49 protein-coding genes (2 of these 49 running past the window's edge) are annotated in these 57,541 nt (G+C 66.4%); 35 read left to right on the top strand and 14 right to left on the bottom strand.

Annotated elements, in window-relative coordinates; all coding sequences use genetic code 11:
- Positions 1–601, top strand: partial view of a phosphotransferase gene (locus tag HUS23_00805; protein ID QKT02471.1) — the 3' portion only. The gene continues 524 nt to the left of window position 1, outside the view; only the last 601 of its 1,125 coding nucleotides appear in the window; its start codon lies off the left edge, out of view; its stop codon occupies positions 599–601.
- A 35-nt stretch (positions 602–636) separates the two neighbouring features.
- On the opposite strand, the gene HUS23_00800 is transcribed toward HUS23_00805, so the two are convergent.
- From HUS23_00800 to HUS23_00790, 3 genes are all read right to left on the bottom strand, one after another.
- Complete coding sequence (locus HUS23_00800) at positions 637–2,808, bottom strand: SGNH/GDSL hydrolase family protein (protein ID QKT02470.1); 2,172 nt, start codon at positions 2,806–2,808, stop codon at positions 637–639.
- A 510-nt stretch (positions 2,809–3,318) separates the two neighbouring features.
- On the bottom strand, positions 3,319–5,499 hold the full coding sequence (locus HUS23_00795; GenBank protein ID QKT02469.1) for an SGNH/GDSL hydrolase family protein: 2,181 nt from the start codon (positions 5,497–5,499) through the stop codon (positions 3,319–3,321).
- A 225-nt stretch (positions 5,500–5,724) separates the two neighbouring features.
- Positions 5,725–7,866 (bottom strand): hypothetical protein, encoded by a 2,142-nt coding sequence (locus HUS23_00790; protein ID QKT02468.1) that lies wholly within the window; start codon positions 7,864–7,866, stop codon positions 5,725–5,727.
- A gap of 513 nt (positions 7,867–8,379) precedes the next feature.
- On the opposite strand from HUS23_00790, the gene HUS23_00785 reads away from it, so the two are divergent.
- The gene (locus HUS23_00785; protein ID QKT02467.1) at positions 8,380–9,486 is read left to right on the top strand and encodes a glycosyltransferase family 4 protein; all 1,107 of its coding nucleotides are present in this window, start codon (positions 8,380–8,382) and stop codon (positions 9,484–9,486) included.
- Positions 9,487–9,547: 61 nt separating this feature from the next.
- Here HUS23_00785 and HUS23_00780 read toward each other — a convergent pair whose 3' ends face one another.
- On the bottom strand, positions 9,548–10,744 hold the full coding sequence (locus HUS23_00780; GenBank protein ID QKT02466.1) for a glycosyltransferase family 4 protein: 1,197 nt from the start codon (positions 10,742–10,744) through the stop codon (positions 9,548–9,550).
- A 418-nt stretch (positions 10,745–11,162) separates the two neighbouring features.
- On the opposite strand from HUS23_00780, the gene HUS23_00775 reads away from it, so the two are divergent.
- From HUS23_00775 to HUS23_00715, 13 genes are all read left to right on the top strand, one after another.
- A complete protein-coding gene (locus HUS23_00775) occupies positions 11,163–12,017 on the top strand; it encodes a heparin lyase I family protein (protein ID QKT02465.1) in 855 nt (284 codons plus the stop codon).
- 267 nt (positions 12,018–12,284) lie between these two features.
- On the top strand, positions 12,285–12,992 hold the full coding sequence (locus tag HUS23_00770; GenBank protein ID QKT04916.1) for a class I SAM-dependent methyltransferase: 708 nt from the start codon (positions 12,285–12,287) through the stop codon (positions 12,990–12,992).
- A gap of 114 nt (positions 12,993–13,106) precedes the next feature.
- The gene (locus HUS23_00765; protein ID QKT02464.1) at positions 13,107–14,099 is read left to right on the top strand and encodes a heparin lyase I family protein; all 993 of its coding nucleotides are present in this window, start codon (positions 13,107–13,109) and stop codon (positions 14,097–14,099) included.
- Between the two features lie 221 nt (positions 14,100–14,320).
- Positions 14,321–15,415: a glycosyltransferase family 4 protein gene (locus HUS23_00760; protein QKT02463.1), complete on the top strand. Its 1,095-nt coding sequence runs from the start codon at positions 14,321–14,323 to the stop codon at positions 15,413–15,415.
- On the top strand, positions 15,412–16,386 hold the full coding sequence (locus tag HUS23_00755) for a sulfotransferase (GenBank protein ID QKT02462.1): 975 nt from the start codon (positions 15,412–15,414) through the stop codon (positions 16,384–16,386). Before HUS23_00760 ends, HUS23_00755 begins: the two co-directional genes overlap by 4 nt.
- 45 nt (positions 16,387–16,431) lie before the next feature.
- Positions 16,432–17,571, top strand: coding sequence for a glycosyltransferase family 1 protein (locus HUS23_00750; protein ID QKT02461.1), 1,140 nt, complete (start codon positions 16,432–16,434; stop codon positions 17,569–17,571).
- A gap of 274 nt (positions 17,572–17,845) precedes the next feature.
- Positions 17,846–18,727: a sulfotransferase gene (locus HUS23_00745; GenBank protein ID QKT02460.1), complete on the top strand. Its 882-nt coding sequence runs from the start codon at positions 17,846–17,848 to the stop codon at positions 18,725–18,727.
- On the top strand, positions 18,724–19,917 hold the full coding sequence (locus HUS23_00740; protein ID QKT02459.1) for a glycosyltransferase family 4 protein: 1,194 nt from the start codon (positions 18,724–18,726) through the stop codon (positions 19,915–19,917). Before HUS23_00745 ends, HUS23_00740 begins: the two co-directional genes overlap by 4 nt.
- Before the next feature lie 18 nt (positions 19,918–19,935).
- Positions 19,936–20,751, top strand: a complete 816-nt coding sequence (locus HUS23_00735; GenBank protein ID QKT02458.1) for a hypothetical protein — start codon at positions 19,936–19,938, stop codon at positions 20,749–20,751.
- Positions 20,751–22,025 carry a glycosyltransferase family 4 protein gene (locus HUS23_00730; protein ID QKT02457.1) on the top strand — a complete coding sequence of 425 codons (1,275 nt, stop codon included), beginning with the start codon at positions 20,751–20,753 and terminating at the stop codon, positions 22,023–22,025. Before HUS23_00735 ends, HUS23_00730 begins: the two co-directional genes overlap by 1 nt.
- 141 nt (positions 22,026–22,166) lie before the next feature.
- Positions 22,167–23,348, top strand: a complete 1,182-nt coding sequence (locus HUS23_00725) for a glycosyltransferase (GenBank protein QKT02456.1) — start codon at positions 22,167–22,169, stop codon at positions 23,346–23,348.
- Positions 23,349–23,501: 153 nt separating this feature from the next.
- Positions 23,502–24,815: a nucleotide sugar dehydrogenase gene (locus HUS23_00720; GenBank protein ID QKT02455.1), complete on the top strand. Its 1,314-nt coding sequence runs from the start codon at positions 23,502–23,504 to the stop codon at positions 24,813–24,815.
- Positions 24,799–26,046, top strand: coding sequence for a glycosyltransferase family 4 protein (locus HUS23_00715; GenBank protein ID QKT02454.1), 1,248 nt, complete (start codon positions 24,799–24,801; stop codon positions 26,044–26,046). Before HUS23_00720 ends, HUS23_00715 begins: the two co-directional genes overlap by 17 nt.
- A gap of 105 nt (positions 26,047–26,151) precedes the next feature.
- Here the strand turns inward: HUS23_00715 and HUS23_00710 are convergent, their stop codons facing one another.
- Positions 26,152–28,008, bottom strand: coding sequence for a discoidin domain-containing protein (locus tag HUS23_00710; GenBank protein QKT02453.1), 1,857 nt, complete (start codon positions 28,006–28,008; stop codon positions 26,152–26,154).
- 485 nt (positions 28,009–28,493) lie between these two features.
- Between HUS23_00710 and HUS23_00705 the strand changes: the two genes are divergently transcribed.
- A complete protein-coding gene (locus HUS23_00705; protein QKT02452.1) occupies positions 28,494–29,870 on the top strand; it encodes an AAA family ATPase in 1,377 nt (458 codons plus the stop codon).
- Between the two features lie 132 nt (positions 29,871–30,002).
- Entirely contained in the window at positions 30,003–30,335 is a 333-nt protein-coding gene (locus HUS23_00700) for a PilZ domain-containing protein (GenBank protein QKT02451.1), read from the top strand.
- Positions 30,336–30,354: 19 nt separating this feature from the next.
- Here the strand turns inward: HUS23_00700 and dapE are convergent, their stop codons facing one another.
- The 4 genes from dapE to dapC form a co-directional block, all read right to left on the bottom strand.
- Positions 30,355–31,506, bottom strand: coding sequence for a succinyl-diaminopimelate desuccinylase (dapE, locus tag HUS23_00695; protein ID QKT02450.1), 1,152 nt, complete (start codon positions 31,504–31,506; stop codon positions 30,355–30,357).
- Between the two features lie 11 nt (positions 31,507–31,517).
- The gene (locus HUS23_00690; protein ID QKT02449.1) at positions 31,518–31,880 is read right to left on the bottom strand and encodes an ArsC family reductase; all 363 of its coding nucleotides are present in this window, start codon (positions 31,878–31,880) and stop codon (positions 31,518–31,520) included.
- Positions 31,873–32,694 (bottom strand): 2,3,4,5-tetrahydropyridine-2,6-dicarboxylate N-succinyltransferase, encoded by an 822-nt coding sequence (dapD, locus tag HUS23_00685; protein ID QKT02448.1) that lies wholly within the window; start codon positions 32,692–32,694, stop codon positions 31,873–31,875. Before dapD ends, HUS23_00690 begins: the two co-directional genes overlap by 8 nt.
- Positions 32,695–32,784: 90 nt before the next feature.
- Complete coding sequence (dapC, locus tag HUS23_00680; GenBank protein QKT02447.1) at positions 32,785–33,981, bottom strand: succinyldiaminopimelate transaminase; 1,197 nt, start codon at positions 33,979–33,981, stop codon at positions 32,785–32,787.
- A gap of 68 nt (positions 33,982–34,049) precedes the next feature.
- Between dapC and HUS23_00675 the strand changes: the two genes are divergently transcribed.
- The gene (locus tag HUS23_00675) at positions 34,050–34,925 is read left to right on the top strand and encodes a DMT family transporter (GenBank protein QKT02446.1); all 876 of its coding nucleotides are present in this window, start codon (positions 34,050–34,052) and stop codon (positions 34,923–34,925) included.
- Positions 34,922–35,293, top strand: a complete 372-nt coding sequence (locus HUS23_00670; GenBank protein QKT02445.1) for a VOC family protein — start codon at positions 34,922–34,924, stop codon at positions 35,291–35,293. Before HUS23_00675 ends, HUS23_00670 begins: the two co-directional genes overlap by 4 nt.
- An 8-nt stretch (positions 35,294–35,301) precedes the next feature.
- Here the strand turns inward: HUS23_00670 and glnD are convergent, their stop codons facing one another.
- Both glnD and map read right to left on the bottom strand, forming a co-directional pair.
- Positions 35,302–38,091, bottom strand: coding sequence for a [protein-PII] uridylyltransferase (gene glnD / locus HUS23_00665; protein ID QKT02444.1), 2,790 nt, complete (start codon positions 38,089–38,091; stop codon positions 35,302–35,304).
- Complete coding sequence (gene map / locus HUS23_00660; protein QKT02443.1) at positions 38,019–38,786, bottom strand: type I methionyl aminopeptidase; 768 nt, start codon at positions 38,784–38,786, stop codon at positions 38,019–38,021. The genes glnD and map overlap by 73 nt, the downstream gene beginning before the upstream one ends.
- 261 nt (positions 38,787–39,047) lie before the next feature.
- Here map and rpsB point away from each other — a divergent pair, with 261 nt between their 5' ends.
- From rpsB to lpxA, 13 genes are all read left to right on the top strand, one after another.
- The gene (gene rpsB / locus HUS23_00655) at positions 39,048–39,881 is read left to right on the top strand and encodes a 30S ribosomal protein S2 (GenBank protein ID QKT02442.1); all 834 of its coding nucleotides are present in this window, start codon (positions 39,048–39,050) and stop codon (positions 39,879–39,881) included.
- A gap of 105 nt (positions 39,882–39,986) precedes the next feature.
- Positions 39,987–40,865 carry an elongation factor Ts gene (locus HUS23_00650; GenBank protein ID QKT02441.1) on the top strand — a complete coding sequence of 293 codons (879 nt, stop codon included), beginning with the start codon at positions 39,987–39,989 and terminating at the stop codon, positions 40,863–40,865.
- Between the two features lie 78 nt (positions 40,866–40,943).
- On the top strand, positions 40,944–41,618 hold the full coding sequence (locus tag HUS23_00645) for a UMP kinase (GenBank protein ID QKT04915.1): 675 nt from the start codon (positions 40,944–40,946) through the stop codon (positions 41,616–41,618).
- Positions 41,615–42,172 carry a ribosome recycling factor gene (gene frr, locus HUS23_00640; protein ID QKT02440.1) on the top strand — a complete coding sequence of 186 codons (558 nt, stop codon included), beginning with the start codon at positions 41,615–41,617 and terminating at the stop codon, positions 42,170–42,172. Before HUS23_00645 ends, frr begins: the two co-directional genes overlap by 4 nt.
- Positions 42,173–42,394: 222 nt before the next feature.
- On the top strand, positions 42,395–43,093 hold the full coding sequence (uppS, locus tag HUS23_00635; GenBank protein ID QKT04914.1) for a di-trans,poly-cis-decaprenylcistransferase: 699 nt from the start codon (positions 42,395–42,397) through the stop codon (positions 43,091–43,093).
- Positions 43,086–43,916 carry a phosphatidate cytidylyltransferase gene (locus HUS23_00630; GenBank protein QKT02439.1) on the top strand — a complete coding sequence of 277 codons (831 nt, stop codon included), beginning with the start codon at positions 43,086–43,088 and terminating at the stop codon, positions 43,914–43,916. The genes uppS and HUS23_00630 overlap by 8 nt, the downstream gene beginning before the upstream one ends.
- Positions 43,913–45,100 carry a 1-deoxy-D-xylulose-5-phosphate reductoisomerase gene (locus tag HUS23_00625; protein ID QKT02438.1) on the top strand — a complete coding sequence of 396 codons (1,188 nt, stop codon included), beginning with the start codon at positions 43,913–43,915 and terminating at the stop codon, positions 45,098–45,100. The genes HUS23_00630 and HUS23_00625 overlap by 4 nt, the downstream gene beginning before the upstream one ends.
- On the top strand, positions 45,100–46,449 hold the full coding sequence (rseP, locus tag HUS23_00620) for an RIP metalloprotease RseP (protein ID QKT02437.1): 1,350 nt from the start codon (positions 45,100–45,102) through the stop codon (positions 46,447–46,449). Before HUS23_00625 ends, rseP begins: the two co-directional genes overlap by 1 nt.
- 10 nt (positions 46,450–46,459) lie before the next feature.
- Positions 46,460–48,760: an outer membrane protein assembly factor BamA gene (gene bamA, locus HUS23_00615; protein ID QKT04913.1), complete on the top strand. Its 2,301-nt coding sequence runs from the start codon at positions 46,460–46,462 to the stop codon at positions 48,758–48,760.
- A 10-nt stretch (positions 48,761–48,770) separates the two neighbouring features.
- Positions 48,771–49,322: an OmpH family outer membrane protein gene (locus tag HUS23_00610; GenBank protein ID QKT02436.1), complete on the top strand. Its 552-nt coding sequence runs from the start codon at positions 48,771–48,773 to the stop codon at positions 49,320–49,322.
- A 1-nt stretch (position 49,323) separates the two neighbouring features.
- Positions 49,324–50,376, top strand: coding sequence for a UDP-3-O-(3-hydroxymyristoyl)glucosamine N-acyltransferase (lpxD, locus tag HUS23_00605; protein ID QKT02435.1), 1,053 nt, complete (start codon positions 49,324–49,326; stop codon positions 50,374–50,376).
- Between the two features lie 25 nt (positions 50,377–50,401).
- Entirely contained in the window at positions 50,402–50,839 is a 438-nt protein-coding gene (gene fabZ, locus HUS23_00600) for a 3-hydroxyacyl-ACP dehydratase FabZ (protein QKT04912.1), read from the top strand.
- On the top strand, positions 50,836–51,606 hold the full coding sequence (gene lpxA / locus HUS23_00595) for an acyl-ACP--UDP-N-acetylglucosamine O-acyltransferase (GenBank protein ID QKT02434.1): 771 nt from the start codon (positions 50,836–50,838) through the stop codon (positions 51,604–51,606). Before fabZ ends, lpxA begins: the two co-directional genes overlap by 4 nt.
- Before the next feature lie 160 nt (positions 51,607–51,766).
- Here the strand turns inward: lpxA and lpxB are convergent, their stop codons facing one another.
- From lpxB to HUS23_00580, 3 genes are read right to left on the bottom strand one after another with little or no spacing between them, the layout of a single operon-like run.
- Complete coding sequence (gene lpxB / locus HUS23_00590; protein ID QKT04911.1) at positions 51,767–52,891, bottom strand: lipid-A-disaccharide synthase; 1,125 nt, start codon at positions 52,889–52,891, stop codon at positions 51,767–51,769.
- Positions 52,892–52,940: 49 nt separating this feature from the next.
- Entirely contained in the window at positions 52,941–54,029 is a 1,089-nt protein-coding gene (locus HUS23_00585; GenBank protein QKT02433.1) for a DegT/DnrJ/EryC1/StrS family aminotransferase, read from the bottom strand.
- Between the two features lie 24 nt (positions 54,030–54,053).
- On the bottom strand, positions 54,054–55,001 hold the full coding sequence (locus HUS23_00580) for a Gfo/Idh/MocA family oxidoreductase (GenBank protein ID QKT02432.1): 948 nt from the start codon (positions 54,999–55,001) through the stop codon (positions 54,054–54,056).
- A 192-nt stretch (positions 55,002–55,193) separates the two neighbouring features.
- On the opposite strand from HUS23_00580, the gene HUS23_00575 reads away from it, so the two are divergent.
- The 3 genes from HUS23_00575 to uvrC all read left to right on the top strand — a co-directional run.
- Positions 55,194–55,841 (top strand): response regulator, encoded by a 648-nt coding sequence (locus HUS23_00575; GenBank protein QKT02431.1) that lies wholly within the window; start codon positions 55,194–55,196, stop codon positions 55,839–55,841.
- A 63-nt stretch (positions 55,842–55,904) separates the two neighbouring features.
- On the top strand, positions 55,905–56,555 hold the full coding sequence (locus HUS23_00570; protein QKT04910.1) for a uracil-DNA glycosylase: 651 nt from the start codon (positions 55,905–55,907) through the stop codon (positions 56,553–56,555).
- 6 nt (positions 56,556–56,561) lie between these two features.
- A protein-coding gene (gene uvrC / locus HUS23_00565) for an excinuclease ABC subunit UvrC (protein ID QKT02430.1) crosses the window boundary here: on the top strand, positions 56,562–57,541 show its 5' portion. It continues 880 nt past the right edge of the window; 980 of the gene's 1,860 nt are visible here — the first part of the coding sequence; its start codon is at positions 56,562–56,564; the stop codon falls past the right edge of the window.

Here is a 57,541-nt window from a genome sequence, read left to right as displayed (position 1 = left end):
GAAAGAGCTGCTGCGGCTGAAGCCCTGGGTGCGCCGCCGGGGGCGCGACTACGTTGACGAACTTCGCGCGGGTATGAAGCTGCACGTTTTGGATGCCTTCCCTGAAGTGTATGAGCTTCTCCAGCGGCACCTTAACGAAATCGACGCGGCCTTCGTGGCGCCGAACGCGGCCGAGGAAGTCGTGTTGACGTTCTCACATGGTGATTTTGTCCATCCGAACTTCATCGTGAGCGGTGAAGATTTGCGGGTGGTCGATTGGGATACTGCCGGTCGGCGTAGTGCGCTGCATGATATGCATGCTTTTTTCTTCGCGCATATGTATTGGCGACCCGATGTCGTCTTGTCCCATGAAGCCATCGTCGCGGCCGCTGATCGCCTGCTGGACGATCATCCTGTCGATCGCCCGGCAATCCTGGCACGCCTCGATCTTTATCGTGCCATCTATTACATGGAAAGGGTGGCGATGGTGCTGACGCGTGACTTCTCGGTGGGGGATGCCGAACACCTGCGCGATGCTGTGGGCTTGCACACCGCGTTCGAAGCGCATCCAGCGGTGGCGGATCCGAGGCCGTCCCATCACGGGAAAGAAGCCCCCGGCTGAAGCCGGGGGTGTAAGGCGGAAAACCTCGAAGGAGGTTATTGGGGTACGACGATCACGACGTAGTTGTTGGCACCGCCTGCCACGCCGCCGGCCCGGTTGCCACCGAGGGTGACGGTCTGCCCTGCATCATAGCCGGCCGAGTACAGCGCGAGATCCGCTCCCCCGTCAGTGCCGATGGTCTCGCCCGTGGGGGCAAACGCCGCAAGCCAGGCGGGGCGGTCGGCCGCGGCGGTATCTGCCGCATACCCGACGTATACCGTGGAGGTCGCAGGGATCGTGAAGCTGACCGCGTCTCCCGCGTCGCTCGCTTTATCGCCATCGCGGGTCATGACCCATACGCCGCCTGACAGCGCGTTCGGCACCGAGCGGACGCTGGCATTGTCGTCATCCACATAATATCGCCCGCCTACCTCGACGACGTTCTGCTCGAGGCCGTGAGTCAGGTTATCCAGCAGGAACGCCGGCGAGCAGGACTGCTGCCCCTGCAGATGCTGCGACCAGCATTCTCCTATCATCGCATGGCCCAGGCTGTTGGGGTGCTTGTGCCCAGCGATGTCACCCGAGCGGCTGAGGATGCTGCGATCATACAACCCGGGGTAGTCGCGGAACAGTTGGTAAAGGTCAGGCCCCACGAACGTCCCCCCATGGCCCGCGGCGATGCGTTGGATGGCGTTGTTGTAGGGTTGGATATAGTTCACGTTCAGACCGTAGCTGTCGATGGTGCCGGGGCTCAGGTCTCCAGTAGGGGGAATCACGGGCATCGCGGTCGCAATGTGCACGTCGCGGAATCTGGCGACCGCATCGACGAAGGTCTGCAGATTGGCCTCGAAGGCCGCGGGCGAGAGCCCGGTGCCCACATCCGTCGCCCCAAACAGCGCGAGCACGCCGTCCACGTCCCCTTTGCGGTACGCGTCGCCGGAGCGCATCGGATCCGTGTAACGGCTGAGAAGGTTCGTCGTGAAGTTGGGGTGACTCGCTTCCGCCGAGGACAAGGATGGGATAGCGTCGTTGAATACCGTCACGGGCACGCCGTCGGCCGCGGACAGGCTGGCGGCCAGATTGGCCTGCATGCCGCCTGTGGCCATCATGCGTCCGTCGGCTGTGACGTTGTCGGCCCGGTACTCGTCCCCGGAGCCGACTGTCACCCCGTCGCCGACACTGACGTAATGGCGACCAACGCCGATGTTCGACACCGTGTGGCTGTCCACCACGGCGCCGCCCACGCGGAGGGTGGCGACGACCTCGTGGTCGCCCGTTGTCACCGGGTCGAACTGGGCGTCGAAGGTGCTGCCCCCGTGGGTGTCGCGGGTCCTCGCCGGCGTTGCACCGTTCAGCGTGATGTCGACGTCGGCACCGGGGGCGTTGATCACGTGCGCCCGCACCGTAATCGTTTCCTCGCGCATAACATGGCTGGAGACGGAGTCCGCTACCGGGACCGAGACGACCACCGCGGGCTCGGTAGGCGCATCCCCTATCACTACGTCGCGGAACGTGGCGTGCCCCTGCGAGTACAGCGCGACGGTGCCCTCGGTGAGATTGGTATCGTAATGGCTGAACATCGCTTCACCATCGAGGTACACCATAACCACCGGGCCGTGGCCGACCGCGCGGATCCGCACTTCGTCGCCCGGTTGATAACCAATATTGCGCACGGCGATCGGTTCCCATCGATTGTCGACGCGCTTCTCAAAGCGGGTGAAGCCCCAGCGCGGGCTCATCGACACACGGTAGTACGACTCGCGCGCACCGTCTTCGCTGCGCTGGTAGCGGAACATGACGCCGAGTCCCTGCTCGTCTCCAAGGGTCGCAGCCGTGGAAAAATCGAAGTCCGCACGCGGATCCTCCTCGCGCAGGTACAGGAATGAACCGCGGTGGAAGCCATGCGCGTAAGAGCGGGGCGCCTGATAGCGGTTGGAGACATGCGCGGTCTGACGGAACACTCCATTGTCGTCGACCACCCACGTCAGTTCGCCGCGATAGCCGGAGTCGTTGACCGGCACCCACGTGCGGCTGTCGCTGTCTTGTTCGCCCGGCAGTTCCTCACCCGGCTGTTGCCCGTCGGGGTCATCGTTGACCGGCGGTGCGCCGTCGTCGATCGGCGGTTCGTTGGTATCCGACGCCGGCGGATCGTTGCTGGGGGTGCCGTTGTCACTGCCCCCCCCACCGCACCCGACGGCGAGAAACGAAGTGATGGCAATCGCCAACAAGGTTTTGCTCCCTGGGTGGACCATGGTTCCCTCCATACGCTTAGTGAACTTCCTTGTGGTTATCGATGAGCGATGATAGGACTGCTCGCTCGCGTTCTTGGGGCACGCCTCATCGCGGACCCATAGAGCCAATTTCACGCAGGCGCAGTCTTTACTAAAAAGTAGATGAAGAAGACGTTCCTGCAACCGCAGTGTCGGTGTTCCAGCGGCCCCCGATAGATGGCCAAACTCTTGGCAGACCACCACCTGGGCGTAATGAGACGACTGCAGCGCGTGCAGATCGGCATGGAGTGGAACCGACCTCCACTGTGGTCCGTGGAGCGGACGTGTTGGCTTAACGACAACGGGGGCCGTGGATCGTATGAGTGGGGTGGCGGATGCAAGAATGCGATCCGGGGCAGGTACTCCGGATTCCTTGGCGCCGCCGCCTTAGCGTCAAAGATGTGTCGAGCTTGCGCCGGCAATAAAGGACCCCGGCCGAAGCCGGGGTAAGGGTCCAACTCGACGTGTTTATTGGGGCGCGACGATCACGACATAGTTGTTGGCGCCGCCCGCCACGTCGCCCGCGCGGTTGCCGCCGAGGGTGACGGTCTGGCCCGCGCCATAGCTGGCCGCGAACAGATCGAGGTCTGCGCCGCCGCTGGTGGCGACGGTCTCCCCGGTCGGGGTGAAGCCATCGTTCAGCCAGGCGGGGCGGTCCGCTGCATCCGTTCCGGCGGCGTAGCCCACGTACACCGTGGCGGCTGCCGGAACCGTGAAGCTTACGGCCTCGGCCGCCGCGCTGTCCTTGGCGCTGTCACGCGTTTTGACCCAGATGCCACCCTCCAGCAGACTCGGCAGCGCCGTTACACGCGCATCCGTATCCACGTAATAGCGGCCGCCGACCTCAACCAGGTTCTGCTCCAGGCCATGGGTAAGGCCCCCGAGCAGGATGTTGGGCGAGCAGTTCTGCTGTCCCTGCAGGTACTGCGACCAACATTCGCCCATCATCGCATGGCCCAAACTGTTGGGGTGCTTGTAGCCGGCGTTCGGGCTGGGGCGGCTGCGGTCATACAGGTCGGGATAGTCGCGGAACAGCTGGTACAAGTCGGGGCCGACGAACGCCCGCGTGTCGCCCGCCGCGATGCTTCGGATGGCGTCGTTGTAGGGCTGGATGTATTCGGCGTTCAATCCGAAGCTGTCAATCGCGGCCGGGCTGAGATCGCCCTCGGCCGGAATCACGGGCATCGCGGTGGCGATGTGCACGTCGCGGTACTCGCCCGCCCGGTTGACGAAGGTCTGTACATTGGCCTCGAAGTCGGCCGGCGAGAGGTGGTTGCCCACATCCGTAGCGCCGAGTAGGAGAAGCACGCCGTCGACGTCGCCGTTTCGCAATGGGTCGGTCGCTCGCAGCGGGTCAGTGTAACGACTGAGGACGTAGTTCACGAAGTTGGCGTGACTCGCTTCCGCTGAGGACAAGGAGGGGATAGCCTCGTTGAACACCGTCACGGGCACGCCTTCGGCCGCGGACAGGCTAGTGGCCAGATTCGCCTGCATGCCGCCGGTGGCCATCATGCGTCCGTCGGCCGTGACGTTGTCGGCCATATACTCGTCTCCAGAGCCCGCGGTCACGCCGTCGCCGATGCTGATGTAATGGCGACCCACGCCGATGTTGGATACCGTGTGGGTGCTCACGACGGTACCATCGACGCTGAGCGTGGCGACGAGCTCGTAATCTCCCGTGTCCACCGGGTCGAATTGGGCGGTAAAGGTGTTGCCGTCGTGATCGGTTCGGGTCGTCGCCGGTCCGACGCCGTTCAGCGCGATGTCCACCTCGGCGTTCGGCGCGTTGATCACGTGCGCACGCACCGTCATGGTTCCATCACGGGTGAAATGGCTGGAAACGGTATCGTTGACGGGCACTGAGATGACAACGGCGGGCGCGTCCTGGACATCGGCTAGCTGCACGTCGCGGAACGTGGCATGGCCCTGTGAGTACAGTGCGACCGTACCATCCATGAGATCGGTGTCGTAGTGGCTGAACATCGGTTCGCCATCGATATAAACCATCACCACGGGCCCCTGTCCCACGGCGCGGATCTCGATGTCGTCGCCGGGTTGATGGCCGATGTTTCGGACCGCGATCGATTCCCAGCGGTTATCGATGCGCTTCTCGAACCGGGTGAAACCCCAGCGCGGACTCATCGAGACCCGGTAGTAAGACTCCTGGGTGCCGTCCTCGCTGCGCTGGTAGCGGAACATGACGCCGAGGCCCTGCTCGTCGCCCAGCGTCGCCACCGTGGAGAAATCGAAGTCGGCGCGGGGCTCATCCTCGCGCAGATACAGGAACGAGCCGCGGTGGAAGCTATGGGCGTATGAACGCGGTGCCTGATAGCGGTTTGAGACGTGCGCGGTCTGGCGGAACTCGCCGTTGTCGTCGATCACCCACGTCAGCTCGCCGCGGTAGGCAGAGTCGTTGACCGGTACCCAGGTGCGGTTCTCGCTGTCGTGTTCGTCCGGAAGTTCCTCGCCCGGCTGTTGGCCGTCGGGATCGTCGTTGACCGGTGGGGTGCCGTCGTCGACCGGGGGTTCGTTGTTGTCCGACGGCGGGTCGTTAGTGTCCGAGGGCGGGTTGTTGTCCGGATTGCTGGCGCTTCCACTGCCACCGCCGCAACCGACGGCGAGAAAGGAAGTGATGGCGAGCGCCAACAAGGTCTTGCTCCCTGGGTAAACCATGGTGTACCTCCATGTCATTATTCGAACAGCGTTGTGGTGACCGAACGAGTCCTACGAGAGTCTCGCTTTCTTGTTCTCATGGGCGGGCCGCGTCCCAGACCCATAGAGCCAACTTCGCGTACGCGCGGTCTTCTTAGAAAGTAGATGAAGAACCGTTGCCTGCAAGCGACAGGCGGAAGTTTGTGCCCGTCGCCGGAGCGGTTACCAGACGTCCTGGCTCGGCACCACAATGACCAGGTACTGCATCGCGCCAGAAGCACCGTCAGCGCGATTAGCGCCAAGGCTCACTTCGCCCGGCTGCTCGATACGTTGCTGCCAAAGGGTGAGAATGCCGTCGGTCGTACGGACGGTGTCGCCAGTAGGCGCAAACGCGTCGTTTAGCCACGTAGGCACGATGGAGGCGTTGGCGTCGTAGGCGACATAGACGGTGGCGGGGCGGTCGAGGGTGAAGCGCATCCCCGTTCCGTTCATATTCGCAGAGGCTCCGCTGTCGGGGAGTATCCAAATGCCACGTTCAAGAAAGCTCGGTCGTGCACGCAGGCGTGCGCCGTCGTCGTGCACGAGGTATCCCGCGCCGTCTGCGTTTTGTAGATGGCGCACATACACCGGATCGTCGACGCGCCGAAGGTCCTGGCGGTAACCGAAGGGCTCCAGACTGTCCACGAAGAACGGCAGCGGCGCGTTGACGTCGGCGAGAGCGCGTTGCCACAAAGCGGCGAGTATGCGGTGACCGAGGCTGTTTGGGTGGGTATTGTCGGCGTACAAGCTCACGCGCCCGCCCTGAATGAAGAAATGATAGAGGTCGGGTCCCGGGAGTCCTTCCTGGTCCAGCACCGCGTTGTATTCGCGCGTGCTGACATTGCGCGGGTGGTTGTGGGGATCGGAGTAGGGCACCGTTTCGGCGCGGTCGCCAAAGCGCGGCGGCACGCGCGCCGCCAGGATCGGGGGGCCGCTCATCGATAGCACCGTATCGACGATGCGGCGAATGCGGATGCGGTAGTGGCTCGCGGTGCGGCCCTCGGTCGCTGCGCCAGCGTCGTTGGTGCCGACCAGCAGCAGGATCGCGTCGGCCGCGGCGTGGCGTTCCACGTAGTGGTGGATGCGCTTGGCGGTATGATCGGACTCGTCGCCCGGCACCGCCTCGTTCATGACCACGGTGGGCAGGCCCCGCACGCTCAGGGCTTCGGCCAGCACGGCACCCATGCCGCGCGTGCCGATCATGCGCCCCTCCGAGGTGCGATTGTCGGCGGGAAAGTTGTCACCATGGCCGTTGTGGATGGAGTCGCCCACCGCGAGCCAGGTCTTGCCGTTCAGCCCGATCTCGCGCGTGGTGAACGCTAGCACTTCGCCGTCGAGAAGCAGTTCGACGTCGAGGATGGCGTCGCCGGCCGGTAGGCCGCCGAAGTCCGCCGCGAAGCTTTCCGCCTCCGCGGGACGCGTGGCTTGCGCGATGAGGCGACCGCCGGCGGCCTCGCGGAGCTGGATGCGGACCTCGGCCGCGGAGGGCGCATCGGCGAGCGCGCCCTCGACGCGCAGAAGGGGGCCGCTGACGGTTGTGAAGGGTTGCGGATGGGTCACCGCGATTGACGGCCGCTCGGCAAGCGTTTCGATGCGCACGTTGTCGAACGAGGCCTGGTGGCGCGCGTAGAGGCCGATGCTGCCGCTCAGTAGCGGATCCTCGTCCCGCACGGTAAGGGTCTCCACGCCGTCGACGAACACGCGGATGAGCGGACCGCGCACGTCGACGGTCAGCTGCAAGGGCCCGTGCTGGTAGCCGCGGGCACTGGTGGCCAGCGGCGTCCAGGGGACGGACTGCTCATCGGTGGGCGCGCCCTCGCGCCGCTCCAGGCGGATGAACGTGGACTGCGCGCTCAGGCTGAGCCGGTAGTCCACATCCTGGTCTTGGACGCGAAACACGAGGCCGACCTCGCCGCCGTGCTCAGGCGGTTCCACGTCGGCCTCGAAGCGATAGTCCTCCCAACGAACGCCGTCGGCCCACCACACCACGCCGCCCAGCGAGTGTCCGCCGGCAAGACCGCGGCTGGCGCGGAAGACGTCATTCGCGTACGTCTGGCGTATGCGCTTCCCGTCTTCACCGCGCCATTGGTAGGGGTAGGTGCTGCCGTCGACCACGTCCACCGGATTCGCCTGCACCCATCCGTCCGGTAGACCGCCTGCGGGAAAGGTCGCATTGAAGAGGGCCTCGGCACGTTCCACCGTGATAGCCATGGTTGCCGCCGTCGTGCGTCCATGGGCGTCGGTGACGCGGTACTCGAAGCTGTCTTCGCCCCAGAACACGGCGTCGGGGATGTACCGATACCGCCCTTGCCCGGGGTCTAGCAAGTAAACCCTGCCCGCACCGGGTTGCGTTGCGATTGCGTACTGCAGCGGCGCGGCGCCCTCGCCGGGCAGAATGCCCTCATGGTTGGAGCCGCGGGTAAGCGTAAGAGTATGAACTTCGCCGGTCGATGGCGGGCCCGACGTGGGCGGGGAACTGCTGTCAGAGCCTCCGCAGGCGACTAGCGTCGACAGAAAGAAAGGAATAAGTAGGGACGTCAGTCCCCGCGCGGCGACCCTTGGGCGCGACCCCATCGATGTGTACCCCAGCACTCGTTATTATCTGCACCGCCGCGCGATGATGAACCGCCGGCGCCTCCCCCGTGATCGAAGAGCGTCGCGCTGCGTGCGCAACCGGTGCTTGGCCGGGTGTCGTCGTGGGTGCACGTCCTTGCGCGTTCCCGTGCTGGCACGCCAGACGGCTCGATCGCCTTGATCATCTTGATCAACCATAGTTGGCGGCATAGCGTGTGCAAGTGACCGGCTGGTAAAGCTGGTTGGTGCGGCTAGGATTGGGCCATGAACAACAAGCCAAGGACCCACGAGCTTCGCGCCCTGGAGGACCCGCTCGTCGCCCCGGACCCGGTGGTGGTGACGATGCGCATGCAGCATCATGCGGGGCCCTCGGGCTACGACCGCTTGGCCGACTACGTCGGCGGCACCCGCATCGCGTTGCCCGAGCGCCCCAGTTTGTCGGAGCGCGTACTGATGCGCGCCTTTCGGCCCTGGATACGCGCCAACGGCTCGCAGTGGTATCACGGCCCGCAGTTCGCCGGCGAGTTGCGCGCGGCCCGGTGCTGGGTGGGTGCCCGCAAACCGCGGGTGTTCCATTTCCTGTACGGCGAGAATTCCTATCGCTACCTCGGTCATCTGAAGCGCTGGTCGTCGGGGAACGCCATCGTTTGCACCTACCACACGCCGGCCGCGCGGTTTCGCGAGGTGGTACGCGAGCGCGCCCATCTGGCTCGGGTGGATGCATGCATCGTCGTTTCGAACGTGCAGCGCGAGGTCTTCGCCGACGTTCTTGGAGCCGACAGGGTGCATTTCGTCCCCCATGGAGTGGATACCGACTACTTCAAGCCCGCGGAGCGCATCCCCGGGCAGCCATCGGACGATCGTCAATGTCTGTTCGTCGGCTCTCATCTGCGTGATGTGGCGAGCCTGGCCCGGGCGGCGCGCGAGCTCGCCCTCACGCCCGGCGTGCGATTCGTGGTGGTGACGTCGGAGCGCCATCGTGCGCTTTTCGAGGGGCTCGCCAACGTCGAGTTCCGAACGCGGGTCAGCGACAGCGAACTGCTCAGCCTCTACCAGCAGAGCGATCTGTTCGTCATGCCGCTGATCGACTGCACAGCCAATAACGGCCTGCTCGAAGCGATGGCGTGCGGTCTTCCGCTGGTGACGACCGATCTGCCCGGGGTGCGGGATTACGTGGACGAGGAGGGGGCGGTCCTGGTGCCGATGCAGGATGTCGATGGGCTCGTGCAGGCGGTGCAGTCGGTACTGGGCGACGAGCTGCGCCGTCGGCGCATGGCGCGCGCCTGCCGTGTCCGTGCCGAGGCGCTGCGCTGGGAGAATGTGGCGCAGGCGGTGCGCGGCGTGTACGCGCAGGCGCTCGGGCAGCGGTGAGCGGCGGGCGAGGCTCCCCGCGCCGGCGGCGCGTTCGGCTGCGCCGCCGGCTGCCTGAAGGTCAGCGGGTCTGGGGGGCCGGCAGCGCGAGGGCTGAACGGGCGTAGGCGGCTTCCAGTGCGTCCCGGAAGTTGAACGAGGAGTCCAGCAGTTCCGCGCCGGCGCGGCGCGCGCCCTCCAGTAGCCGCGCGTATAGCGCCTCGTCGTCCAGTGCCGCACCGATCTGGCGCGCGAGATCGGCGACATCGTGTTCGCGGAACAGCAGCCCGTTGTCACCGTGGCGCACGACGTAGGGGAATGGCCCCGCATCCGGGGCGATGACCGGCCGTCCCAGCACGAGGCTCTCGATGGCCGCCTTACAGCGTGACTCGGGAAGTTCTGCGCGGGTGGGTGTGACGACAACGCGCGCCTCACGCACCAAGGTCGGCACGCGATCGTGCGGCACGTAGCCGGGCACCTCGATCTGTCGCGCGCAGGGGGCGGCGGCCGCGCGCTCACGCAGCCGTGCCAAGTCCGGGCCGCCACCGGCATACACCAAGCGCAGGCGTGGGTCGGCCTGCAGGCGCGGCAACATGGCCTCGAGCAGGTCGAACACCCCCTTGGCTTTCTGCAGGCGCCCGACGAACAGCACCGTGCGGCCGCCTGCGTCACTCGGGGCCTCGCGTGGCGCCCGGTGCGCGTCCAGGTAGCGGTACGAGAGGTTGAACTCGAGCAGCCGCGCGCGCGGTACGCCGAGGGCGAGCAACTGCTCACGCAAGTAGGGCCCATGGCAGATGACGGCGTGCGCATGAAGGATGACCCAGCCGTCGAGCCATGTCTCCAGCTGTCGATTCCAGCGCCGTGAGCCGCCGCCGAATCGCCCGTGGCGGGTATGTACGAAGGGCACACCGAGCATGCGCGCGGCAGCGTAGCAGGCCCACAGCGGCGGCCCCGAGGCGGCACACAGCACCCAGCTCGGCCGAAAGGCGAGGATGCGGGCCGCCGTCGTCAAGAACATACGTAGCTTGGCGAAGGGCCCCAGCAGCGGGTTGCGGCGCGGACCCCAGTGCAAGGTCCGCGCCCGCGCGCGCGCGGTGCGATGTGACCCGCTGTGCCGGTTGAAGGACAGCAGCAGAACGGGTTGGTCCTCGCTCCACTGCAAGAAGGTGCCGATGTAGTGGTGCGGGCCGCCCGTGACCTGCGCGGGCCTGTCGCCGAGGGCGGCCAGTTCCGCGGCCACGTCCCCGTTCTTGCAGTAAACCAGTCGTCCCTGACCCATTGCGCTGTTGCTCCCCCCTGTGCGCCGCTGAACGTTCGCTAAACTTGTGATTGTGGTGCCCGGTGCCCCGCTGTGGCGGCGGGCATTCGCATCCTTGTGAGGATGAGGTTGGTGTGCGCGCCGCGGCGGGATCCCTCATCGGTCCCCTAGAAGATAGCAGGGTGTGCAGGCGCGGCCGCCGGTTTGCGCCAGTGCCGTGGTGTCGGGTCGCGAAGTGGATCCCAGAACCCGTGAGCGTGTGCCGGCGGCGCAGCCGGAGTGTGAACACGGTCCCGCCCGGGCGCCGCGCGCTGCCTAAGATGGCCCCACCGAGCAAGGAGCCAACTCAACCAAGGGAGCCCGGCAAACAGAAACAAAAGAGGAAACAATGAGGTACCCACATTCAAGGCTATGGACAAGCGCGCTGTGCGCGGGCGCTATGATGCTGGGTGCGTCCCAGGTCCATGCGCAGTTGCTTTACAAGACCGATTTCGAGTCTCTGGAGCCCGAGTGGCGCCATCACGGCAATACCACCACACGGATCAAGCCCTCGCCGGACGGGTACGGCAAAGCCGCCTACTTCGAGATCGAGCACGGTGACAGCAGCAACGGCAGCCTGTACCGCTCGGAGATCGTCTTCATTTCCGATGAGGTTCACCCGGAAGTGCGCAACGCGGAGATCGGCAAGGAGTACTGGTACGGGTTCAGCATCTGGCTCGACGAGCATGAGCCTGACGTGCGCGGCGAGAACTGGTTCCAGTGGGGCCGCACGCCGGATCGCGACGCGGCCGGCAATCTGCTCGAGATCTACGGCAATCCGCCCTTGTCCTTAGGCTCGACCGACGATGGCCGTTGGGTGGTACTGAGCATGTCGGACAAGCGCAAGTACAGCACCGACAAGACCTTCACTACATGGAACCGGTTTGTGGTGGGCGAGCAGGAGCTCGGGCGTTGGCACCACTTCGTGTTCAACGTCAAGTGGGCGTACGACGAGGGTCAGGGCGGCCTCCTGCGAATCTGGAAGGACGGCAAGCTGAAGGTGGATCACCGCGGCCCGAATGCCTACAACGACGATCGCGGGCCCAAGATCACCATGGGGATCTACAAGTTCAGCTGGCGTCAGGACCAGAGCACCAATGTTGACCGGATCGCCAGCTACGCCGGCGCAGTGCGCATCGCCGATCACCGCGGCAGCTTCGACATGGTGTCCACCATTCCGGTGCATACGCCGCCGTCCAGGGTGGTGGAGCCGCACGCGCCGCGCGATCTGCGGGTCTCCGTGTCGGACGATTGAGTGGCTTGTAGGACCGGCACAGGGAGGTGCCGGAAGCTTATGTATAGCGAGGTCCAGGCGTGACGCAGTGCACGTTTTCGGCACGCCGGCGATGCCTGCGCCTGCTCTCGCTGGACGCGCCGCACGCAGCGGCTAGACTGGCGGGAAGATGAAGAACAACCGGGCGAGTTCCCCTCAGTCGGGAAAGCATGCCCCTTAATAAGCGTAGAACGAGCCTAAGAATAAGGAGTGGTTATGCCCAGGAGGGGGGGCCTGAAACAGGCCGTGATGCGCGCGTCGCGCGCTCGCAAGGCAGCGCATTTCTGGTCGCTGTACAACGGTGGTCAGGTGTTGGACGTAGGCGTGTCCGGCAATGAGCGCTCGCCTACGCAGAATCACTTCCTGAGGAACTTTCGCGGCCGGGACGAGGACTACACCGGTCTCGGCATCGATGACCTTGCGGGGGTGGCGCGCAAACACCCCGGCAAACGGTTTGTGACCTACTCGGGCGGTCGTTTTCCGTTCCCAGACGGTGCCTTCGACTGGGTGTTCAGCAACGCCGTCATCGAACACGTCGGTGATTTCGAGGCCCAGCGGACGTTTCTTGAAGAGATGATGCGGGTCGGCAAGAACGTATTCTTCACTACCCCCAACCGATGGTTCCCGATCGAGACCCACACCGGGGTCCCCTTTCTGCACTGGATTACGCCGTTGTTCGATCGCTGGTACGCGTGGCGCCGTGGGCGGCCCCGCGCGCAAGACCTCAATCTTCTGGACAGCCGCGCGTTGGGAACCCTGCTCGAAGCGGGCGGCGCTGCCGAATTCAGTCTTCATCGAGGCCGGCTTCTGGGGTTCACGATGACGTTCACCGTGATCTGCCAAGGCCGTCCGACGCTGGCTGAACTGCCGGCGGTGCCGGTGCGCGCCGCGACGCCGCTCGCCGCGGTCGTCGCCGAGGCGGAGGAGGCGCCGCGACAAGCTTCGGGCATGCGCTGATCCGCGCGACCTGGTTCCCAAGTCGCGGCGCCAGAAGGCGGATTAGGGCGCGAAGTGGGAAACCGTTCCGCTCCAAGTGTCTGCTGCTCATTACCATGGCCCGCGATCCAGGTCATGGTGATGGGAGACTACATGAAAGGCGGAATAAGCCGGTTTGGTAAAGGATGGATGGCCGCGGCAGTACTGGCCCTTGCAGCGCCCTTGAGCGCGGGCGCGAACGTGATCTACGACACCGATTTCTCGCAGATCAACGAATGGGCATTCTCGGGTAACAACACCACGTCAGTTACGGCTGCGCCGGACGGTGATGGCACGGCGGCGCGCTTCGTGCTCAATCGCAACGATCCCGTTTCGTTCCGGTCCGAGCTGGTGCACATCAGCGGTATGGTGCCCAATAATGTCCGCAACGCTTCTCCGGGGCAGGAGTACTGGTACGGCTTCAAGGTTTGGTTGGACAAGTTCGACCGGGATACGGAAGACGACATCCTGTTCCAGTTTCACGGTGCCGCGGACGCGGGTTGCCCGTCGCAGCGCGCGCCCAACCTCAACTTGTCGATCCGCAACGACTCGTGGATCGTCACCTCGGTCGGCGACTCGCGCCGGTGCATCAGCCGCGACGACCGCCCCTGGCAGAGTTGGGTGCAGCGCAAGCTCGGCACGTACGAGACGGGCCGCTGGACGCACTTTGTGATGCGGATCAAGTGGAGCCACCAGACCGACGGGATCCTCGAGATCTGGAAGGATGGTGAGAAGGTGCTGTCGCAGCGCACGCGCACCATGTTCAATGACCGCAAGGGTCCGAACATGAAGATCGGTATCTACAAGCCGAGCTGGAGCAGCCGCCGTACCAACACCAATCAGCGCTCGTTGTACTATGGTGACCTGCGGGTGGCGCTGGGCTCCAATCAGTTCGAGGCGGTGTCGACCATGAACGGGCCGACCGGTGGCACCCCCGCTGCCCCGCAGGGTCTAGCGGTAGACGTCGCGCCGCCGGCCGAAGTCTCACCGGCACCTGCGCAACCGGTCGGTGAGGCCGAGCCCGAAGGGGACAACTGCGTCCGGTGCGAGATCGTACAAGACCGCAGCAGCTTATCTATACTCAGGTGACGCGATTGCCGCGTAACTCATAATTAGCGACAGCAACACGAGGGGACGCCAGGAGGGCGCTGGTTGGGACCAGGGAGGGTCCAATGAGGAATGGCAGTACTCAAACGGAGATGGGCGACGTCTCCATCTCTGTATGCCGCGCCGTTCGGCCGGCACCCATCGCGCAACAGACTCTGTCCGAGCGGTCGCTCCATGCAGTGCCACTGGAAGGTGCGCCGTGCGTGGAGGCTAGGCAGGACGGCTTTGCCAAGCCACGGGTACTCATGATCGGTGTCCATCCCGAGCGCACGCCGGGCGGGATCGCCGCCGTCTACGCACTCTATCGCCGGGGCGGGCTTTCGAACCGGGTTTCTCTGCGTTATCGCTGGAGCCAGTTGGAAGGGCGCTTGCCCCTCAGGCTCGCGGTGGCCGTTGCGGCCGCGCTGCGGATCGGCTTCGACATGCTGTTCTGGCGTCCCGATGTCGTACACCTGATGGTGGCCGCCAACGGCAGCTTCTTCCGTAAGTCGGTCTACCTGTGGATGGCGCGCCTCCTGGGCCGGCGAACGCTGTTCCACATGCATGCCTCCAGCTTCCAGGAGTTCTATGCCGGCCTGCCGCGTTGGGCGCGCGGGTATGTACGGGCGACGCTGGCGCGCACCGAGGTGATCGCCCTCAGTCCGAGTTGGGGCCGCTTCTACGCCGAACTGCGCGGCACGCGCCGAGGGGTGCACGTGCTCGGCAATCCGGTCGCTATCCCGCCACTCGCAGCGGATGATGTGCAAGCGAGCGAAGTTCAGCTGGTGTTCCTGGGCCGGGTCGGGGAACGCAAGGGGGCCTGGGATCTGATCGGCGCGCTAGCGCAGCTGCGCGCGGTGCCCGGGTGGCGGGCCTACATCGCCGGCGACGGAGATCTCGACAAGGCGCGCGCGCTCGTGCGCGAACATGGCCTCGAGGAGCGGGTCGAGATCTGCGGCTGGATCGATCGGGAAGGCGTGGAACGTCTGCTCGGTAAGCCCAGTATTGTGGTGCTCCCCTCGTACCGGGAAGGGTTGCCGGTCGCGCTCTTGCAGGGCATGGCGCACGGACACCCCGTGGTGTCGACGCATGCCGGCGGAATACCCGACTTGGTGGAGCACGGGCGCAGCGGTTATCTGGTGGCGCCGGGCGCTGTCGCGGAACTGGCCGCGGCGCTGCGACGGCTCATCGGGGACGCACCAAGGCGCGCGCGCATGGGGGCGTACAACCGGCGCCGCGTGGAGCGCGCCTATGCGCTCCCCCTGGTCGTCGACGATCTGGTGGCGCTGTACGGTGTCGAGCGGGAGGTCGGCGCATGAGCGCTCCGTTCTTTGTCACCGGAACCCCGCGCTCGGGCACCAAGCTGCTGCGCGCGCTCATCAAGCAGCAGCCTGGGTTGTGGATCCCCGACGGGGAGACCAACTTCTTTCCGCACTTCCTGACGCGGGCGCGGACGTATGGCGATCTCGCCGAGCGCCGCAACTTCCAACGCCTCGCGCAGGATATGGCGCGCACCAAGGCCTACTGGTACTGGGAGAGCGAGGGCGTCGCCCCCACCGCGGAAGAGTGGTACGCGCAATGTCCGGGCTATCGCATGCCGCAGGTGTTGGAGGGTTTGTTCCGCGCCCTGTACGCGCGCGAGGGCGCGCCGGCCGGACCATGGCAGCGGCTGCGGTGGGGCGACAAGTCCCCGGCCCACGTCGAGCGCTTGGACGTGATCGCGCGCCACTTCCCCGCGAGTCGCTTCGTGCACATCGTGCGCGATCCGCGCGATGTGGCTCTGTCGGCGGAACGTGCCTGGGGCAAGCACAAACTGCGTACCGCTCAGCGGTGGTTCGATGCAGTGTCGGCCGCGCGGCGAGTGGGTCGTGCGATCGGGTCAGAACGCTATCTTGAGCTGCGTTACGAGGACCTGGTCCGTGACCCGGAACGCGAGGTGGCGCGCGTGGTGGCTTTCCTGGGAGCGCCGTTCGACCCCGCGCGGGTGCAGCTCAAGCGCCCCTCGGAGAACCTCGGTTGGGCTCAGGGTCAGAAAGGTGTGGTGAGCGACAACGCCGGTCGTTTCCAGCGCGACATGGCGGAACGTACGCGGCGTCAGATCGAGGGCCTGTGCGGGCCGCTGCTCGATGAGTTGGGCTACGCGCGCGAGTTTCCCAATATCCCGCACTGGCGCCTGGGTGCTGCGGCGATGCAGGCGCTGAAGCTGCGCGACGGGGTGCATTGGCTGGCTTTCCAGCGACGGGCATGGGGCGGCTGGTGGCACGGCTTGCGCTTCGTGTCGGCGCGTTGATTGGCGATCCACCGACGACCACGAACGAGAATAGGGCACGCACAGATGCTCGACATCAACGTTTATCCCGACACTCATCCGCGCCACAGTTCGCCTATCTACGCGGGCCTGTTCGAGCTCGAACATCGGGGTGAGGCGCGCGTGGGTTTCTTCCGACGGCGCCCGCTCGCGCTGCGCGACGAGTCCAGCTATGCGGGGCACACGCTGTGGCTGGAAGTGGCCGATAGCGTCCGTGGTATCCACCGCCGCGTCTGCTTCGATATGGAAGACAGCCATGCCTACAATGCGCTAGATCGCCTGGACGCCTGCGACGTGTACTTCAAACGCAGTTACAGCCGCGGCGCCAGCGGCGCGCTGGCGCCGCGGCGACGTGCAAAGATTTTGCCTTATGGTCTGTATGCGCCGTGCAGCAGCCCGCACGAGCGAGGTCTGGTGGCACGGGCCTGGCATTATCGCCGGCAGCATGCCGGCACGGCGGCAGCGCTACGCGCGGCGGCCGCGGCGATGCGCACCCGCTACCTTCGTTGGCGACGTCCCCAAGCGGCCGCGCATTATCCATACCCCTTCATGCAGCGGTGGGCGGAGCCACAAGAGGGGTCGTCCGAGCCGGTGGTGCTGTTCCAGACGCGGGTTTGGGATCCGGCCGAATGGGCGCCTGTGCAGCGCGACGAGGTGGCGCGCCTCAACCACGAGCGTGCCGAGATCGTGCGGGCGCTGCGCCGGTCTCTCGGACCGCGATTCGTCGGGGGTCTGGCGCCCAGTCCCTATGCCGCCGCGCACTATGCCGACTGTCTGACCGAGCGCAGCACCTCGCGTGCAGGCTTCATGCAGCTTGTCAAGGGCAGTTCCGTGGCGGTCACCTCGACCGGCCTGCATCGCTCGATCGGCGCCCGGTTGGCGGAGTACGTGGCGGCGGGCCGTGCCATCGTGACCGAGGCGCTGCCGTGTGAACTGCCCGTGCCACTGATCGAGGAGCGGAATCTGCTCAGCTTCGATGATACTGACGGCTGCGTGGCGGCCTGCGTACGCCTGCTGGAGGAGCGCGACTTGGCCGATCGCATGCGCGCCGCCAATCGACGCTACTACATGGCTCAGCTCGAGCCGGCCGCGCACATGCGCCGTTGCCTGGAGCAGGCGCTGGCAAGGGTCCCGGGGGCCGTGGCGGCCTGTGCTGAATCGTACTGAGGTGATCCCTTAGGCGCCTGGCATCGCTAAGGGGCGCTGCTATTCTCACAGCAGGAAACGCGCGGCCCGCGGGGACGTGCATGCCCGCCGCAGTTGGGCGGGCCACAATGACAATAGGTTGTCGTACAGACAACGCCGACTCAGTCCCCTCTGTGTTCCACCGCTCGTTCAGCGCCAAACCGGCGAGCCGAGTCATGCGCGGCGGGAGGACGAGTCACAAGGACGTGAAAGCAAGCGAGAGGAATGCATGGCGACGGCGAAAACACAACGGGGGATGCCGCTAGCGCCCCGTCGCGGCAGCGGTCTCGCGGCGCGCGTGGATCAGGGCGTGCGGCGGCTGCTGCGCCAGGGGGGGCAGGCGTGGGGGGACTTCGAACGGGCGCTGTCCTGGCACGTGGGTGGCGGGCGTCGTTTCTTCGAGCGCCACTACGCGGATGTCGCCGGCGCGCACGAGTGGTGCTTCATCGTCGGCTGCAACAACTCGGGAACGACCCTGCTGCGCACGTTGCTGAACGAGCTGGACGGGGTGTGCGGCTTCGAGCAGGAGGGGCGCATGGCGACGCTGGCGTTGACGCGCGGCGGCGAGCGGGCAATCCGGCGCGTGTGGACCGAACGCCTCGACAAGTTTCGCATGCGCCCGGGCGAGCAACCCGAGGTCGCGCCGCGCCTGGTGCATGACTGGATGCATACGCTGGGCGAGGACGTCGATCGCATGATCATCGAGAAGACGCCGGCCAATGCCGTGCGCATGCAATGGCTGCAAGAAGTGTTTCCGCGCAGCTACTTCATCGGCCTGGTGCGCAACGGCTACGCGGTATCGGACAGTATCCGCCGGCGGGGCAAGAAGCCGCTGGCGCGGGCGGCCGCCCACTGGAATACCGTGAACCGCGTGATGCTTGAGGATGCGCGCGGCGTGGATAAATTTCTCGCGGTGCGTTACGAGGACATCGCGCAGCGGCCCGAGACCGCGCTCAAGGACATTGCGCGCTTCTGCGGCCGGAGCTGGTCGGGGTCGTTACGCATCCCCGTGCAGGACATGGACCGCGCGAGTCTTGCCCGGCTTACCCACGAGGAGGTGGAGACCGTGCGCCGCCACGCCGCGCAGATGCTCGACCACTTCGGCTACGCCGACCCGCGCGCGGGTGTGGAGCCATGAACATCGCGCTCTACGTCAATTCGTTTCTGCCCAATGTGGGCGGTCGCGAGTTGGTGGTGCATCAGCTTGCGCGGGCCCTGCAGGGGCTGGGGCACGAGGTGCGTGTGCTCGGCGCCTCGGGATGGTGGCGTAACGCGGGTGTGCGCACCGAATATCCCGTGCACCGCTACCCCGGGCTGGGACGGGTGTTGCAGGGGCCGGTGCGGGTGGCGCAGCTGGGCCTGGACGTGGCGCTGCGCGGCTGTGACGTGATTCATGCGCACGCGACCTATCCGGCCGGCTACCGCGCGAGCCTCATCAAGCACATGCGCCGCGTACCGCTGGTAATCACGCCGCACGGCGCGGATATCCACGTGATCCCCGAGTTGGGTCATGGGCTGCGGCTGCGCCCGCATCTGCGTGACAAGATCGGGCAGGCTCTGCACCGGGCCGATGCGATCACCGCGATCAGCGAGGCGATCGAGGTATCGCTGCATGATGCGGGCGCACCGCGCGAGCGGATCTACCGCGTACCCAACGGCGTCGACCTGGAGCGTTTCCGGCGTCCCCGGCGCCCCGACCTACTGTCGCGCCTGGGGTTGGCGCCCGAGGACAAGTTCCTGCTCAGTGTCGGCAACTACAATCCCCGCAAGGGTCACGAGGTCGCGGTCGCGGCCATGGCGCGCGTCATCGAGCACGAACCTCGCGCGCGCCTGGTGATAGTCGGGCGCGACACCGCCGTGCTCGCCGATCTCGTGGCGCGCCACGGGCTGCAGGGGCGGGTGTTGTTGCTCGGGCCTTTGCCGCCGTTGCCTTCGGCAGAGGAGGACGTACTCGCGGAGCTTTATCGCGGTGCGCAGGCTTACGTGTCGGCCGGGGTCAGCGAAGGCGCCGAGGGCCTGTCGCTGGCGGTGCTCGATGCGATGGCGGCCGCCAAGCCGGTGGTGGCGAGCGCCATCTCCGGAAACCGCGACGTGGTGCGCCATGGCGACAACGGCCTCCTGGTGCCGCCGCGCGACGAGGTGGCCCTGGCAGAGGCCATGTTGCGCGTGTTGCGGGACGATGATGCCCGTGCGGCGATGGGGCAGGCGGCGCAGCGGCACGCCGCGGGGTACAGCTGGCGGGTGATCGCCGAGCGTTATGTCGAGGTCTACGAACGGGCCATGGTACGGTCCGCGCGCGTCGCGAGGACTCGCGCGAATATCGGATGAGCGCTTCAAGGGAGGGGAGTGGTGCTTCTACTGGGGGGAGTGCAGCAAATAACGACGTGGCAACAGTTCGGCCGCCAAGTGCGGGCCAAGGACGGGCCGCTGTTGCGCCGGCTCGGGGAGTTCAGGGACACGGTCCTGGTGGCGGGGTGTCAGCGCTCCGGCACGACCATGCTGACGCGCGTCCTGAACGAGGCGCCCGAGTTGGTCGACTTCCGCTTCGGGCGCGACGATGAGCTGGATGCCGCGCTGATCCTCGCCGGTGCCGTGCCGCATGAGGTCGCCGGTCGGCATTGTTTTCAGACCACTTACCTCAACGAGCGGTACGGCGAATATGCCGCCAGCCTGCAAGAGGGCGCGGATTTCCGGCTGATCTGGGTGGTGCGTAACCCGTACTCGGTGGTCTACTCGTTGCTCTACAACTGGCGCAGTTTCGGCCTCAACGAGTTGTTCCGCGGATGCGGCGCGGCGCGGTTGGACGGTCCCGCGCGTCGCCGTTATGACTGGCTGGGGGGGCGGCTCGGGCACCTGGCCGTGAGGCGTCTCAAGCGCGCCTGTCTGAGCTACAGCGGCAAAGCCGCGCAGGTCTTCGAACTGGCACCGGCGCTCGGGGAGCGCATGTTGGTGGTGGATTACGACGCGCTGGTGGCCGACAAGATGCGCCTGTTGCCGCAGGTGTTTGCGTTCGCCGGTCTGGAGTACCGTGCCGCGTACGCGGACGGCGTCCACGGCTCGAGCGTGAACAAGGCCTCCCGCTTGAGCGCGCGCGAGCGGGCCATGATCCACGATCTGTGCAGCCCCGTGTACGAGCGCGCGCGCGCCCTCGCGGTGCAGTGATGGAGGCGCACGCGTCCACGGGCGGCGAGCCTCCCGTTGAGGAGGGGTTGCGCCTGCTCATCGTGGCGGCGGACAAGTACCCCCCGTTTCGCGTGGACGTTACGGTGCTGTTCGGCGAGGAACTGGCCGGCCGAGGTCATACCCTTGATTTGGTGCTTCAGGCCAAGGCACCGAATGCGCGCGCATATGACACCGCGTGGGGGGGCGGGGAGGCCTGGGTCGGCCCCTCCAATGGCGGTACCTCACGTTGGGCGCGGCTGGTGAAGAACGTCCGCGCTCTGGTACACGACGTCTCCGGCTTGTGGCGCGCGCGCCGCCGGCGGTACGACATCGTGCAGGTGAAGGACAAGTTCGTATCCGCGCTGGTGTGTTTGGTGTTCGCACGCGCGACCGGTGCGCGGTTCACCTACTGGTTGTCGTTCCCGTACCCGGAGGCATCCCAGTACGCGGCGCGGGTCGGCGCGGCGCGCTTTCCGTGGTTCTATCGCGCCCGGGGCCAGGTGTACAGGCTCCTGCTCTATCGGATCATCATGCCCGCGGCTGACCATGTGTTTGTGCAGAGCGAGCAGATGAAGCGGGACGTGTGTGCCATGGGGATCGATGCGCGAAAGGTCACGCCGGTGCCGATGGGGGTCTCGCTGGAGACCTTGACGGTGCCCGCGGCGATTCCCGAGGGCGGCGCGCGCCGCGTAGTGTACCTCGGGACGCTGGCGCGGGTGCGCCGGCTCGATTTTCTGGTGCGCGCCTTTCGCCCGGTTGCCGAACGAATGCCCGAGGCGGATCTGTGCTTCGTCGGTGACGGGAATGACCCGCAGGATATGGCGTTTCTGCGGGCGGAGGTGAAGCGCTGCGGGTTATCCGAGCGGGTGGTGTTTACGGGTCGGTTGCCGCGTGGGGACGCATTGGCCATCAGTGCTTCGGCGGCGGTGTGCGTGTCGCCGTTCTATCCCACGCCCATCTTGAATTCCACGTCCCCTACCAAGCTGATCGAATACATGGCGATGGGCCGGGCCGTGGTCGCCAACGACCATCCTGAGCAGCGGGCGGTGCTCGAGGCGAGCGGTGGCGGGATCTGCGTGCCCTACGAGGAGGAGGTATTCGGCGAGGCGATTCATTATCTTCTGGCCAATCCGAAGCTCGCCCGGGAGATGGGAGGGCGCGGGAAGCGCTACGTCGAGCGTCATCGCACCTACCCGCGCATTGCGGACGTGGTGGAGGCGCAGTACCGGCGTCTCGCCGCTGGCACGCGCCGGCGCCGGGCGGGAGGGAGTTGAGCGCCGCCGCACGGTGGCGTTCCTGCAGCTTGCGGGGGCAGGCGGGTGATCTAGACTTGCGGAGCATACGAACGAAGCAAGGATGCTGGCCGATGCAAGCGCATCGGAAGCAACTGCGGCAAACGGGGGGGAGCCGCGAGGATGCTACAGGGGCTTAACATCGACGGCAGTGTCAGCGTGTCCGCGGGCTTGGCAGTCCACCGCGACCGAGCGCGCAACGGTCGCGGTCCGCGCATATGCGTGCTGGTGGGCAGTCATTGGTCGAAGGTCACGGGCGGGGCGCAGTACCAGGCCCAGTGCCTGGTCGAGGCGTTGGTTCGCGAGCGGCGTGGTGAAGTGTACTACGTGACCCGATCTGCCGATCCAGGCTATCGCCCCGACGGCTATACCCTGGTGCGCGCCGGTCATGCGAGCGGCATGGCACGCGGCTTACGGCGCACGTTTCACGATCTGCGCACCTTCGGCCGAATCCTGCGCGAGATCGATCCCGACGTCATCTATCAGCGCGGCGGCGGCATCTTCACCGGCATCGCGGCACGCCATGCGCGCGCACGCGGGTGTCGGTTGGTGTGGAACATTGCGGCGCATTGGGAGGTGTGTCCACAGCCGATACGCCTGCGTCGCGATATCGCCTATCGGCTTGTGGAGCGGCGCCTGCTCGAGTACGGCATTCGCCACGCGTCGACCATCGTGGCACAGCATGCCGATCAGGCGCGGTTGCTCGAGGCGCATTACGGGCGTACGCCCGACGCGCTGATCCGCAACTTTCACCCGGACCCGCTGGAGCCGCTGGTCAAACGGCGGCCCTGCACCGTCATGTGGATCGCTAACCTCAAGCAGTGTAAGCAACCTGAGCTGTTCCTGCGGCTGGCCGAGACCTTACGCGAGCGCACCGACGCGCGGTTCGTGATGGTTGGCGGGATGCAGGTGCAGGGGCGGGCCGGCGATGCGCTGCGTACAGCCATCGCGCGCAGTCCGGTGGAGTACACGGGCGCACTGCCGCAAGAGGAGGTCAATCGTCTTCTGGCCGAGGCGGACCTCCTGGTGAACACCAGCACCGCGGAAGGATTCTCCAACACCTTCGTGCAGGCTTGGATGCGCCGGGTGCCGGTAGTCAGCTTGAACGTGAACCCGGAGGGCGTGCTCGAAAGGCACCGTATCGGTGTGCAGTCGCATACCTTCCCGCAATTGGTCGACGACGTGCGGGCGCTGCTGGACGATCATGAGGCGCGGGACGCCATGGGGCGGCGTGCGCAACAGTATGCGCTCGCACATCATTCGGAACGGAACATCGGGGCGCTGATGGATCTGCTGGTGCCCTAGCGCTGGGCACAGGAGTCGTATCGGTCGGCGCAGGGGAGCGGGCTTCGCAGCCGCGAGGCCCAAGAAGGGAGTGCCCGCGCTCGGTGGACTCGGGGGCGTGCACGCGAACATCAAGACCGTGGCGCGCTGCGTCTCGGCCCAGGGAGAGGTGAAATGAAAGTCAGTATCTTCGGGCTCGGTTATGTCGGCGCGGTGTCGGCCGGATGCCTGGCGCGCCAGGGCCACACCGTGATCGGCGTGGATCCCAATGAGACCAAGGTCGAGCTCATCAACGAGGGACGCTCGCCGATCATCGAGGATGGCCTCGGCGACCTGATCCGCGACGGGGTCCGTGCGGAGCGCCTCAGCGCCACCCCGGACGTGCGCGCGGCGGTGGAGGGCAGCGACATCTCGCTGATCTGCGTGGGTACACCGAGCCAGATGAACGGCAGCCTGGATCTGAAGTACGTGCGCCGCGTCTGCGAAGAAATAGGCAGCGTCGTGCGCGACAAGTCCGACTTCCACGTCGTGGTGGCGCGCAGCACCATGTTGCCGGGCTCGATGCGCAGCGTGGTGATCCCGACCCTGGAGGAGTTCTCCGGCAAGCGGGCGGGCGAGGGCTTCGGGGTTTGCAACAATCCCGAGTTCCTGCGTGAAGGTACCGCGGTGAGCGATTTCTACAACCCGCCCAAGACGGTGTTAGGGGAGTCCGACGGGCGCAGCGGCGACCAGTTGCTCAAGCTCTACGAGGGGATCGAGGCGCCGGTCATTCGCACCGATATCGACACCGCGGAGATGGTTAAGTACGCGGACAACACCTGGCACGCGCTCAAGGTCTGCTTCGCCAACGAGATCGGCAACATCTGCAAGGGCCTGGGCGTGGACGGCCACAAGGTAATGGAGGTGTTCTGCAAGGACACCCAGCTGAACCTCTCGCCGTATTACCTCAAGCCCGGTTTTGCCTTCGGCGGGTCGTGCCTGCCGAAGGATGTACGTGCGCTGACGTACAAGGCGCGTAGCATGGACCTCGACCTGCCGGTGCTGAACGCCATCCTGCCGAGCAACGAGCGCCAAATCGAGCGCGGGTTGCGGATGATCATGGATAAGGGGCATCAGCGCATCGGCATCCTCGGTTTCAGCTTCAAGGCCGGTACCGACGACCTGCGCGAGAGCCCGATGGTGGAGGTGATCGAACGGCTCATCGGCAAGGGGTTCGACCTCAAGCTGTATGACCGCAACGTGAATCTCGCGCGCCTGGTCGGCGCCAATCGCGACTATATCCTGAACCGCATCCCGCACATCGCGCGTCTGATGGCTACGCGGGTGGATGACGTGCTGGAGCACGGCGAGACGCTGGTCGTGGGCAATGGCGACCCGGAGTTCTGGGAGGTTGCCAAACGCCTGCGCCGGGATCAGGTCCTGGTCGATCTGGTGCGCATCGGCGCCGTACGCAGCGATGGAGGGCGTTACGATGGCATCGGCTGGTAACGGGCGTCGCGTCCTCATCATCGTCGAGAATCTGCCGGTCCCGTTCGACCGACGGGTATGGCAGGAGGCCCGCACGCTGCGTGACGCCGGTTACCAAGTGGCAGTCATTTGCCCTATCGGGAAAGGATACGACGCCCGCTACGAAGTCATCGACGACATCCACATCTACCGCCACCGCCTCCCGATGGAGGCGGAGGGTGCGCTGGGGTATGCGGTGGAGTACGGCTGGGCCTTGGCGGCGCAGTTCTATCTCGCATGCAAGGTGTTCTTCACGCGGGGCTTTGATGTCATCCACGCGTGCAATCCCCCCGACACGATTTTCTTGATTGGGCGCGTATTCAAGCTCTTCCGGCGACGGTTCATCTTCGACCACCACGACATCAATCCGGAACTCTACGAGGCGAAGTTCGGCCGGCGCGACTTCTTCTATCGTCTGCTGCTGTGGTTAGAGCGGCGAACCTTCCGCACCGCGGACGTGTCGCTGGCCACCAACGAGTCCTACCGGCGCATCGCGCTCGAGCGCGGAGGGATGGCGCCCGAGCGCGTGTTCGTGGTGCGCAGCGGGCCGGACCTTTCGCGCCTGCGGCTGCAGCCACCGGTGGCGGCGCACCGCCACGGTCGAAAGCATCTGGTCGGTTACGTCGGCGTGATGGGGCGTCAGGAAGGCATCGACTACCTTTTGCGCTCAGTGCGTCACATCGTTTACGACCTCGGCCGTACCGACATCCATTTCAAGCTGGTCGGCGGCGGAACCTCGCTGGAGGAGATGCAGGAGTACGCGCAGGCTCTGCACGTGGCCGACTACGTCACGTTCACAGGGCGCGCACCGGACGCGGAGTTACTCGAGGTGCTGAACACGGCCGATGTGTGCGTGAACCCCGATGTCGCCAACGCGATGAACGACAAGAGCACCATGAACAAGATCATGGAGTACATGGCGCTCGGCAAACCGATTGTGCAGTTCGATCTCACCGAGGGTCGTTATTCTGCGCAGGCCGCCTCGCTCTATGCAAAGCCGAACGATGCGCAAGACATGGCACGCAAGATTGTGGAGCTGATCGACGATCCGGCGCGGCGCGACGAGATGGGGCGTTTCGGGCGGGCGCGCGTGGAGAATGACCTCGCCTGGGAGTATGAGGCCCCGAAACTGTTGCAGGCGTACGATGTGGCACTCGGCGGACGTGGCGCGAAGGCGCGGGTGCGCGAGCGCGGTCAGGTGCGAGGCGCTTGAGCCGATGCATGGTGATCGGCGCGCCGGATGAGTCACAAAGAGACGCCCGGCCATGAGGCCGGGCGTCACCGGTCGAGCTGACCCTAGACCGGAATCACGGGTCCGTCAGATGCCGGCACACCTCGCATCCGACCAACCGGACTGCCCGTGATCATTGTAGGCGCGCAGGCGAAAGCAGATGTTCTCGCCGGAACGGATACCGAGGTCTTCCCACGGACGGTACTGGAATGCCGGCTGATCCGGATCGATTGCGCCACTGGACACGGGAAGGTCCGAGAGCAGCTGTTCCGTGTTGGACGGGCTCGGACCCGCGAATACGCGGTAGCCGTTCACGTCGTCACCATTGGCGCTCCAGCGTACCCGTACGGTCGGTACTGCGCACGCCATGCCGGCAGGGCGCCCGTGGACCTCGGCGGCCCACATGCTGGCCGCGTCGCTATCGTTTGCCGACTCGAGGGTCACCCGGACGTAGCGGGCGTTGATGCCGGCGAAATCGGCCTCCGTCCATCGAGCGGGCTGTGATTCGCGATTCTGGAACACCGGCAGCCAAGTTTCGCCGTCCAGCGAACCATGCACGCTGTAGCGGTAGACGCGGCCGTTGTCGTGGTTGAAGAACGACAAGCGGGTGCGGTTCACCATGTGGACACCACCCAGATCCAGCGTGATCCAGTGCGGCATCGGCTCGCCACCGCCGGCCCACCGCGTCTCCGGGTTGCCGTCAATGACATGCGCGGCGTAGTTGCCTACCTGCTCGGCCGACGCGCGCACGGCCACCGCGGGGATTTGCTCGACTGCGGCGCAGGCGGGGGTAGCGCCCGGGGCGGGTTCGTACACCACCACAGCTTCGCGCACGCTGGCGTTGATGCGGTCGATCAGTTCGGCGTCCTCGCTGACGGCGATGCTCATCGTGGTCTGTTCGAGCTCGACGCCGAGATCGGCGGAAAGCACGGAGCGCAGTTCCTCGGCTGATTCGACATCGAGAGCGCGCACCGCGGCCAGGGCCTCGTCGATACCGGGCGCGCTGGTAGCCTCGCGCACGGCGGTGAGGACGGTCACCGCCTGGTCGACCATCAACGGCGAGGGCGGGGAATGCGCGATGCGCTCATCGTTATCCGGGAGCAGCAGGCTGATCGCCGCGTCGAGGGCGGCGTTCGCGTTCTGACCGTTGACGTGCAGGTTGTCGTGCAAGGCTTCGATCAGTACGGCAGCGGAGGCGAGGTTTGCGACGGCCGCGCTGCGCGGGTTCGCGCCGCTGGCGCCGTTGCCGTCCAACACACCGTCCACCATGTCGGCCGCCAGGGCCTCGAGCAGGTCGTCGTGCGACATCTGGGCGGCGGTAAGGTCAGCACCCTGCTGTAGCGCCGCCTGGGTGCGCTTGATCGCCTGCGCGAGGGCTTCATTGGCGCGCACGGCGGTAGCGACGTTATTGCCCGTAACGGGCGTGGTGATCGGATCGGGCATGGCGAAGGTGTCCAGCCCGAAGTTGAACTGGCGCACCACGTGACCGATCGCGCGCTCCATGTTGGCGGCGTTCAGGCCGCCGTCCATTTTGCGCGCGGTGCGCACCGCGATCGTCGAGTAGGCGTTGATGTTCGCGGTGGCCGAGCTGGTCGCGAAACTCGCGCTCTTGAGGGTGAAGGCCGGTGCGTCCGCGCTGACGATGTCGGTACCGCCGCTGGCGACAAGGGTCACAGGGAGAGGCGTGCCTTCGGGAATTCGAATGGTGTAGCGGGCGTTGGCATCGCTCGTGGTGCTGCCGATGCTCCGGCCGGCGGCGTCTCGCGCGACGATGTTCGCCTCGATGACCGGACCGTCGCTGACGGTGCCTTGTAAGGTGATCGCCTGCGAGGTCACGGTGGGCGGCGAGCTGTTCAAAGGGCCGTCACCGCCGCCGCAGGCGGCGAGCGTCATCAGGGCCAGCGGCGGCAGAACGCGCCGGGCAAAAGTGAGCGTACTTGGCATATTGGGCTCCGCTGTTCATTGGAATGAGTTCTTCACAGCGTCCCTGCTGATGTGTGGCACTCCGTCGCCCGGCATCCGGTTGAGGTCTTCGTGTCAGCGCGTAACAGCGCGCGGCACGTCCCCGCCTCGAGACCGATGCTCGACTAGCCTTACGTTGTTGATGCGTGCAGATGTGCACGCGGCAGGACGGCGCCCGTCGTTCCCTCTACGGTGCGGGCGTCCGTCACAGCTGGCCGGAATCCCCTCCGGCGCGCTGCATGAGGTGAGGTGTGCCCCCCCTGTCTTGTTGGTCTCGTTGTTGGTGTTCGTGAATCGTCGAGCCGGATTATTCCCGAAGGGATGCGGGCGACGATGTGCCTCGTATCCCAATTCGGGTTCCCACCGACGTTGTCGCGCTGCATGGCGGGCGTGGTGCCCTATGCTATTTTCAAGGGTGAATCAGGGCGCCGGGGGCGTCCTGTGCCAAGCACAAGGAGTGGCTGGCGGTGTACGAGTCCTATTACAAATTAAGGGGTTCCCCTTTTCTGGCGGTGCCCGAACCCGGGGTCTTCTTCCGCAACGACGCGCGAGAGGAGGTGCTGGCATGGCTGGAGCGGGGGCTTCCGGGCGGCGCGGCGGTCGCATTGGTCACCGGCGCAAAGGGCGTGGGCAAGACGGCCCTGGCGCAGCAGTTGCTTGCCGAAGCCGAGGATGCGCCGGTCGTGGCGCGCACCCTGGAGACGCCGAGCGCCGCCGATTCCTTGATTCGGGCGGTCGCGCCACTGTTCGGGTTGATGCCGCGCGGCGCACCTGAGCAGCTGTGGCAGGAGTTCGAGACCTTTCTTGAATCTAGGGCCCAAGGCGGCGGCCGTCTCTTTCTGCTGATAGACGATGTTCAGGAGCTTCCGCCGTTGGCGTGGGATGAGTTGGGACGTATCGCGGCCCTGCGCCGCGGGACGCGGGTGCCGCTCACCTGTGTCCTGTTCGGGGCGAACGAGTCGCGGGCGCGGGCCGGAGCGCTGGCAGGCAGCGGCCTGGTCGAACGGCGCCTCGAGCCGCTCGACACGGAGGGTGTGCGCTCGTATGTGCAGTACCGCCTCCGTTCGGCGGGGTGGGCGGGCGACCCGCAACTCGAGCCGGAACTGTTCGAGGAGATTGCACAACGGACCGAAGGTCTGCCCAGGCAGATCAATAGCCTGTGCGACCGCCTGCTGACCTGGGCGAGCCTCGAGGGGCGCCACCGCTTGAACGCAGACGACGTTGCGCGCATGTACGACCGTAGTCACGGCAAGCGCACGCCGGCGGCGCGCGCGGTGGCCGGCATAGGCGGCGGCGTCGCGCCCCTGCTTTACGCTGAAGAGGATGCTGCCACAGGTATGGCGTCCCCATCGCCTCGCGCGAGTGTTCGGACGCAGGGTGCCCGGCACGCGGCGGACCGGCAGGCGAACCGGATGCCCCCGCCTCGGTCATCGCAGCGCGCGCCGGCGCCGGCGTCGTCGGCGCCTGCGGTACGGCCGGTTGAGGTTCCGCCGATGCCGGAGCCGCGCAAATCGATGGACGAGGATCTCGCCGAGATCGAACGCTTGGCGGCGCAGCTGGAGAAGATCGAGCGCGTCGCGCCCAAGGCCAGGCCGGCGCCCAAGGCCGGCGGCGACATCGAGTCGCTGCGACCCAGTCGCGAGCAACGGCGACCGGCCGCAGCCGAAGAGCACCCCGGACCGCATCCTGAGATGCCCGCGTGGCCTGACATCGCCTACGAGCGCCCCGTGCCCGTGGTCGAGCACCGCCGAACGGGCATCGGCTGGTTCACCGTCGGACTGTTGTCGGCGGTGGTCATCGCTACCGGCGCCGCCGTTTACGGCGGTTGGATTCCGTTCGGTTAAGCCTTTACTTGCAGGCGCTTCTGCTCGCGCACCCCGCGGCCGCTTGGCCCGCCGCGACCGAGACGGTACACTCGCCGAGGCGGTGTCGACCGCTCGCGCGCAGGAGGCGCGCGTCTATTGCAAGGAGGCAAGATGGAGCACCGTTGGAGCAAGCGCAAGGCGCTCAAGCTCGATGTTTTGCTGTATCACCGGGGAATGCCCATCGCGCGCAGCCGGTCGCGCAACATCGGGCTCGAGGGCATGTGCGTTGATGCCGGTATCGAGCTCCCCGAGCACGCCCCCGTCGATGTCGAGTTCGAGTTGATGCACAAGGGGCGTAGGCGTCGTCACCGGCTTCCGGCGGTGGTCGTACATCGCACCGAGGAAGCGACCGGCTTGATGTTTCGCACCTTCGATCGGGCCGCTTTTCAGGCCATCGAGGAATACATCTACCTGCAAGGGCAGGCCCAGGAGGACATCCGCTAAAGCGCAGGATTCCTGTAAATCAGGCGGAACCGACCAGCCGGGCGAGAACGCCCTGATAGATGCGCGCCAGGTCGTCCAGGTCGGTCGCCGCTACACACTCGTTCACCTTGTGGATACTGGCGTTGACCGGGCCGAGCTCGACCACCTGCGCGCCCGTCGGCGCGATGAAGCGGCCGTCGGAGGTGCCACCGGCGGTCGAGGCCTGCGGCACGATACCCACCACCTCTTCGGCGGCGGCCCGCACCGCGTCCAACAACTCGCCCGTGCGGGTGAGAAACGGCTGCCCGGAACTCGTCCACTGCAGCGTGTAGCGCAGGCCATGGCGCTGCAGCACCTGCTCGACCTCGATGCGCAGCTGCTCCTGCGTGGTGGCGGTGGAGTGGCGGAAATTGAACTGCGCCTGCAGGCTGCCCGGGATCACGTTGGTGGCACCGGTCCCGGCCTGGATGTTCGACACCTGGAAGGTCGTGGGCGGGAAGTCGGCGGTGCCTTCGTCCCACCGCCGGGCGCAGAGTTCGGCGAGCGCGGGTGCCAGGCAATGGATGGGGTTCTCGGCCAGCTCGGGATAGGCCACGTGACCCTGCGTGCCGTGCACGGTGAGGGTGCCGCTCAACGAGCCGCGTCGGCCGTGTTTGACGGTATCGGCCAAGCGCCGGCTGCTCGAGGGTTCGCCGACGACGCACCAGTCGATGGCGGTGCCGCGCGCCTGCAGCCACTCGACCACTTTCACCGTCCCGTTGATCGACGGACCTTCCTCGTCCGAGGTGAGCAGGAGGGCGATGGAGCCGCGCGGGGTGCTATCGGCGCGCAGGAACTGCTCGCAGGCGGTCACCATGGCCGCCAGCGAGCCCTTCATGTCGGCCGCGCCCCGGCCGTAGAGCATCCCATCGCGCAGCGTGGGCTCGAAGGGCGGGGAGTCCCATAGCTCCAGCGGTCCGGCGGGCACCACATCGGTGTGGCCGGCGAACACGAACAGCGGCCCCTCGGTGCCCCGACGCAGCCACAGATTGTCCACCTCACCAAAGCGCAGGTGCTCGGCCACGAAGCCCAGCGGCGCGAGCCGCTCGGCGATCAGGCGCTGGCAGCCGGCGTCCTCCGGCGTGACGGAGGCGCGGGAGATCAATTCCTTGGCAAGGGCCAGGGTGGCCGATTCGGCGTCGCTGTTGCACATCGGATGTTCCTTCAACTCTGGCCCAGCAGACTGCGGTAGGCGGCCTCGTCGAACCCCGCCCAGTAGCGTCCGTCGACCGCCAGCAGCGGCCGGCGCAGGAGCGTGGGATGAGTGCGGAGCAGGGCACAGGCTCCCTCGGCGTCCCCCGCCGCCGCGCGCTGGGTGTCGGTCAGGCCGCGCCAGGTGGTGCTGCGGCGGTTGAGCAACGCCTCCCAGCCCAGGGCTTCACACCAAGCGGTCAAGTCGGCAGGTTCCACACCGTCATCGCGCAGGTCGTGATAGCGATAGGCGACGCCCCGCTGGTCGAGCCAGCGGCGCGCCTTGCGCACGGTATCGCAGCTGCGGATGCCGAACAGGACCGCCGGGTCAGACATCGCGCAGCAGTTCGTTGATGCCGACCTTGGAGCGGGTCTTGTCGTCCACCTGCTTGACGATCACGGCGCAGTACAGGCTGTAGCTGCCGTCCTTGCTGGGCAGGTTGCCCGACACCACCACCGAGCCGGCAGGGATGCGCCCGTAGGTGATCTCGCCGGTCATGCGGTTGTAGATGCGGGTGCTCTGGCCGATGTACACGCCCATCGAGATGACCGAGCCACGCTCCACGATCACGCCCTCGACCACCTCGGAACGCGCGCCGATGAAGCAGTCGTCCTCGATGATGGTGGGGTTGGCCTGCAGCGGCTCCAGCACGCCGCCGATGCCCACGCCGCCCGACAGGTGCACGTTTTTGCCGATCTGGGCGCAGGAGCCGACCGTGGCCCAGGTGTCGACCATGGTGCCGCTGTCGACATAGGCGCCGATGTTCACGTACGAGGGCATCAGCACCACGCCGGCGGCGATGTGCGCGCCGCGGCGCACGGAGGCGGGCGGCACCACGCGCACGCCGCTGTCGCGAAACTCGCGGGCGTTGTAGTCCGCGTACTTGGACGGCACCTTGTCGAAGTAGTTGGTGTAGCCGCCCTTCATGAAGCTGTTGTCCTGGATCCGGAAGGACAGCAGCACGGCCTTCTTCAGCCACTGATTGACCACCCAGCCGTCCGGGCCGGGCTCCGCCACGCGCGCGCGGCCGCTGTCGAGTAGCGCGATAGCCTCCTCGACGGCTTCCTTGACCAGCGTGGGCACACTGCGTGGCGTGATGTCGGCGCGGTCCTCGAAAGCCTGTTCGATGACCTTTTGCATGTCGTTCATGGTACATCCCCGTAGCGCGTGAGCTGACGTATGGAAAAGCGCGCATTGTCGCATGCGCGGCGGCGGGCGACCAAACCAGCGGCGCGCCCGTTACAAGCCTTCGACAAAGCGGCGGATGCGCCGCGCCGCCTCGATGCACTCGTCCAGCGGCGCCACCAGGGCCATGCGCACGTGCTCGGCACCCGGATCGGCGCCGTGGGCCGGGCGCGAGAGGTAACGGCCGGGCAGCACCGTGACGTTCGCCTGGGCGTAGAGCTCGCGCGCGAAACGCTCGTCGTTCACCGGGGTGCGCGGCCACAGATAGAAGCCGCCCTGCGGCGCCTCGACCTCCAGGACCGGGCGCAGGATCTCCAGCACCGCGTCGAACTTCTCCCGGTAGCGCGCGCGGTTCTCGACCACGTGCTGCTCATCCGACCAGGCCGCGGTGCTGGCCGCCTGCGTCGGCAGCGGCAGTGCGCAGCCGTGGTAGGTGCGGTAGCGCAGGAAGCGCCGCAGCACCTCGGCATCGCCGGCCACGAAACCGGAGCGCAGCCCCGGCAGATTGGAGCGCTTGGAGAGGCTGTGGAACACCACGCAGCGGCGGTAATCCGTCCGTCCGAGGGCGGCGGCCGCCTCCAGCAGACCGGTGGGCGGGGTGGCCTCGTCGGGGTATAGCTCGCTGTAGCACTCGTCGGCCGCGATCACGAAGTCGTGCGCGTCGGCGAGCGCCAGCAGCTGCGCGTAGTCCTCCACGCCCATCACCGCACCGGCGGGATTGCCCGGCGAGCATACATAGAGCAGTTGGCAACGCGCCCAGACCTCATCCGGCACGGCGGAGAAATCGGGCCTAAAGCCGCTCGCGGCAGGGGTGTTGAGGTAATAAGGTTCGGCCCCGGCGAGCAGCGCCGCCCCCTCGTAGATCTGGTAGAAGGGGTTCGGCATCAGCACCAGGGGATCCCGGCGGCGGTCCACCACCGCCTGCGCGAACGCGAACAGGGCCTCGCGCGTGCCGGCCACCGGCAGGACGTGGCGCTGCGGGTCGATGCTCTCGGCCGGCAGGCGGAAGCGCCGGGTAAGCCACGCGGCGATCGCCGAGCGCAGCGCACCGCCGCCCGCGGTGGTGGGATACTTCGCCAGGTCCGGAAAGGCCTGCGTCAGCGCCTCGCGCACGAAGGCCGGCGCCGGATGCTGAGGTTCCCCGATCGACAGCGCAATGTGCGCGAGCTCCGCCGGCGGCGTCACGCCGGCCTTGAGGGCGGCAAGGCGCTCGAAAGGATAGGGGTGCAGCTTGTCGATATCGGGATTCATGGGCATCGCGCCGGACGGTGCGGCGCATGGGCCGCTTGGAAAAGCGGCGTAGTATAGAGTAGATAGCCATGGCCGCCCACCGACTGTCCGTCTTCAGCCTGCTGCTCGCCGCTCTGTTGTGGGGCCTGTTCTGGTACCCGTTGCGCTGGCTGGAGGCGCACGGCGTGCCCGGCTTGTGGGCCGCCTTGGTGATCTACGGCGGCACCCTGGTGGTCGCCTTGCCGATGCTGCGGGGGCAGGCGTCGCATCTGCGCGGCTACCCCGGCCTGCTCGCGGTGGTGGCCCTCGGCAGCGGGTGGACCAACACCATGTTCATCCTCGCCATGCTGGACGGCAACGTGCTGCGGGTGATGTTGCTGTTCTATCTGGCACCGGCCTGGGCGACGCTGTTCGGGTGGGCCTTTCTCGGCGAGCGCATCACGCGCGCATTTCTGCTGGCGCTGGCGATTGCGCTTATAGGGGCCGCGGTGATGCTGTGGTCGCCGCAGGCGGGCATGCCCTGGCCGCAGACGCGCGCGGACTGGCTGGCCCTGTCCGCCGGGATGGCGTTCGCCATCACCAATACCGCGGTGCGCCGGCTGGTGTCGGTGCCGATTCGGGTAAAGGCGCCGGTCGCCTGGCTGGGCGCGGTGGCCTTTGCGCTGGTGCTGCTGGCGGTCGGGGCGGAGCCTGCCGCCGCACCCCCGCTGGGTTACGCGGTGCTGGTCGGTTTCGTGTTCGGGGCAGTGGTCATGGTGGCGATGACGGTTGCGGTGCAGTACGGCGTCTCGCGCATGCCGGTGCACCTGTCCGCGGTGATTCTGCTATCGCAACTCGTGGTGGGCGCGGTGTCGGCGCATGTCCTCACCGACGAAGTGGTGTTGCTGCGCGAGTGGGTCGGCGGGGCACTCATCGCCCTGGCCGCCTATCTCGTTGGCACTCGGCGTACGGAGAAGCAACCATGATCCAGATTGAAAGCCTGCTGCATGCCAGTCTGCTGGTGCAGGATACCGCGCGCAGCCTGGCGTTCTATCGGGATGTGTTGGGGCTGGCGGTCGACCCGGCCCGCCCCGACCTCGGCTTTCCCGGGGCGTGGCTGCGGGTGGGGTCGCAGCAACTCCATTTGCTGGAGTTGCCGAACCCCGATCCAGTGGCTGGGCGCCCCGCGCATGTCGGGCGCGACCGGCACGTTGCGTTGCAGGTCCAGGACGTGGAGGCCGTGGTGCGCGCCCTCGAAGGCGCGGGCGTCGCGTTCACGCGCAGTCGTTCGGGACGTGCGGCGGTGTTCTGCCGCGACCCCGACGGCAACGGCCTGGAGTTCGTTGGGCGCTGACCGCGGGCTCAGGCGCGCCCTTCCGGCGTGGTGGGGGCGGGGGCCGTGGCTGGGAAGGTGGGCACTGGGGATTCGCTGCCATCGAGCGCCTGGCGGACCGTCTCGCGCAGTGCGCCGAGGGTGGTCTCCTGCAGCAGCGGTCGGTTGTCCCGGTCGGTGATGAAAAAGATATCCTCCGCCCGCTCACCGAAGGTAGCGATTTTTGCGTTCTGCAGGCGCACGCCGCAGGCGAGCAGGGCGCGCGCAATGTGCGCCAGCAGACCGGGGCGGTCGGAGGTGATCACCTCCATGACCGTGTACTGGCCGCGCGCATCCTGGCGAAAGTGCACCTCGGTCGGCGTGGGGAAGTGTTTGAGCTGCCGGGAGACGCGCCGATCGATCCGCGCCGGACGCCGGGCGGCGGGATGGCTCAGCGCGTCTTCGAGATTGCGGGTGATCTCGTGCAGGCGATAGACGTTGTTGATGGGCGCACCGCTCTCTTCGAGCACGATGAAGGTGTCCAGCGTGTAGCCGTCGCGCGAGGGCATGATGCGCGCGTCCACGACGGTCAGCCCCATGCGTTCGAGCACCGCCGTGGTGAGTGCGAACAGGTGATCGTGCGCCCGGGTGTAGATGAATATCTCCGTTCCGCCGCGCTGCGACTCGCGGCGGATCAGCACCAGCGGCAGGTGCATGCCCGGCGCCAGAATGCCGTGCGCGTGCCACACGACTTCATCCACCGCGTAGCGCAGAAAGTACTCGTCCTCGAGCCGCGTCCACAGCTGGTCGACGCGCGCAAGATCCACCTCGTCGCGCTCGAGTTGGGCGCGCGCCTCGGCCCGCGTTTCGCGAATCGCTTCGGACTGCGCAAGGGGATTCTCCAGCCCGCGGCGCAGCGCGCGCTTGGTGGCCTCGTACAGCTCCAGCAGCAGCGCGTCCTTCCAGGCGTTCCACAGGCTCGGGCTGGTGGCGCGGATGTCCGCCACAGTCAATAGGTACAAATAGTCCAGGTGGGTCTGGTCGCCCATCTGGGCGGCGAAGCCGTTGATGACGTCCGGATCGCGGATGTCCTTGCGCTGCGCGGTGCTGGACAGCACCAAGTGGTTGCGCACCAGCCACACGACCAGACGGGTGTCGTACAGCGACAGGCCGTGATCGGTGCAGAAGGCCTCGGCATCCACGGCGCCCAAGGTGGAATGGTCGCCCCCGCGTCCCTTGGCGATGTCGTGAAACAAGGCCGCGAGGTAGAGCAGTTCGGGCTTGGGGATGCGCAGCATGATGGCCGACAGGCGCGGGAATTCGTGGCGGTGCTCCGGCACGGTGAGGCGGCGCAGGTTGCGGATCACGAACAGGGTGTGCTCGTCGACGGTGTAGACGTGGAACAGGTCGTGCTGCATCTGGCCGACGATGCGCCCGAAGGTGGGCAGGTAGGCGGCCAGGATCCCATAGCGGTGCATGCGCCGCAGCTCGTGGGTGACGCCGTGCGGCTGGCGGATGATCTCCATGAACAGGCTGCGACAGCGCAGGTCGTTGCGAAAACGCTCGTCGATCAAGTGACGGTGGTCGCGCATCAGGCGGATCGTGTTGGCACGCACGCCCTGCAGTTCCGGGTGCTGCGCCATCAGCAGGAAGACCTCCAGCAGGGCAAAGGGGTAGCGCCGGAAGATGCGCTCGTCGCGGGCCTCCAGAAACCCGCGCCGTGACTGGAAGCGGTTGTTGATCGGCACCGGGTTGCCGGGGGCATCCGCGTACAAGATCTCCTCGCGGAACAGCTGGAGCAGTAACTCGTTGAGGCGCGAGAGCTGGCCGATGGTCCGGTAGTAGCGCTTCATGAAGTGCTCCACCGCCAGTCGCGCCGCATCATCCCGGTAGCCGAACAGCTGCGCCAGCGTGCGCTGGTGATCGAACAACAGGCGGTCCTCGCGTCGCCCCGCGAGCATGTGCAGCCCGAAGCGGATCTGCCACAGAAACGCCTGGCCTTCCATCAGCGCGCTGTGCTCGGCCTCGGTCAGAAAGCCTTGTGCGACCAGGTCGTGCAGCGTGCGGGCGCCGAAGTGGCGCTTGGCCACCCAGCCGACCATCTGGATGTCACGCAGGCCGCCGGGCCCCTCCTTGATGTTCGGCTCGAGGTTGTAGGCTGTGTCGTTGAACTTGCGGTGACGGGCCTGCTGCTCGGCGAGCTTGGCGGCGAAGAAGGCCTTGCTTGGCCAGATGCGGTCCGGGCCGATGCTGGCGCGCATCTGGGCGAACAGCTCCGCGGGCCCCCCGAGCAGCCGCGCCTCCATGAGGTTGGTGGCGATGGTGATGTCGCGTTCAGCCTCCTGTACGCAGTCCTGCACGGTGCGCACGCTATGGCCGACCTCCAGGCCCACGTCCCACAGGAAGGTGACGAAGTGCTCCACGGCGCGGCGCACCTCGCCGTCAGGGCACTCGGGCAGCAGGATCAGCAGGTCGATGTCGGAGCCGGGGTGCAGTTCGCTGCGGCCGTAGCCGCCCACCGCAACCAGCGCCGGCGGGTCGGTGAGGTTCTGGAGCGTGAGTTCGTAGGCCTGGGCGAGTAGCTGATCCACCACCCCGGCGCGCGCCGGGACCAGTTCGGTCGCCGGCACGCCGCCACGGAAGCGCTCGAAGGCGAGGCGGTTGGCACGCTGCAGGGCCTCGCGAAACAGGCCGATCCGTTCCGAGGCCGCGCGTTGCCCCAGCTCCGCGCTGAAGGCGCGGAGGTCGAACAGCGGTTCGCTGTTGTTCAGATGTCGTCCTCGGGGCGCCGCGTCAGCACCTCGAAGCCGTCCGCCGTCACCAGTATCGTGTGTTCCCATTGGGCCGACAGGCTCCTGTCCTTGGTGACCACCGTCCAGCCGTCCGGCAGCAGCTTCACCTGGCGCTTGCCGGCATTGACCATCGGCTCGATGGTGAAGGTCATGCCTTCCTCCAGCACCAGGCCGGTGCCGGGGGTGCCATAGTGCAGCACCTGCGGGTCCTCGTGGAACTGCCGCCCGATGCCGTGTCCGCAGTACTCGCGCACGATGGAGCAGTTTTGGCGCTCGGCATGGTGCTGGATAGCGTGGCCAATATCGCCGAGGTGTACGCCCGGGCGCACCATCTCGATGCCGAGGCGCATGCATTCGTAGGCGATGCGGGACACACGCTGCGCGAGGATGGAGGGCTCGCCCACCATGAACATCTTGCTGGTATCGCCGTGAAAGCCGTTCTTGATGACGGTCACGTCGATGTTCACGATGTCGCCGTTCTTGAGCGTGCGGTCCCCGGGGATGCCGTGGCACACCTGGTGATTCACCGAGGTGCAGATCGACTTGGGAAAGCCGTGGTAGTTCAGCGGGGCCGGGATGGCGTCCTGCTCGTTGACGATGTACTCGTGGCAGATCCGATCCAGTTCCCCGGTGGTGACGCCGGGCACGACGTGGGGCCGAATCATGTGCAGCACGTCGGCCGCGAGGCGGCCCGCGAGGCGCATGTGTTCGATTTCCTCGGGGGTCTTGATGGTTACGCTCATGCCAGCTTCCGTAGGGGGCGCCCGGGGCGCCGATTCAGAGGATTATACCCGGCTCGCCGCGCGAGCCGCGCGTTGCCGGGTAGCGGCGGTCTATGGTATAAAGCGCGCGCCGAGGCGGCAAATGCGGCCCTCGGCGGCGGAGTATCCGCCTAATCCACACACGCGTCCGCAACGTCGGTGCCGGGGTGCCCCCGCCAACTTATGAGCAGGGGGTCGGCCCGCGGGATGCGTGGAGGCCCAACCCCATACAAGGAGAGCATCATGCCTCAGGTGTCCATGCGTCAAATGCTGGAGGCCGGTGTCCATTTCGGCCATCAGACCCGCTTCTGGAATCCCAAGATGGCGCCGTTCATCTTCGGTGCCCGTAACAAGATCCACATCATCAACCTCGAGCACACCCTCTCGCGGTTCAACGACACGATGAACTTCCTGAGTTCGCTGGCCGCCAAGAAGGGGACTATCCTCTTCGTTGGCACCAAGCGCGCGGCTCAGACAGTCGTGCGCGAGGAGGCCGAGCGCTGCGGTATGCCGTTCGTCAACCATCGCTGGCTGGGTGGCATGCTCACCAACTACAAGACGGTGATGCAGTCCATCAAGCGCCTGAAGGAGCTCGAGGGAATGGCCGCCGACGGCACCTTCGATCGCATGGGCAAGAAGGAAGCCCTCATGTTGCGGCGCGAGCAGGAGAAGCTCGAGCGTAGCCTGGGCGGCATCAAGGACATGGGGCGCCTGCCCGACGCGCTGTTCATCATCGACGTGGGTCACGAGAAGATCGCGATCCGCGAGGCCGTCAAGCTCGGCATCCCGGTGGCGGCGGTGGTGGACACCAACAACACGCCCGACGGCGTGGACTACGTCATTCCGGGCAACGACGACGCCATTCGCGCGGTGCAGCTGTATGTGCGCGCCGCGGCCGACGCGGTCATCGAGGGTCGTGCCTCCAACCCGAACATCGGCACCGGCAAGAGTGACGACTTCGTGGAAGTGGATGAAGCGGCGGCCGAGCCCGAGGCCGAAGGCGAGGCGGCGCCGAAGCGCGCCCGCAAGCAGCCCGCCAAGGCGGAGCAGGCGGAGGGCGCAGCGGACGCCGAGTAAGCGCCGCGGCAGACACACAAAGGGGGCGCAGCGCCCCCTTTTACTAGGTAACGGATCGAAAGCGCGGATCGCGGCAGCGGTCGGCGCAGGGACGAGGTGAAGACTATGGCGATTACTGCGGCACAGGTGAAGGAACTGCGCGAGCGTACCGGCGCGGGCATGATGGAGTGCAAGAAGGCGCTCACCGAGACCGGGGGCGACATCGATGCAGCCATTGAGACCATGCGCAAGGCGGGTCTCGCCAAGGCCGATAAGAAGGCGGGTCGCACCGCCGCCGAGGGCCTGGTGGTGCTGCGTTCCAGCGACGACGGGCGTGCCGCCGCCCTGGTTGAAGTGAACTGCGAGACCGATTTCGTCGCCAAGGGCGATGCCTTTCAGGAGTTTGCCGGCGCCGTGGCGCAGCAGGCCCTGGAGGCCAAGCCTGCGGACCTCGACGGGCTGCTGGCGACGCCGCTGCCCGGTGGCGAGACGGTGGCCGACACGCTGAAGGGGCTGGTGGCCAAGCTGGGCGAGAACATGACGGTGCGCCGCTTCGCGCGCTTCGAGGGTGGCCAGGCGATCGGCGCCTATCTGCACGGTACGCGGATCGGCGTCCTGGTGGAGATGGAAGGCGGTGACGAAGCCCTGGCCCGCGATGTGGCGATGCATGTGGCGGCGAGCCGTCCGGTATGCGTGAACGAGGACGAAGTCCCGAGCGAGACGTTGGAGAAGGAGAAGGAGATCTTCGCCGCGCAGGCCGCCGAGAGCGGTAAGCCGGCCGAGATCATCGAGAAGATGGTACAGGGGCGCGTCGCCAAGTATCTGAAGGAGATCACCTTGCTCGGTCAGCCCTTCGTGAAGGATCCCGACACGACGGTGGGCAAGTTGTTGCAGCAGAACGGCGCGACGGTGAAGCGCTTCGTTCGCCTGGAGGTCGGCGAAGGCATCGAGAAGAAGGCCGAGAACTTCGCCGAGGAAGTGATGGCACAGGTGCGCGGAAACTAAGCCGTGGCAGAGGAACAGGCGCAACCGAGCCCGGTGGCCTACCGCCGTATCCTGCTGAAGCTCAGCGGTGAGGCGCTGATGGGCGACAAGAGCTTCGGTATCGATCCCGAGGTCATCAAGCGGGTCGCGCGCGAGATCCGCGAGGTGGTCGACCTCGGGGTCGAGGTCGCCTTGGTTATCGGCGGCGGCAACATCTTCCGCGGGGTGAGCCTGGCCTCGGAAGGCATGGACCGCTCGACGGCCGATCATATGGGCATGCTCGCCACGGTGATCAACGCACTGTCGTTGCAGGACGCCCTGGAGCGTGAAGGCATGTACGTGCGGGTTATGTCCGCGCTGCCTATCAATAAGGTATGCGAGGATTACATCCGTCGCCGCGCCGTGCGTCACCTGGAAAAGAAGCGGGTGGTGATCTTCGCCGCCGGCACTGGTAACCCGTTTTTTACCACGGACTCGGCGGCCAGCCTGCGCGGCATGGAGATCGGCGCCGACGTGGTGATCAAGGCGACCAAGGTCGACGGGGTGTATTCCGACGACCCCGTGCGCAATCCCAACGCCGAGCGCTATCGCCGCCTGACCTACGACCAGGTGTTGGAACGTAAGCTCAACGTAATGGACGCGACCGCCATCGTGCTCTGCCGCGATGAACGCATGCCCCTGCGGGTGTACAACATGAACAAGCCCGGCGCGCTGCTGCGGGTCGTTCGGGGCGAGGACGAAGGGACGATGGTGGTCCCGGGAGGCGAAGAATGATCGAGGACATCAAGCGAGACGCCGAGCGCCGTATGGCCAAGAGCGTCGAGGCCTTGCAGGGCGAGTTGACCAAGCTGCGCACCGGCCGCGCCCATACCAGCCTGCTCGACCACATCGTGGTGCCGTACTACGGCTCCGAGGTGCCGCTCAGCCAAGTCGCCACCGTCAGCGCGAGCGACGCCCGTACGCTCACGGTACAGCCGTGGGAAAAGCAGATGGTCTCGGCGGTCGAGAAGGCCATCATGACGTCGGACCTGGGCCTGAATCCGGCCACCTCCGGTACCGTCATCCGGGTACCGTTGCCGCCGTTGACGGAGGAGCGTCGGCGCGACATGACCCGTGTGGTGCGGCAAGAAGGCGAGGGGGCTCGCGTCGCGGTGCGCAACGTGCGCCGGGACGCCCTCAACGACCTCAAGGCGCTGCTCAAGGAAAAGGAGATCAGCGAGGACGATGAGCGCCGCGCGCAGGACGAGGTCCAGAAGCTGACTGATAAGTACGTGGCGGAGATCGACAAGCTCATCGAGCTCAAGGAAAAAGACCTGATGGAGATCTAACGCGCGCTGCGTTGGGTTACCGAAGGGCGCGTCTCCCGGCGAGACACACTATGGCGCGTCGGGGCGCGCGGGGCAGCGCTCCGTTGATCGGAGCCGCCGACCCCACCGGGTTCGCGCTACGATGCCACTCGTTGCATCCATCACGAAGCGGCCCTATGGTCGCCAGCACATCATCCGGGGGGCGCCGTGGACAACAAGCTTCCTCGCCACGTGGCGATCATCATGGACGGCAACGGCCGCTGGGCGAAGCGGCGGATGTTGCCGCGCTTTGCCGGCCATCAGGCCGGCGTGCGCGCGGTGCGCGACGTGGTCGCGGCCTGCGCCGAGAAGGGCGTCGAGGTCCTCACCCTGTTTGCCTTCAGCAGCGAGAACTGGCGTCGGCCGGCCAAAGAGGTTGGGCTGCTCATGGACCTGCTGCTGAGTGCGCTCAACCGCGAAGTGGGCAAGCTCCACGAGAACAATGTGCGTATGCGTGTCATCGGCGACCGCACCGCCTTTGCGGCGGAGATCCAGGAGGGCATCGCGCGCGCGGAAGACCTCACCCGGCACAATACCGGGCTCACCCTGGTGATTGCGATCAACTACGGCGGCCGTTGGGATATCGCGCGGGCCGCGCAGGCGCTGGCCGAACGCGTCAAGGCGGGCGAACTCGATCCCGCGGCGATCACTCCCGAAGCGCTGGAGGGTGAGCTGGCACTGAGCGACCTGCCGCCGGTGGATTTGTTCATCCGCAGCGGGGGCGAGCAGCGCATCAGCAACTTCCTCATTTGGCAGCTCGTCTACAGCGAGTTGTACTTCACCGACACCCTCTGGCCCGACTTCGGCCGCGGCGCCCTGGACGATGCGTTCGCCTCGTATGCCAAGCGTCAGCGCCGCTTCGGGTGCACCGGCGAGCAGGTCGAAGCCCTCCAGCATGCTTAGTTCCCTGCACCAACGTTTGCTCACAGCGGCGGTGCTGTTGCCGCTCGCGGTGTGGGCCATCATCGCCTTGCCGACCCGTTGGTTTGCCACCGGCGCTGCCCTGCTGATCGCCATGGCGGCGTGGGAATGGGCCCGGCTGTGCGGTTGGCGCGCTCCGCTGCATCGGGGCGCGTACACCGCCGTGGTCGTCGTATTGCTCGCCTGGGGGCTGGGGTGGGCGCATCCAAGCGTCGCTCTCTGGGTGCTGAGCGGTGTGATCGCGGCGCTTTGGTGTATCGCGCTGGCGCTGATTGCGCGCTACCCGAACGGGACCCAGCGCTGGGACCGCCCTTGGATCAAGGCCGCCATGGGGCTGCTCGCCCTGGTGCCGGCCTGGCTGGTGCTGGTCGCGCTCCACGGCGGCCGGCCAGATGGGCCCTACTGGGTATTGTTTGTGCTTGCTTTGGTGTGGGCCGCCGACAGCGGGGCCTTCTTCGCGGGGCGGCGTTTCGGGCGGCGTAAGCTGGCGCCGCGCGTGAGTCCCGGCAAGACGCGCGAGGGGGTGCTCGGCGGGTTGATCGCGGCCGCCGCGGTCGCCGTGGCGGGGTTCCTGTGGGCGGGCCTGCCCGGTGGTATCATGCCGTACTTTGTGGGGCTGAGTCTCGTGACGGTGCTGTTCTCCGTGACGGGTGATCTACTGGTGAGCATGCTCAAGCGCGCATCCGGCATCAAGGACAGCGGGCACATCTTGCCGGGCCACGGTGGCATCCTCGACCGAGTCGACAGCCTGCTCGCCGCGGCCCCCTTATTCTTCCTGGGTTACATGTGGATGGAATACCTGTGATCGGTGTGACGGTGCTGGGCGCGACCGGCTCGATCGGGGTTAGCACGCTCGATGTCATCCAGCGTCACCCCGAGCGTTTTCGCGTGGTCGCCCTGACGGCCCACTCCCAGGTGGAGCGCTTGCTCGCCCAGTGCCGTGTGCACCGTCCCGAGTACGCGGTGCTCGGTGATCCGCGGGGCGCCGACACGCTGGCGCGCCGGCTGCGGGACGAGGGCCTGGACACCGAGGTGCTGGTCGGGGAGGACGCGCTGGCGCAAGTGGCGGCGCTGCCGCAGACCGATTACGTGATGGCAGCCATCGTCGGCGCCGCCGGTCTGGCCCCGACGCTCGCCGCCGCGCGTGCGGGCAAACGCGTGCTGCTCGCGAACAAGGAGGCGCTGGTCATGGCGGGGCCGCTGTTCATGCAGGAGGTGCGCCGCCACGGCGCCGAACTGCTGCCCATCGACAGCGAGCACAACGCCGTGTTCCAGTGCATGCCGCCGGCATTCGAGCAGGGTCTGCAGGCGGTGGGTGTGGAGCGCATCCTGTTGACCGCGTCCGGCGGTCCGTTTCGAGACACCGCGCCCGAGGACTTGGCGCAGGTTACGCCGGAGCAAGCGTGCGCGCATCCCAATTGGGTGATGGGCCGAAAGATTTCGGTGGACTCGGCCACCATGATGAACAAGGGGCTGGAGGTGATCGAGGCCTGTTGGCTGTTCGGTACCGACGTCGAGCGGGTGGAGGTGGTGCTGCATCCGCAGAGCGTGATCCACTCCCTGGTGCAGTACGTGGACGGTTCGGTGCTGGCCCAACTCGGCAACCCGGACATGCGCACCCCGATCGCGCACGCGCTCGCTTGGCCGCAGCGGCTGGCGTCGGGCGTTCAGCCACTCGACCTGTGCGCCGTCGCCCGGCTGGATTTTCAAGCACCGGATCCGGTGCGCTTTCCGTGTCTGGGCCTCGCCTACGCCGCTTGGCGCGCGGGCGGGACGGCGCCGGCGGTGTTGAACGCCGCCAATGAGGTGGCCGTGGCCGCGTTTCTGGACGGGGGCTTACCCTTCACCGGGATTGCGGGTGTGATCGAGCACGCGCTGGCGCGGGTGTCGGCGGTGCCCGTGCACGAACTGGACGACATTATGGCGGCGGACGGGCACGCGCGGGCGGTGGCGCGTGAGGCGCTGGCGGCGCATGGGGGCGCGGCGTGATGGACTTGCTCTATACCCTGGCCGCCTTTGCGGTAGCCTTGGGCGTGTTGATCGCGTTTCACGAGTTCGGCCATTTCTGGATGGCGCGCCGGGCGGGCGTGAAGGTGTTGCGGTTTTCGATCGGCTTCGGGCGTCCCCTGTACAGCCGTCGCTTCGGCGCGGATCGTACCGAGTTCGTGATCGCCGCACTGCCGCTCGGCGGCTACGTCAAGATGCTCGACGAGCGCGAGGCGCCGGTGGCCGAGCAGGACCTGTCGCGGGCGTTCAACCGCCAGAGCGTGGGCAAACGCATCGCGATCGTCGCCGCGGGGCCGGCGGCGAACTTCCTGTTTGCCATCGCCGCGTACTGGCTGATGTTCGTCATCGGCGTGAGCGGTCTGCAGGCGATCCTTGGGGAGGTGCCCGCGCAAACCCCGGCGGCTCAGGCGGGTCTTGAGCAGGGACAGCGCGTGGTGGCCGTACAGGGGCGCGCGACGCCGACTTGGAACGCGGCCATGGAGGCCTTGTTGCCGCATTTGCTGGATGGCGGGCCGGTGCGGATCGAGGTCGAGGACGCCGCCGGCGAGCGCGCCGTGCGGGTGCTCGAACTGCCGCGCATGGGCGCGGATCTCGATCCGCGGGAGGCCATTCGCGCGCTGGGATTGACCCCCTTCCAGCCGCGGGTGCCGCCCGTCATCGGTGAGGTGCTGCGCGGGGGCGCGGCGGCCGAGGCCGGGATCGTCGCCGGCGACCGGGTGCTGCGCATCGACGGGCAGCCGGTGGATGACTGGCAGGGGCTCGCAGCGTATATTGCGGAGCGGCCGGGTCAGTGGCTGACGCTGGAACTGGAGCGTAGCGGCCAGCCCGTGCAGGTGCGCGTGCGCCCCGTGGCCGACGCGGATGGGTTGGGAAGGATCGGTGTGGCGGTACGCATGCCCGAGCTCGATCCGAGCTGGATGGGGGTGGAGCGCTACGGTCCGCTGCAAGCGGCATGGTCCGGCGCAGAGCGTACCTGGGAGATGACCACCCTGACGCTGCGCCTGCTCGGCCGGATGATCGTGGGTCAAGCCTCGGTGGAGAATCTGAGCGGCCCGATCACCATTGCGCAGTACGCGGGCCATACGGCCAGCATAGGTCTGGCGCAGTTCCTGGCTTTTTTGGCCATCGTCAGCATCAGCCTGGGGATTTTGAACCTGCTGCCCATTCCGCTGCTGGATGGCGGGCATTTGCTGTATTACCTCGTCGAGATCGTTAAAGGGAGTCCGGTGTCGGAACAGACGCAACTGATCGGTCAGCGAATCGGAATCGTCATGCTGTTGGCGTTGATGACGCTCGCCTTCTACAACGACCTAGCACGCCTATTGCGTTGACCGCCCGATGATGCGTCGTCTCCTGTTCCTGCCGTTGCTGCTATGGCTGGCGCCCGCGCTTGCCATGACGCCGTTTGAAGTGCGCGACATCCGCGTAGAGGGTTTGGAGCGCATTTCGCCCGGGACGCTGTTCACCTATCTGCCCGTCAACGTCGGCGACACTCTGGACGAGCGTCTGGCGGCCGAGGCGATCCGCGCGCTGTATCGCACCGATTTCTTCAACGACGTCCGGCTGCAGCGCGACGACGGAGCCCTTGTGGTCGTAGTGGAGGAGCGGCCCGCGATTGCCGAGATCGAGGTCACCGGCAATCGCGCGATCCGTGGTGAGCAGCTCGATGAGGCACTTCGACAGCTCGGGCTCGCAGAGGGGCGGGTGTTCAACCGCTCGATGCTGGAGCGGGTCGAACTCGAACTCCAGCGCCAGTACTTCGCGTTGGGGCGTTACGGGGCCGTCGTCAAGACCGAGGTCACGCCGCTCGAGCGCAACCGCGTCGCCGTGGCGATCGACATCATCGAGGGTCGGCCGGCCCGCATCCGGCAAGTGAATGTGGTCGGCAACACGACCTTCTCGGATGCCGAGTTGCTGCGGCGTTTCGATCAGCGTCCGCGCGCCTCTTGGGCCTTGTGGTCGCGGCGAGACCAGTACTCACGCCAACAGCTGGCCGGCGACCTGGAGAACCTGCGCTCCTATTATATGGATCAGGGGTTCATCAACTTCAGCATCGATTCCACCCAGGTCTCGATCACGCCCGACAAGCAAGAGATCTACGTCACCGTCAACGTGACGGAAGGCGATCGTTACAACGTCAGCGAGGTACGCCTGGCGGGAGACCTGATCGTATCGGAGGAGGAGTTACGCGAACTCCTGCTGGTCCAGTCCGGCGCAACCTTTTCGCGTCGAGAGGTCGTGGAGTCCAGCAACCGCATCAGCGATCGTTTGGGCGATGAAGGCTACGCCTTCGCCAACATCAACCCCGTGCCGGAGATCGACGAGGAGACCAAGGAAGTCGCTTTGACGTTCTACGTGGATCCCGGGCGCCGCGTTTATGTGCGGCGGATCAACATTTCCGGCAACGCGCGTACGCGCGACGAGGTCTTGCGCCGCGAGCTGCGCCAGCTGGAGGGCAGTTGGTTGTCCACTGCGCGTGTGCAACGTTCGCGTGAGCGACTGGATCGCCTGGGCTTCTTCGAGGAAGTGCACATCGAGACGCCGCCGGTGGCCGGGGCGCCGGATCTGGTCGACGTGAACATCGACGTGACCGAGCGTCCGACGGGCAGCATCATGGCCGGTGTGGGCTATGCGGAAACGCAGGGGGTGATCTTCAACCTCGGCGTCGCGCAGGAAAACTTCATGGGCACCGGCAAGCGGGTGGCGCTGAACCTCGAGCGTAGTGAAGTCTCCAACGTCTATGACGTGAGCTACACCAATCCATACCACACCATGGACGGCGTGAGCCGCGGTTTTCGGGTGTTCTACCGCGAGACCGATGCGGAGGCGGCGTTGGTGTCCGCCTACAGCACCGACGCCTACGGCGGCGGCGTGAACTACGGCATCCCGCTGACCGAGTTCACCACGTTGCGCCTGGGCGCGGACTACGAGAATACGACCATCCGTACGCTGCAGCGCACGCCCGAATTCATCCACGATTTCATCGCGGAGAACGGCGACCAGTTCGGTGCCTACAAGCTGACCTCCGGGCTCACGCACGACACGCGCAACCGGGCCATCTTTCCCACCCGCGGCGCCCTCAGCAGCGTGAGCCTGGAGACGGCCGCCCCCGGTTCCGATCTTCAGTACTACAAGGCGCGACTGCGCCACCAACGCTATTTCCCGCTGCGCGACCAGATCGCCCTGGCGCTCAACGCCGACTTGGGATACGGCTCGGGTTATGGCGGCGACAGCACGCTACCGCCATACGAGCATTTCTACGCCGGGGGCAGCCATTCCGTGCGCGGCTACCGCGGTAACAGCCTTGGACCGCGAGACGAGTGGAACAACCCAATCGGTGGCCACGCGCGCATAGTCGGCAATGCGGAGTTGATTTTCCCGCCGCCGTTTGGGGAGAATGGCCGAACCGTACGCATGGGCCTGTTCCTTGACGCCGGTAACGTGTACGGGCGCCGTGAGGTCGCTGAGAATCAGTGGGAACGGGAACGCATCGACCTGGGCGATCTGCGCTATGCCGCCGGTGTCTCGCTCACGTGGCTGAGCCCGGTGGGCGTGTTGCGGTTCAGCTTGGCGCGGGCCTTGAACGCTGAGCCGGACGATAGAACGGAAACCTTCCAGTTCACCTTGGGGACAGGCTTCTAGGGGCGAATTCATGATCCATCGAACAATAGCCATAGGCGTCCTTGTAGGTGTCCTTCTGTCCGCCATGCCCACCGCTTGGGCCGATGCGCTCAAGATCGGCGTGGTCAACACCGCACGGGTGCTGGAGGAGGCCCCGCAGGCCGAGGCGGCCAGCAAGAAGCTCGAGGCCGAGTTTGCCCCGCGGGAACGTGAATTGGTCAACGCGCAGCGCCAACTCAAGAATCTCGAGGACCGCTTGGCAAGAGACGGCGCGGTGATGAGTGAGGCCGAGCGGCGCAACCTCGAGCGCGACATCATGGGTCTCCGGCGCGACGTGAATCGCGGGCAGGAGGAGTACCGCGAGGACCTCAACATGCGCCGTAACGAAGAGCTCGGGCGCCTGCATCGACGTGTTTACGAGGTTATCGTTGCGCTGGCGAAGGACGGTAACTTTGACGTCTTGCTCGGCGACACCGTGCTGTACGCGAGCGAGCAAGTGGACCTCACTGATCAGGTGATCCAGCGTTTACGCGACGAATTCCGCAATGGTGGCGGGGGTACCACTGCGCCGCGGCGTCAGTAGCATGAAGGCGACCTATACACTCGCCGAACTTGCGCAACACGCCGGCGTAGAGTTGCGTGGCGCGGCGGATGTCGCGATCACCGGCGTGGGGACGCTGAGCGGCGCGGGCCCGAGCCAAATCACCTTCCTGACCAACCGGCGTTACGCGGCACAACTCCCCGCAACGCGCGCCGGTGCCGTGGTGCTAACCCCGCTCGATGCCGCGAGCTGTCCCACCAATGCGCTTCTGTCCGACAATCCGCACGCCACCTATGCGCGCATCGCAAGCCTTTTCGCCGAGGTCGCGCACTGGTCGCCGGGAATCCACCCGACGGCGGTGATCGCGCCCGACGCCCGTATCGATCCCAGCGCGAGCATCGCGGCTCATTGCACAGTCGAGAGCGAAGCGGTGGTCGAGGCGGGGGTGCGACTGGGGCCGAGCTGCGTGATCGGGCGGCGCGCGCACATCGGAGACCACAGTCATCTGGTAGCTCAGGTAACGGTAAGTGAGGGTTGCGCGCTCGGGGCCCGCGTCTTGCTGCACCCGGGTGTCGTGATCGGGGCCGACGGCTTCGGCCTGGCGAATGACAACGGTGTTTGGATCAAGGTGCCGCAGCTCGGCACGGTGCGCATCGGAAACGACGTGGAAATAGGCGCGAATACTACGGTGGACCGCGGAGCGATCGACGACACCGTCATCGAGGACGGCGTCAAGATCGACAATCTGGTCCAGGTCGCGCATAACTGCCGCATCGGCGCGCATACCGTCATCGCGGGTTGTGCCGGTATCGCGGGCAGTACCCTGATTGGGCGTCACTGTGCCGTCGGAGGGGGGGCCGGGATCGGCGGACACCTGAGCATACCCGATGGCGTCACATTGACCGGCATGGCCATGGTGACCAAATCGCCGCGCGAAGCGGGCGTCTACTCCTCCGGGCTGCCGGCTGAGCCCAATGCGCAATGGCACCGCACCGTCGCCCACATACGCCAGCTTCCCTCGCTGCTACGGCGCGTCAAGGCGCTGGAGGCGGCCCTTCAGAATAAGCCGGCGGACGATCCCGCCGACAACGGATAAGCAAGGGGTTACCCGATTGGAACAGATGGACATCAACGAGGTGCTCAAGTACCTTCCGCACCGTTATCCGTTTCTGCTGATCGATCGCGTGCGTGAGTACGAGCTCGGCAAATCGCTGGTGGCGATCAAGAACGTGTCCTTCAACGAGCCGTTTTTCACCGGACACTTTCCGCAGCGCCCCGTGATGCCCGGCGTGCTGATCCTCGAGGCGATGGCACAGGCGACCGGGATACTCGCCTTCAAGAGCACCGACACGCTACCGGCAGAAGGCTCGCTGTACTTCCTTGCGGGCGTGGACGACGCGCGCTTCAAGCACCCCGTCGAACCGGGCGATCAGCTACTCATCCGGGTCGAGGTCGTGAAGCGGATGCGTAGCATCTGGAAGTTCAGTGCCGAGGCTACGGTCGACGGCAAGCTGGCGGCCTCGGCGCAGCTTATGTGCGCGGAGCGTCCCGCCGAATGATTCATCCGTCAGCGCTGGTTGATTCCGCGGCAACACTGGGAGCGAATGTCACCGTCGGACCCTTCAGCGTCATCGGCCCCGATGTGGAGATCGGGGAAGGTACGTGGATCGGGCCGCACGTGGTCATTTCCGGCCCCTGTCGCATCGGGCGCGAGAATCGCATCTTTCAGTTTTGTTCCGTCGGCGAGGTGCCGCAGGATAAGAAGTTCGCCGGCGAGGACAGTCGGTTGGAAATCGGCGACCGCAATGTCATCCGCGAGGGTGCCACGCTGCATCGCGGGACCGGAGCGGGCGGCGGCCTCACGTGTGTCGGTGACGATAATTTGCTGATGGCTTATGTCCACGTTGCGCACGACTGCAAGATCGGCAACAGCGTCATTATGGCGAACAACGCATCGCTCGCGGGACATGTCACCTTGGGCGACTACGCCATACTCGGCGGGTTTACGCTGGTGCATCAGTTCTGCGCCATCGGTGCCCACAGCTTCAGCGCCATGGGCAGCGCGATCTCCAAGGACGTTCCGCCGTACACCATGGTGGCTGGCAACCCGGCCGAGCCGCATGGTTTGAATAGCGAGGGGCTCAAGCGCCGCGGGTTCAGCGTGGAGGTCCAGCGCGCCCTGCGACAGGCGTACCGCGTGTTGTACCGGAGCGGCTTGGGCCGCGAGCAGGCGCTGGCGCAGATGGCGGACTTGGCGCAGGCACACCCCGAGGTGGCCCTGTTGCATGCGTTTGTGCGGGATTCCAAGCGCAGCATCGTCCGTTAAGCGGCGCTCGGAAGGCGCCGAGCGCCGGGCCCGGAGAGTGTTCAGTAGGTTGAGGGCCCCAAGCCGTCGAACCTGACGCAAAGCCGCGCTGCGCGCGGTCAGTGCGATGCAGGGTGGGATTGATTCAGGTCGTCGGCGGCGCGCGGGAGCAGTGCTCCCGTCACCGCCGTTCGCCGAGCATCTCCACGGCCATTCTTGCAACATTTTCCGCGCAGCCGGCGCCGCCTAGCCGTGCCCTCACTCCCGCAAGTCCCGCGCGCAGCTCGGCCGCATAGACCTCATCTTCGAGCATCCTTCCCAGCACGTCCGCGATACGGCCGGGTTCGGCCGCATCCTGGAGCAACTCCGGCGCGACTTCGCGCTCGGCGACGATGTTGCACAGGCCGATATGCGGCAGCTTGATGATGCGCCGCAGCAGCGTGTAGCTGAGCGGTGCTACACGGTAGACGATCAACAGCGGTGTGCCGGCCAGGGCGATCTCGAGCGTTGCCGTGCCCGAGGCGCTGACGATGGCGTCACTGGCGTGCATGACCTCCTGGGCGCGATCTTCGACGACCTCAATCTCGACCTGCGTACCGGCGAGGTGGGGCGCGAGGTCGGCGTGATCAAGGCTGGAGGCGAGGGGCAGCAGAAAACGGACGTCGGGAAAGCGTTGGTGCAAGGTCTCCGCAGCGGCGACCATCGTCGGAAGCAGGCGCTTGACCTCGCTGCGTCGGCTGCCGGGAAACAGGCCCACCACGCGCGTGCCGGCGGGCAGCCCGAGGCGCGCGCGCGCCTGTACGCGGTCCATGGGTTCGCATTCTTCTGCCAGGGGGTGGCCGACGAACTCCACGTGCAGCCCCGCGTCCTGGTAGAGCGGCACTTCGAACGGGAACACAACCGCCATGCGGTCGACCCGCTCGGCGATGGTTTTTACCCGCCCCTTGCGCCAGGCCCACACCTGCGGGCTGATGTAGTACAGCACCGGCACCCCGAGCTCGCGGGCGGTTCGGGCCAGGCGCAGGTTGAAATCGGGATAGTCGACCAGGATGAGAAGATCGGGTCGCTCGTCGCGCAACACGCGGCGCAGGCGCTGGAGCACGCCGTAGAGGAAGCGAAAGTGGGCCAGCACCTCGACCAGTCCCACCACCGCCATCTGCCGCGCGTCCACCAAGGCCTCGACGCCCTCACGCTGCATATGCGTGCCCGCGATGCCGAAGAAACGGGCGTCCGGGGTGCGGGCGCGAAGGGCGCGGACCACGTGCGCGGCATGGGCGTCGCCGGAGGCCTCTCCGGCGACGATCATGATGCGCGGGCCGGCGGCGGCCGGCGCGGGCGGGGCGTCGTTCAAGACGCTACCCGCCGAGCAGCGCTTCGATCACCTGCCGCGCCTGGTCATCATCGAGTTCCGGGAAGATCGGCAGCGATAGGCATTGGGCGGCCACCCGCTCGCTGACGGGGCAGCTGAGCGAGGCATACTCGGCCGCGAACACCTCCTGGCGGTGCAGGGGGATGGGATAGTAGATCGCGCTCGCGATGCCCGCCGCCTGCAGGCGCTCGGTGAGTTCAGCGCGGTTGTCGGCCAGCAGGGTGTACTGGTGATAGACGTGCGTACCGATACCGTCCTCATGGGGCGGCATATAGGGGCTGTCGCGCAGCATGTCGCTGTAGAGGTGCGCCACGCGGCGGCGCTCGGTGTTGTAGCGCTCGATGTGCTTGAGCTTGATGCGCAGGATGACCGCCTGCAACTCATCAAGGCGGCTGTTGTAGCCGATGATGGCGTGGTGGTAGCGCTCGCGGCTGCCGTGGTTGCGCAGCATGCGCAGGCGTTCAGCTACCTCGTCGTCGTTGGTCGTGATCAGCCCGCCGTCGCCGTAGCAGCCGAGATTCTTGCTGGGAAAGAAGCTGAAGCACCCTGCAACGCCGAAGGTGCCCGTCATGCGCTCACCGATGGGGGCGCCAAAGGACTGAGCGCAGTCCTCGATGATCTGCAGTCCGTGACGCTGCGCGACCGCTACCAAGGCGTCCATATCGGCCGGCTGGCCGAACAGGTGCACCGGCAGTAACGCGCGGGTGGCGGGAGTAATGGCGCTCTCGACCGCCCGCGGGTCGATATTGAAGGTGCGCGGGTCGATGTCCACGAACACCGGTACCGCGCCTACGTAGCGGATCGCCTCGGCGGTGGCGATGAAGGTGAACGGCGTCGTGATGACCTCGTCGCCGGGACCGATGCCCGCCGCGATAAGGGCGAGGTGGAGCGCGTCGGTGCCGGAGGCGCAGGTCACGGCGTGGCGCGCCCCGAGGTAGGTCGCGGCCTCCTGCTCGAAAGCGGCGACGTTGGGGCCGAGGACGAACTGGGTGTTCCCCAGTGCCTCCAGGATGCCGCGGTCGATCTCGTCTTTGAGCGCCGCGTACTGCTGCTTAAGGTCAACCATGGGGATCATGCGTGGACTCCGTAGGGCAGTCGCTCAGACGGTCGGGCGGTGGCCGACCAGTCGGGTAATTTCCATGGCGCATTCCAGCGCCCGACGGCCGTCGTCGCCCGACACTACCGGGGGACGCTCGCCGCGGACGGCTTGGAGAAAGGCCTCGATTTCACTGCGCAGCGCATCGGTCTGGCCGAAGCTCTGTTCCGCGCGCTCGATGTTGGGGATGCCTGGGTACGCTTCCGTGTCGCCCTTGCGGTGCGTAACCAGGGTGCGGTTTTGAAAGTCGACCGCGATGTATGCGTCGCGCTGGAAGATGCGCATCTTGCGTTCGCTCTTGAGGCTGACCCGGCTGGCGGTGACATTGGCGACGCAGCCGTTGGCGAACTGCAGACGGGCGTTGGCGATGTCGATGCCGTCGGTCAGCACACAGGCGCCGTCGGCGTGTATGGACGCGAGCGGGGCGCGCACGATGTCCAAGATGATGTCGATATCGTGAATCATCAGGTCCAGCACCACGTTCACATCGGTGCCGCGCGGCTTGAACGGCGCCAGGCGGTGCGACTCGATGAAGCGCGGCTCGTCGAGGATATCGTCGAGCGCGAGCATCGCCGCGTTGAAGCGCTCAAGGTGTCCAACCTGCAATACGACGCCGCTGGCCTCGGCGAGCGCGATCAGCTGTTCGGCTTCCGCGGTGGTGGTGCTAATAGGCTTCTCCACCAGGACATGTACGCCCTGTTCCAGAAAGAACCCGGCGACTTCGCGATGGAGCTGGGTAGGCACGGCGACGGACACCGCGTCGACTTGGCCGGCCAACTCGCGGTAATCGGCGACGGCCGCCACTTGGTGGGCGCCGGCGACGGCGCAGCGGATATCCGGGTCCACATCGACAACGGCCACCAACTCGGATCCGGGTAGGTCGGCGTACTTGTCGGCATGGAATTTGCCGAGGTAACCCACCCCGATCACGGCTGTTCTTATGGATTTCATGCTTGATCGACCTGAGGTTTTCTTGCAGCGGCCGATCGGTTGCCGGCGCTACCGGGAAGATGTGGCGCGTATGGTCGCATTCGCTACGGCGGGACGCAACTGGAAGGTGATCGAGCAAGCGCCATTGCAATGGCGCCAAAACTGCGTTCTACTCGACGGAACAATGACAACAAGAACGCAGGGGAGGGAATTATGCTCGAGGTGCTGGTCGTTGACGATCACGATCTATTTCGAGCCGGTGTCGTGTGTCTGCTGGGCGAGGCCGAGGGGATCAAGGTCAGCGGGGAGGCCGACAGTGGCGAGGAAGCCCTGCGACAGGTGCGTGCGCGTCGCCCCGACGTCGTCCTCATGGATATTCATATGCCGGGCATGGGCGGCCTGGAGGCGACACGGCGTCTGGCCGGCCGCGAGGAGCTGCGCGTCATCGGGCTGAGCATGCACGGTGAGCAGCCGTTTCCACAGCGGATGATCGAGGCGGGCGCGTGGGGTTATGTCACCAAGCACTGTCCGGGGCGCGAGCTGTTGGAGGCCGTGCACCGGGTGGGGCGTGGGGAGCGCTTCCTGTCTCAGCGGGTCGCGGTGCAGGTCGCCTGGTCCGCCGGCTCTGAACACTCCCATCTCGCGCGCCCGCTGGAGAAGCTGTCGCAGCGCGAGCTGCAGATCATGTTCATGGCCACCCAAGGCTTCCGCGTATGCGATATCGCGGAGCGCCTGCACCTCAGTCCCAAGACCATCGGCACCTACCGACACCGATTGCTGCGCAAGCTCGGGCTGCGCAACGACGTGGAACTGACGCATTTTGCCCTCCGCCACGGCCTACTGGAGAACCACGCCCCTTAGCGAGCGGCGGATGCGATAAACTGACGGACGTTCCGATGCTCTTGAGTGGAGTCTTTGGTGTCCATGCCCGCGCCCGACAGTGTCTTCGACGCCCAGTGCCGCCGCTGCCCGCGGCTGGCCGCGCACTTGGCGGAGGTGCGCGCGCGCTATCCCGCTTACCATGCGGCCCCGGTGCCGGCCTTCGGCGCGGCGCTACCGCGCCTGTTGATCGTCGGCCTGGCGCCCGGCTTGCATGGCGCCAACGCGACCGGGCGCCCGTTCACGGGCGATTACGCGGGCATTCTTCTGTACGAGACCCTGCATCGCTACGGCTACAGCAACCAACCGCACGCGACCGCGCGCGACGACGGCTTGGTGCTTTACGGCTGCCGTATCACCAACGCGGTCAAGTGCCTGCCCCCGGAGAATAAACCGGTCGGCGAAGAGGTGCGCAACTGCAACGTCTATTTGAAGCAGGAGCTGGCGTCGCTGCCCGCTGAAACGGTGGTCATGGCGTTGGGGAGCATCGCTCACGGGGCCGTACTTCGGGCCGCCGGAGTGCGCCTCAGCGCCTACCCCTTCGCGCACGGCGCGCTGCATACCCTGCCGAGCGGGCGGCGCCTTATCGACTCCTACCACTGCAGCCGCTACAACACCCAGACCCGGCGCTTGACGCCGCAGATGTTCGCCGAGGTGTTCGAGCGCGTAAACGAACTGTTGTCGGCCCGGGAGTAGGCCGCGGTGCACGACGCTCACGACACCGCGTCCCGCCCGGGCTTCGAGCCCGAGGCCTTTCTGCGCACCCTCACGACGCGCCCCGGCGTGTATCGGATGATCGGTGCGGGGGGCGAGGTCATCTACGTGGGCAAGGCGCGCAATCTCAAGAAGCGCGTCGCCAGCTACTTCCGGCGGGCGCATGATACGAAGACGCAGGCGCTGGTCGGCCAGATCCGCGACATCGAGATCACGGTGACGCATACCGAGAATGAGGCCCTCATCCTCGAGAACAACCTCATCAAGGCGCATAAGCCGCGCTATAACATCCTGCTGCGCGACGACAAGAGTTACCCCTATATCTATCTATCCGACCACCGCTACCCCCGCCTTTCGCTGCACCGCGGGGCGCGCGCCAAGCGTGGGCGCTACTTCGGGCCGTTCCCGAGCGCCGCGGCCGCGCGTGAGAGCCTCCATCTGCTGCAAAAACTGTTTCCCGTGCGGCAATGCGAAGACTCGTACTACGAGAACCGCACGCGACCCTGTCTGCAGTATCAGATCAAGCGGTGTACGGCCCCTTGTGTGGGCCTGGTGAGCGAAGCCGATTACGCCGAGGCGGTGCAGCACGCCGTGCTGTTTCTCGAAGGCAAGGGCGGGCAGGTGATCGATGCGCTGGGGGCCCGTATGGAGGCGGCCGCGGAGGCGCTCAGCTTTGAGCGGGCGGCGGAGCTACGGGACCAGATCGCGGCACTTCGGCGGGTGCAGGAACGCCAGTACGTGAGCGGTAAGGGCGGCGACGTGGACGTGGTGGCAGTGGCACGCCAAGCGGACGTCACCTGCGTCCAGGTGTTCTTTATCCGCGGCGGCCGCAACCTCGGCAACAAGACCTTCTATCCGCGTCACGCTGAGCACACCGAGCCCGCGGAGGTGCTACAGGCTTTCCTCGCGCAGTACTACCTTGGTCTGGAGGAGGCCGCCGGTTCGCCGATTCCCGCCGAGATCCTGCT

It is taken from the genome of Ectothiorhodospiraceae bacterium 2226 (assembly GCA_013348725.1).
Lineage (GTDB): Bacteria > Pseudomonadota > Gammaproteobacteria.
The sequence above is the reverse complement of the archived record's forward strand: the minus strand, read 5'-3'. Positions and strand labels throughout refer to the sequence as shown.

Bases quoted from the DNA above. Each gene is read 5' to 3' on its own strand.
- bamA (QKT04913.1), top strand. From the start codon at position 46,460: ATGCGTCGTCTCCTGTTCCTGCCGTTGCTGCTATGGCTGGCGCCCGCG.
- HUS23_00785 (QKT02467.1), top strand. From the start codon at position 8,380: ATGAACAACAAGCCAAGGACCCACGAGCTTCGCGCCCTGGAGGACCCG.
- HUS23_00675 (QKT02446.1), top strand. From the start codon at position 34,050: ATGGCCGCCCACCGACTGTCCGTCTTCAGCCTGCTGCTCGCCGCTCTG.
- HUS23_00645 (QKT04915.1), top strand. From the start codon at position 40,944: ATGGGCGACAAGAGCTTCGGTATCGATCCCGAGGTCATCAAGCGGGTC.
- glnD (QKT02444.1), bottom strand. From the start codon at position 38,091: ATGGGAACACACGATACTGGTGACGGCGGACGGCTTCGAGGTGCTGAC.
- HUS23_00575 (QKT02431.1), top strand. From the start codon at position 55,194: ATGCTCGAGGTGCTGGTCGTTGACGATCACGATCTATTTCGAGCCGGT.
- HUS23_00765 (QKT02464.1), top strand. From the start codon at position 13,107: ATGGTGATGGGAGACTACATGAAAGGCGGAATAAGCCGGTTTGGTAAA.
- dapD (QKT02448.1), bottom strand. From the start codon at position 32,694: ATGAACGACATGCAAAAGGTCATCGAACAGGCTTTCGAGGACCGCGCC.
- HUS23_00690 (QKT02449.1), bottom strand. From the start codon at position 31,880: ATGTCTGACCCGGCGGTCCTGTTCGGCATCCGCAGCTGCGATACCGTG.
- map (QKT02443.1), bottom strand. From the start codon at position 38,786: ATGAGCGTAACCATCAAGACCCCCGAGGAAATCGAACACATGCGCCTC.
- HUS23_00770 (QKT04916.1), top strand. From the start codon at position 12,285: ATGCGCGCGTCGCGCGCTCGCAAGGCAGCGCATTTCTGGTCGCTGTAC.
- fabZ (QKT04912.1), top strand. From the start codon at position 50,402: ATGGACATCAACGAGGTGCTCAAGTACCTTCCGCACCGTTATCCGTTT.
- HUS23_00670 (QKT02445.1), top strand. From the start codon at position 34,922: ATGATCCAGATTGAAAGCCTGCTGCATGCCAGTCTGCTGGTGCAGGAT.
- dapE (QKT02450.1), bottom strand. From the start codon at position 31,506: ATGTGCAACAGCGACGCCGAATCGGCCACCCTGGCCCTTGCCAAGGAA.
- dapC (QKT02447.1), bottom strand. From the start codon at position 33,981: ATGAATCCCGATATCGACAAGCTGCACCCCTATCCTTTCGAGCGCCTT.
- lpxA (QKT02434.1), top strand. From the start codon at position 50,836: ATGATTCATCCGTCAGCGCTGGTTGATTCCGCGGCAACACTGGGAGCG.
- HUS23_00740 (QKT02459.1), top strand. From the start codon at position 18,724: ATGAACATCGCGCTCTACGTCAATTCGTTTCTGCCCAATGTGGGCGGT.
- rseP (QKT02437.1), top strand. From the start codon at position 45,100: ATGGACTTGCTCTATACCCTGGCCGCCTTTGCGGTAGCCTTGGGCGTG.
- HUS23_00650 (QKT02441.1), top strand. From the start codon at position 39,987: ATGGCGATTACTGCGGCACAGGTGAAGGAACTGCGCGAGCGTACCGGC.
- HUS23_00610 (QKT02436.1), top strand. From the start codon at position 48,771: ATGATCCATCGAACAATAGCCATAGGCGTCCTTGTAGGTGTCCTTCTG.
- frr (QKT02440.1), top strand. From the start codon at position 41,615: ATGATCGAGGACATCAAGCGAGACGCCGAGCGCCGTATGGCCAAGAGC.
- HUS23_00775 (QKT02465.1), top strand. From the start codon at position 11,163: ATGATGCTGGGTGCGTCCCAGGTCCATGCGCAGTTGCTTTACAAGACC.
- HUS23_00720 (QKT02455.1), top strand. From the start codon at position 23,502: ATGAAAGTCAGTATCTTCGGGCTCGGTTATGTCGGCGCGGTGTCGGCC.
- HUS23_00710 (QKT02453.1), bottom strand. From the start codon at position 28,008: ATGCCAAGTACGCTCACTTTTGCCCGGCGCGTTCTGCCGCCGCTGGCC.
- HUS23_00715 (QKT02454.1), top strand. From the start codon at position 24,799: ATGGCATCGGCTGGTAACGGGCGTCGCGTCCTCATCATCGTCGAGAAT.
- uppS (QKT04914.1), top strand. From the start codon at position 42,395: ATGGACGGCAACGGCCGCTGGGCGAAGCGGCGGATGTTGCCGCGCTTT.
- lpxB (QKT04911.1), bottom strand. From the start codon at position 52,891: ATGATCGTCGCCGGAGAGGCCTCCGGCGACGCCCATGCCGCGCACGTG.
- rpsB (QKT02442.1), top strand. From the start codon at position 39,048: ATGCCTCAGGTGTCCATGCGTCAAATGCTGGAGGCCGGTGTCCATTTC.
- HUS23_00755 (QKT02462.1), top strand. From the start codon at position 15,412: ATGAGCGCTCCGTTCTTTGTCACCGGAACCCCGCGCTCGGGCACCAAG.
- HUS23_00725 (QKT02456.1), top strand. From the start codon at position 22,167: ATGCTACAGGGGCTTAACATCGACGGCAGTGTCAGCGTGTCCGCGGGC.
- HUS23_00585 (QKT02433.1), bottom strand. From the start codon at position 54,029: ATGATCCCCATGGTTGACCTTAAGCAGCAGTACGCGGCGCTCAAAGAC.
- HUS23_00700 (QKT02451.1), top strand. From the start codon at position 30,003: ATGGAGCACCGTTGGAGCAAGCGCAAGGCGCTCAAGCTCGATGTTTTG.
- lpxD (QKT02435.1), top strand. From the start codon at position 49,324: ATGAAGGCGACCTATACACTCGCCGAACTTGCGCAACACGCCGGCGTA.
- HUS23_00745 (QKT02460.1), top strand. From the start codon at position 17,846: ATGCCGCTAGCGCCCCGTCGCGGCAGCGGTCTCGCGGCGCGCGTGGAT.
- HUS23_00630 (QKT02439.1), top strand. From the start codon at position 43,086: ATGCTTAGTTCCCTGCACCAACGTTTGCTCACAGCGGCGGTGCTGTTG.
- HUS23_00580 (QKT02432.1), bottom strand. From the start codon at position 55,001: ATGAAATCCATAAGAACAGCCGTGATCGGGGTGGGTTACCTCGGCAAA.
- HUS23_00570 (QKT04910.1), top strand. From the start codon at position 55,905: ATGCCCGCGCCCGACAGTGTCTTCGACGCCCAGTGCCGCCGCTGCCCG.
- HUS23_00780 (QKT02466.1), bottom strand. From the start codon at position 10,744: ATGGGTCAGGGACGACTGGTTTACTGCAAGAACGGGGACGTGGCCGCG.
- HUS23_00750 (QKT02461.1), top strand. From the start codon at position 16,432: ATGCTCGACATCAACGTTTATCCCGACACTCATCCGCGCCACAGTTCG.
- HUS23_00730 (QKT02457.1), top strand. From the start codon at position 20,751: ATGGAGGCGCACGCGTCCACGGGCGGCGAGCCTCCCGTTGAGGAGGGG.